58 protein-coding genes, 1 tRNA gene and 1 pseudogene (2 of these 60 cut by a window edge) are annotated in these 53,959 nt (G+C 59.4%); 29 read left to right on the top strand and 31 right to left on the bottom strand.

Translation table 11 applies throughout. The features are described from left to right. From benC to ACMXYH_RS18810, 3 genes and pseudogenes are all read left to right on the top strand, one after another. A protein-coding gene (benC, locus tag ACMXYH_RS18820; protein ID WP_129443492.1) for a benzoate 1,2-dioxygenase electron transfer component BenC crosses the window boundary here: on the top strand, positions 1-687 show its 3' portion. 327 nt of this gene lie to the left of the window's left edge; the window shows 687 of its 1,014 coding nt (coding positions 328-1,014); its start codon lies off the left edge, out of view; the stop codon is at positions 685-687. Positions 688-826: 139 nt separating this feature from the next. After that, the gene (locus tag ACMXYH_RS18815) at positions 827-1,600 is read left to right on the top strand and encodes a 1,6-dihydroxycyclohexa-2,4-diene-1-carboxylate dehydrogenase (protein ID WP_415764453.1); all 774 of its coding nucleotides are present in this window, start codon (positions 827-829) and stop codon (positions 1,598-1,600) included. A gap of 117 nt (positions 1,601-1,717) precedes the next feature. Further along, positions 1,718-1,981: pseudogene (locus tag ACMXYH_RS18810) on the top strand (alpha/beta hydrolase); the annotation flags it as partial. A 6-nt stretch (positions 1,982-1,987) separates the two neighbouring features. Here the strand turns inward: ACMXYH_RS18810 and ACMXYH_RS18805 are convergent. After that, positions 1,988-2,350, bottom strand: coding sequence for an NUDIX hydrolase (locus ACMXYH_RS18805; RefSeq protein WP_129443496.1), 363 nt, complete (start codon positions 2,348-2,350; stop codon positions 1,988-1,990). Positions 2,351-2,561: 211 nt separating this feature from the next. Between ACMXYH_RS18805 and ACMXYH_RS18800 the strand changes: the two genes are divergently transcribed. Continuing rightward, complete coding sequence (locus ACMXYH_RS18800; protein WP_008154564.1) at positions 2,562-2,765, top strand: hypothetical protein; 204 nt, start codon at positions 2,562-2,564, stop codon at positions 2,763-2,765. Positions 2,766-2,822: 57 nt separating this feature from the next. Here ACMXYH_RS18800 and osmE read toward each other — a convergent pair whose 3' ends face one another. Continuing rightward, positions 2,823-3,173 (bottom strand): osmotically-inducible lipoprotein OsmE, encoded by a 351-nt coding sequence (gene osmE / locus ACMXYH_RS18795; RefSeq protein WP_415764452.1) that lies wholly within the window; start codon positions 3,171-3,173, stop codon positions 2,823-2,825. A gap of 13 nt (positions 3,174-3,186) precedes the next feature. Further along, positions 3,187-3,426: a hypothetical protein gene (locus ACMXYH_RS18790; RefSeq protein WP_134417118.1), complete on the bottom strand. Its 240-nt coding sequence runs from the start codon at positions 3,424-3,426 to the stop codon at positions 3,187-3,189. Between the two features lie 170 nt (positions 3,427-3,596). Here ACMXYH_RS18790 and ACMXYH_RS18785 point away from each other — a divergent pair, with 170 nt between their 5' ends. Together ACMXYH_RS18785 and ACMXYH_RS18780 are read left to right on the top strand one after the other, a co-directional pair. Further along, entirely contained in the window at positions 3,597-3,815 is a 219-nt protein-coding gene (locus ACMXYH_RS18785; RefSeq protein ID WP_415764451.1) for a hypothetical protein, read from the top strand. 70 nt (positions 3,816-3,885) lie between these two features. After that, positions 3,886-4,221, top strand: a complete 336-nt coding sequence (locus ACMXYH_RS18780; protein ID WP_129443503.1) for a hypothetical protein — start codon at positions 3,886-3,888, stop codon at positions 4,219-4,221. Between the two features lie 3 nt (positions 4,222-4,224). Here ACMXYH_RS18780 and ACMXYH_RS18775 read toward each other — a convergent pair whose 3' ends face one another. After that, positions 4,225-4,794: an RrF2 family transcriptional regulator gene (locus ACMXYH_RS18775; RefSeq protein WP_129443505.1), complete on the bottom strand. Its 570-nt coding sequence runs from the start codon at positions 4,792-4,794 to the stop codon at positions 4,225-4,227. 282 nt (positions 4,795-5,076) lie between these two features. Here ACMXYH_RS18775 and ACMXYH_RS18770 point away from each other — a divergent pair, with 282 nt between their 5' ends. The 4 genes from ACMXYH_RS18770 to ACMXYH_RS18755 all read left to right on the top strand — a co-directional run bounded on the left by ACMXYH_RS18770 (position 5,077) and on the right by ACMXYH_RS18755 (position 9,679). Next, entirely contained in the window at positions 5,077-6,279 is a 1,203-nt protein-coding gene (locus ACMXYH_RS18770; RefSeq protein ID WP_415764449.1) for an NAD(P)/FAD-dependent oxidoreductase, read from the top strand. A 159-nt stretch (positions 6,280-6,438) separates the two neighbouring features. After that, positions 6,439-7,728, top strand: coding sequence for an NAD(P)/FAD-dependent oxidoreductase (locus ACMXYH_RS18765; protein WP_415764448.1), 1,290 nt, complete (start codon positions 6,439-6,441; stop codon positions 7,726-7,728). A 25-nt stretch (positions 7,729-7,753) separates the two neighbouring features. Beyond that, positions 7,754-8,308, top strand: coding sequence for a helix-turn-helix domain-containing protein (locus tag ACMXYH_RS18760; RefSeq protein WP_415764447.1), 555 nt, complete (start codon positions 7,754-7,756; stop codon positions 8,306-8,308). Positions 8,309-8,332: 24 nt separating this feature from the next. Beyond that, complete coding sequence (locus ACMXYH_RS18755; RefSeq protein ID WP_415764446.1) at positions 8,333-9,679, top strand: glutamine synthetase family protein; 1,347 nt, start codon at positions 8,333-8,335, stop codon at positions 9,677-9,679. A 217-nt stretch (positions 9,680-9,896) separates the two neighbouring features. Here the strand turns inward: ACMXYH_RS18755 and ACMXYH_RS18750 are convergent, their stop codons facing one another. The 6 genes from ACMXYH_RS18750 to ACMXYH_RS18725 all read right to left on the bottom strand — a co-directional run bounded on the left by ACMXYH_RS18750 (position 9,897) and on the right by ACMXYH_RS18725 (position 14,295). Further along, positions 9,897-10,160: a hypothetical protein gene (locus tag ACMXYH_RS18750; protein ID WP_129443517.1), complete on the bottom strand. Its 264-nt coding sequence runs from the start codon at positions 10,158-10,160 to the stop codon at positions 9,897-9,899. 147 nt (positions 10,161-10,307) lie between these two features. After that, on the bottom strand, positions 10,308-11,672 hold the full coding sequence (locus ACMXYH_RS18745; RefSeq protein WP_415764445.1) for a purine-cytosine permease family protein: 1,365 nt from the start codon (positions 11,670-11,672) through the stop codon (positions 10,308-10,310). 5 nt (positions 11,673-11,677) lie between these two features. Beyond that, positions 11,678-12,355, bottom strand: coding sequence for an isochorismatase family cysteine hydrolase (locus ACMXYH_RS18740; protein WP_415764444.1), 678 nt, complete (start codon positions 12,353-12,355; stop codon positions 11,678-11,680). A 91-nt stretch (positions 12,356-12,446) separates the two neighbouring features. Then, positions 12,447-12,599 (bottom strand): hypothetical protein, encoded by a 153-nt coding sequence (locus ACMXYH_RS18735; RefSeq protein ID WP_166793798.1) that lies wholly within the window; start codon positions 12,597-12,599, stop codon positions 12,447-12,449. A gap of 64 nt (positions 12,600-12,663) precedes the next feature. Then, on the bottom strand, positions 12,664-13,707 hold the full coding sequence (locus tag ACMXYH_RS18730; protein ID WP_134417112.1) for an LLM class flavin-dependent oxidoreductase: 1,044 nt from the start codon (positions 13,705-13,707) through the stop codon (positions 12,664-12,666). Positions 13,708-13,809: 102 nt separating this feature from the next. Beyond that, a complete protein-coding gene (locus tag ACMXYH_RS18725) occupies positions 13,810-14,295 on the bottom strand; it encodes a flavin reductase family protein (RefSeq protein WP_415764443.1) in 486 nt (161 codons plus the stop codon). A gap of 325 nt (positions 14,296-14,620) precedes the next feature. On the opposite strand from ACMXYH_RS18725, the gene ACMXYH_RS18720 reads away from it, so the two are divergent. Together ACMXYH_RS18720 and ACMXYH_RS18715 are read left to right on the top strand one after the other, a co-directional pair. Next, the gene (locus ACMXYH_RS18720) at positions 14,621-16,027 is read left to right on the top strand and encodes a purine-cytosine permease family protein (protein ID WP_415764442.1); all 1,407 of its coding nucleotides are present in this window, start codon (positions 14,621-14,623) and stop codon (positions 16,025-16,027) included. Between the two features lie 798 nt (positions 16,028-16,825). After that, complete coding sequence (locus ACMXYH_RS18715; protein WP_415764263.1) at positions 16,826-18,130, top strand: IS4 family transposase; 1,305 nt, start codon at positions 16,826-16,828, stop codon at positions 18,128-18,130. Between the two features lie 160 nt (positions 18,131-18,290). On the opposite strand, the gene ACMXYH_RS18710 is transcribed toward ACMXYH_RS18715, so the two are convergent. The 5 genes from ACMXYH_RS18710 to ribBA form a co-directional block, all read right to left on the bottom strand. After that, entirely contained in the window at positions 18,291-19,445 is a 1,155-nt protein-coding gene (locus tag ACMXYH_RS18710) for an ABC transporter ATP-binding protein (protein WP_415764441.1), read from the bottom strand. A gap of 17 nt (positions 19,446-19,462) precedes the next feature. Continuing rightward, positions 19,463-20,272, bottom strand: coding sequence for an ABC transporter permease (locus tag ACMXYH_RS18705; protein WP_415764440.1), 810 nt, complete (start codon positions 20,270-20,272; stop codon positions 19,463-19,465). A 6-nt stretch (positions 20,273-20,278) separates the two neighbouring features. Continuing rightward, complete coding sequence (locus ACMXYH_RS18700; RefSeq protein ID WP_415764438.1) at positions 20,279-21,223, bottom strand: ABC transporter permease; 945 nt, start codon at positions 21,221-21,223, stop codon at positions 20,279-20,281. Next, positions 21,220-22,245: a polyamine ABC transporter substrate-binding protein gene (locus ACMXYH_RS18695; RefSeq protein ID WP_415764437.1), complete on the bottom strand. Its 1,026-nt coding sequence runs from the start codon at positions 22,243-22,245 to the stop codon at positions 21,220-21,222. The genes ACMXYH_RS18700 and ACMXYH_RS18695 overlap by 4 nt, the downstream gene beginning before the upstream one ends. Before the next feature lie 282 nt (positions 22,246-22,527). After that, positions 22,528-23,637 (bottom strand): bifunctional 3,4-dihydroxy-2-butanone-4-phosphate synthase/GTP cyclohydrolase II, encoded by a 1,110-nt coding sequence (ribBA, locus tag ACMXYH_RS18690; RefSeq protein WP_415764435.1) that lies wholly within the window; start codon positions 23,635-23,637, stop codon positions 22,528-22,530. Between the two features lie 71 nt (positions 23,638-23,708). Between ribBA and ACMXYH_RS18685 the strand changes: the two genes are divergently transcribed. Further along, positions 23,709-24,005: a DUF1330 domain-containing protein gene (locus ACMXYH_RS18685; RefSeq protein WP_415764434.1), complete on the top strand. Its 297-nt coding sequence runs from the start codon at positions 23,709-23,711 to the stop codon at positions 24,003-24,005. 84 nt (positions 24,006-24,089) lie between these two features. On the opposite strand, the gene ACMXYH_RS18680 is transcribed toward ACMXYH_RS18685, so the two are convergent. The 10 genes from ACMXYH_RS18680 to ACMXYH_RS18635 form a co-directional block, all read right to left on the bottom strand. Next, positions 24,090-24,653 carry an NUDIX hydrolase gene (locus tag ACMXYH_RS18680; RefSeq protein ID WP_415764433.1) on the bottom strand — a complete coding sequence of 188 codons (564 nt, stop codon included), beginning with the start codon at positions 24,651-24,653 and terminating at the stop codon, positions 24,090-24,092. 2 nt (positions 24,654-24,655) lie between these two features. Beyond that, positions 24,656-25,408 (bottom strand): GntR family transcriptional regulator, encoded by a 753-nt coding sequence (locus ACMXYH_RS18675; protein ID WP_134417103.1) that lies wholly within the window; start codon positions 25,406-25,408, stop codon positions 24,656-24,658. Between the two features lie 88 nt (positions 25,409-25,496). Beyond that, positions 25,497-25,886: a carboxymuconolactone decarboxylase family protein gene (locus ACMXYH_RS18670; RefSeq protein ID WP_134417102.1), complete on the bottom strand. Its 390-nt coding sequence runs from the start codon at positions 25,884-25,886 to the stop codon at positions 25,497-25,499. A 133-nt stretch (positions 25,887-26,019) separates the two neighbouring features. Beyond that, on the bottom strand, positions 26,020-26,505 hold the full coding sequence (locus ACMXYH_RS18665; protein WP_129443541.1) for a flavin reductase family protein: 486 nt from the start codon (positions 26,503-26,505) through the stop codon (positions 26,020-26,022). 12 nt (positions 26,506-26,517) lie between these two features. Then, complete coding sequence (locus tag ACMXYH_RS18660) at positions 26,518-27,999, bottom strand: aldehyde dehydrogenase (RefSeq protein ID WP_033057762.1); 1,482 nt, start codon at positions 27,997-27,999, stop codon at positions 26,518-26,520. Then, entirely contained in the window at positions 27,996-28,829 is an 834-nt protein-coding gene (locus ACMXYH_RS18655; RefSeq protein ID WP_134417101.1) for an alpha/beta fold hydrolase, read from the bottom strand. The genes ACMXYH_RS18660 and ACMXYH_RS18655 overlap by 4 nt, the downstream gene beginning before the upstream one ends. A gap of 43 nt (positions 28,830-28,872) precedes the next feature. Further along, complete coding sequence (locus ACMXYH_RS18650; protein ID WP_042728218.1) at positions 28,873-29,463, bottom strand: amino acid synthesis family protein; 591 nt, start codon at positions 29,461-29,463, stop codon at positions 28,873-28,875. Between the two features lie 189 nt (positions 29,464-29,652). Continuing rightward, positions 29,653-30,285, bottom strand: coding sequence for a response regulator (locus tag ACMXYH_RS18645; protein ID WP_033057767.1), 633 nt, complete (start codon positions 30,283-30,285; stop codon positions 29,653-29,655). Between the two features lie 33 nt (positions 30,286-30,318). Then, entirely contained in the window at positions 30,319-31,686 is a 1,368-nt protein-coding gene (locus ACMXYH_RS18640; RefSeq protein ID WP_129443546.1) for a cache domain-containing protein, read from the bottom strand. Positions 31,687-31,908: 222 nt separating this feature from the next. Beyond that, positions 31,909-33,213: an IS4 family transposase gene (locus ACMXYH_RS18635; protein ID WP_415764263.1), complete on the bottom strand. Its 1,305-nt coding sequence runs from the start codon at positions 33,211-33,213 to the stop codon at positions 31,909-31,911. A gap of 691 nt (positions 33,214-33,904) precedes the next feature. On the opposite strand from ACMXYH_RS18635, the gene ACMXYH_RS18630 reads away from it, so the two are divergent. Both ACMXYH_RS18630 and ACMXYH_RS18625 read left to right on the top strand, forming a co-directional pair. Next, entirely contained in the window at positions 33,905-35,962 is a 2,058-nt protein-coding gene (locus ACMXYH_RS18630) for a carbon starvation CstA family protein (protein WP_415764431.1), read from the top strand. A 14-nt stretch (positions 35,963-35,976) separates the two neighbouring features. Further along, positions 35,977-36,174, top strand: coding sequence for a YbdD/YjiX family protein (locus ACMXYH_RS18625; RefSeq protein ID WP_415764430.1), 198 nt, complete (start codon positions 35,977-35,979; stop codon positions 36,172-36,174). A 99-nt stretch (positions 36,175-36,273) separates the two neighbouring features. Here the strand turns inward: ACMXYH_RS18625 and ACMXYH_RS18620 are convergent, their stop codons facing one another. Further along, entirely contained in the window at positions 36,274-36,987 is a 714-nt protein-coding gene (locus ACMXYH_RS18620) for a metallophosphoesterase (RefSeq protein WP_415764429.1), read from the bottom strand. 132 nt (positions 36,988-37,119) lie between these two features. Continuing rightward, the gene (locus tag ACMXYH_RS18615) at positions 37,120-37,323 is read right to left on the bottom strand and encodes a hypothetical protein (RefSeq protein ID WP_134418062.1); all 204 of its coding nucleotides are present in this window, start codon (positions 37,321-37,323) and stop codon (positions 37,120-37,122) included. Between the two features lie 545 nt (positions 37,324-37,868). On the opposite strand from ACMXYH_RS18615, the gene ACMXYH_RS18610 reads away from it, so the two are divergent. After that, a complete protein-coding gene (locus ACMXYH_RS18610; protein ID WP_129443556.1) occupies positions 37,869-38,270 on the top strand; it encodes a DUF5329 domain-containing protein in 402 nt (133 codons plus the stop codon). Positions 38,271-38,483: 213 nt separating this feature from the next. Here the strand turns inward: ACMXYH_RS18610 and ACMXYH_RS18605 are convergent. After that, positions 38,484-38,571, bottom strand: a tRNA-Ser gene (locus tag ACMXYH_RS18605). Between the two features lie 123 nt (positions 38,572-38,694). Between ACMXYH_RS18605 and ACMXYH_RS18600 the strand changes: the two genes are divergently transcribed. Next, positions 38,695-39,366, top strand: coding sequence for a Bax inhibitor-1/YccA family protein (locus tag ACMXYH_RS18600; RefSeq protein ID WP_415764428.1), 672 nt, complete (start codon positions 38,695-38,697; stop codon positions 39,364-39,366). Positions 39,367-39,431: 65 nt separating this feature from the next. On the opposite strand, the gene ACMXYH_RS18595 is transcribed toward ACMXYH_RS18600, so the two are convergent. Next, positions 39,432-39,869 carry an Lrp/AsnC family transcriptional regulator gene (locus tag ACMXYH_RS18595; RefSeq protein WP_008155029.1) on the bottom strand — a complete coding sequence of 146 codons (438 nt, stop codon included), beginning with the start codon at positions 39,867-39,869 and terminating at the stop codon, positions 39,432-39,434. Between the two features lie 135 nt (positions 39,870-40,004). Here ACMXYH_RS18595 and ACMXYH_RS18590 point away from each other — a divergent pair, with 135 nt between their 5' ends. Further along, complete coding sequence (locus ACMXYH_RS18590) at positions 40,005-40,901, top strand: DMT family transporter (RefSeq protein WP_415764427.1); 897 nt, start codon at positions 40,005-40,007, stop codon at positions 40,899-40,901. 14 nt (positions 40,902-40,915) lie between these two features. Here ACMXYH_RS18590 and ACMXYH_RS18585 read toward each other — a convergent pair whose 3' ends face one another. Together ACMXYH_RS18585 and ACMXYH_RS18580 are read right to left on the bottom strand one after the other, a co-directional pair. After that, entirely contained in the window at positions 40,916-41,956 is a 1,041-nt protein-coding gene (locus tag ACMXYH_RS18585) for an FUSC family protein (protein ID WP_178084125.1), read from the bottom strand. Between the two features lie 47 nt (positions 41,957-42,003). Continuing rightward, the gene (locus ACMXYH_RS18580; RefSeq protein WP_129443560.1) at positions 42,004-43,629 is read right to left on the bottom strand and encodes an NADP-dependent glyceraldehyde-3-phosphate dehydrogenase; all 1,626 of its coding nucleotides are present in this window, start codon (positions 43,627-43,629) and stop codon (positions 42,004-42,006) included. 303 nt (positions 43,630-43,932) lie between these two features. On the opposite strand from ACMXYH_RS18580, the gene ACMXYH_RS18575 reads away from it, so the two are divergent. The 11 genes from ACMXYH_RS18575 to lexA form a co-directional block, all read left to right on the top strand. Next, the gene (locus ACMXYH_RS18575; RefSeq protein WP_415764426.1) at positions 43,933-44,820 is read left to right on the top strand and encodes a Dyp-type peroxidase; all 888 of its coding nucleotides are present in this window, start codon (positions 43,933-43,935) and stop codon (positions 44,818-44,820) included. 16 nt (positions 44,821-44,836) lie between these two features. Further along, positions 44,837-45,805 (top strand): Gfo/Idh/MocA family protein, encoded by a 969-nt coding sequence (locus tag ACMXYH_RS18570; RefSeq protein WP_415764424.1) that lies wholly within the window; start codon positions 44,837-44,839, stop codon positions 45,803-45,805. 191 nt (positions 45,806-45,996) lie between these two features. Further along, positions 45,997-46,749, top strand: coding sequence for a GntR family transcriptional regulator (locus ACMXYH_RS18565; protein ID WP_046048525.1), 753 nt, complete (start codon positions 45,997-45,999; stop codon positions 46,747-46,749). An 11-nt stretch (positions 46,750-46,760) separates the two neighbouring features. Then, a complete protein-coding gene (locus ACMXYH_RS18560; protein WP_415764423.1) occupies positions 46,761-48,491 on the top strand; it encodes a fumarate reductase/succinate dehydrogenase flavoprotein subunit in 1,731 nt (576 codons plus the stop codon). A 26-nt stretch (positions 48,492-48,517) separates the two neighbouring features. After that, a complete protein-coding gene (locus ACMXYH_RS18555; RefSeq protein ID WP_007946457.1) occupies positions 48,518-48,763 on the top strand; it encodes a 4Fe-4S dicluster domain-containing protein in 246 nt (81 codons plus the stop codon). A 214-nt stretch (positions 48,764-48,977) separates the two neighbouring features. Continuing rightward, positions 48,978-50,390 carry an ABC transporter substrate-binding protein gene (locus tag ACMXYH_RS18550; RefSeq protein ID WP_415767723.1) on the top strand — a complete coding sequence of 471 codons (1,413 nt, stop codon included), beginning with the start codon at positions 48,978-48,980 and terminating at the stop codon, positions 50,388-50,390. Positions 50,391-50,526: 136 nt separating this feature from the next. After that, positions 50,527-51,309, top strand: a complete 783-nt coding sequence (locus tag ACMXYH_RS18545) for an ABC transporter permease (RefSeq protein ID WP_415764422.1) — start codon at positions 50,527-50,529, stop codon at positions 51,307-51,309. Next, positions 51,309-52,157 carry an ABC transporter ATP-binding protein gene (locus ACMXYH_RS18540; RefSeq protein WP_415764421.1) on the top strand — a complete coding sequence of 283 codons (849 nt, stop codon included), beginning with the start codon at positions 51,309-51,311 and terminating at the stop codon, positions 52,155-52,157. The genes ACMXYH_RS18545 and ACMXYH_RS18540 overlap by 1 nt, the downstream gene beginning before the upstream one ends. After that, complete coding sequence (locus ACMXYH_RS18535; RefSeq protein ID WP_415764420.1) at positions 52,154-53,116, top strand: HEAT repeat domain-containing protein; 963 nt, start codon at positions 52,154-52,156, stop codon at positions 53,114-53,116. Before ACMXYH_RS18540 ends, ACMXYH_RS18535 begins: the two co-directional genes overlap by 4 nt. Next, positions 53,113-53,388 (top strand): DUF971 domain-containing protein, encoded by a 276-nt coding sequence (locus tag ACMXYH_RS18530; protein ID WP_415764419.1) that lies wholly within the window; start codon positions 53,113-53,115, stop codon positions 53,386-53,388. Before ACMXYH_RS18535 ends, ACMXYH_RS18530 begins: the two co-directional genes overlap by 4 nt. A 170-nt stretch (positions 53,389-53,558) precedes the next feature. Further along, a protein-coding gene (gene lexA, locus ACMXYH_RS18525) for a transcriptional repressor LexA (RefSeq protein WP_415764418.1) crosses the window boundary here: on the top strand, positions 53,559-53,959 show its 5' portion. It continues 217 nt past the right edge of the window; only the first 401 of its 618 coding nucleotides appear in the window; the start codon lies at positions 53,559-53,561; its stop codon lies off the right edge, out of view.

Genomic DNA, 53,959 nt, shown 5'->3' with positions numbered 1-53,959 from the left:
ACCATCAGTGCCGTGCGCCAGTTGTCCGACAGCACTATCGCGCTGTCGATCAAAGGCGAAGCCCTGAGCAAACTGGCGTTCCTGCCGGGGCAATACGTGAACCTCGGGATTCCCGGCAGCGAGCAGACCCGCGCCTATTCGTTCAGCTCGTTGCAGCGCGACGGCGAGGTCAGTTTCCTGATCCGCAACGTGCCCGGCGGCTTGATGAGCAGCTTCCTCACCGGCATGGCCAAGGCCGGCGACAGCATGAGCCTGGCCGGGCCGTTGGGCAGCTTCTATCTGCGCGACATTCGCCGTCCGTTGTTGCTGCTGGCCGGTGGTACGGGACTGGCACCGTTCACGGCGATGCTGGAAAAAATCGCCGAGCAGGGCAGTGAGCATCCGCTGCATTTGATCTACGGCGTGACCAACGATTTCGATCTGGTGGAGATGGATCGACTCGAAGCCTTCGCCGCACGAATCCCGAACTTCAGCTTCAGTGCCTGCGTGGCCAACCCGGACAGTCAGCACCCGCTCAAGGGCTACGTGACCCAACACATCGAACCGCAGCATTTGAACGAAGGCGACGTCGATGTCTACCTGTGCGGCCCGCCGCCGATGGTCGAGGCGGTCAGCCAGTTCATTCGTGAAAAAGGCATCGCGCCGACAAACTTTTACTACGAGAAATTTGCCGCCAGCGCGGCGTAAGAATTCTCTGCGGCATTGTCCCTGTAGGAGCTGTCGAGTGAAACGAGGCTGCGATCTTTATAAGGGCGACATCAAAAGATCGCAGCCTCGTTTCACTCGACAGCTCCTACGGAGGGGTTGGCGCAAACACGAGGTATGTATGAACAGATTCCACGAAAAAGTCGCGCTGATCACCGGCGCCGCCCAAGGCATCGGTCGGCGCGTTGCCGAGCGCATGGCGGCGGAAGGGGCGCGGTTGATTCTGGTCGATCGCTCCGAGTTGGTGTTCGAGGTTCAGCAGCAATTGGGGCAGGGCAGCCAGGTGCTGGCGCTGACCGCAGATCTTGAGCAATACAGCGAATGCAGCCGCGTGATGCAAATCGCCGTCGAGCGTTTCGGGCGTCTGGATGTGCTGGTCAATAATGTAGGCGGGACGATCTGGACCAAGCCTTTTGAGCATTACGAAGCGTCGCAGATCGAGGCCGAAGTGCGCCGTTCGCTGTTCCCGACGCTGTGGTGCTGTCATGCCGCGCTGCCGTTCATGTTTGAGCAGGGGAGTGGCGCTATCGTCAACGTTTCGTCCATCGCCACGCGCAGTGTCAATCGCGTGCCGTATGGTGCGGCGAAGGGTGGGGTCAACGCGCTGACCGCTTGCCTGGCCTTCGAAACCGCCGGTCGCGGGATTCGGGTCAATGCCACCGCACCCGGTGGCACCGAAGCGCCGCCGCGGGTGATTCCGCGCAACAGCGCCGATCAGAGCGAGCAGGAGAAGGTCTGGTATCAGCAGATTGTCGACCAGACGCTCGACAGCAGTTTGATGAAGCGCTATGGCACGCTGGATGAACAGACAAGCGCTATTCTGTTTCTGGCCAGCGACGAAGCGTCCTATATCACCGGCATGATCATGCCGGTCGGTGGCGGCGACCTGGGCTGACGCGACTGGCCAACAACCCATCCTCAATCGGAGTCATCGTGATGAGCGACAAACCCACGATCGTGCTGGTCCATGGTTTTTGGGGCGGAGCTGCCCACTGGAACAAAGTCATCGCGGGTGATGGGCATCACCCAGAAAGCGCCACTGGCCAGCACCTTCGGCGACACCATTACCACGGTGGCGTGGAAGAAGAAGCCGTCGTGGTATCAGGTTTCCACAGATGACAGGATGATCGCACCACAAAATCAGCAGTGGATGGCGGAGCGGCTGAACGCCAGGGAGATCCTGGCCCTGAACGCCAGCCATGCGTCCCTGGCGTCGATGCCGGTCGAGATTGCAGCGTTCATCGATAAGGCCGCGACGGCGTTGGCCGCAGGATAGAGAGCCTTACAGGCGACGCTGAAACGCTTTGATGATTCTGAGCGTGGCGTCGCTTGTGTTCAGGTTCTGTACCGCGTCCAGCGGATACCAGATGCAATCGAAAATTTCGTTTTGCGGGCGGGCCTCGCCCGGGTTCGTCACAAAGGCCTCGTACACATGGTGTCGGGTGCTGGCCGTTTGCATCTCCATCAGGTACAGCATCCCGTCGACTCCAAGCCCTGTCTCTTCCTGAAGCTCTCGCGTGGCGGCGTCGGCAATGGCTTCACCGCGCTCAACCTTTCCGCCGGGTAGCATCCAGCGACTCCTTGGCTTGCGCACCAGGAGAATGTGCCGGTCCTGCTCGCAAATGACGGTCGCGCGTACTTTCATGTGTTACCTGATTGCCGTTTGTCATAAATCAGTCATAAAAATGCAATATTCGAGCCGGGGTGTCTGTCTCAATGGTTGGAGTGATGGACGAAGTTGAAAGTGCATCCGGATGTCGGAATCCTGGCGCGACGTCTGGTCGGCACTTCATGGAAGGTCGGGTGTAAGGTATTCAAGTGAATCCAGGATCATCACTGCCGAAATGGAGGTGACTATGAGCGTTCCAATGCTGACCAAAATGCACATGAACGGTTATGACGTACTCAGCGTGAACAACGGCCCATGGCGAGTGTGCACCAAAGGTGACCGGCTTGGAGCCTTTGGCAGTAGAGAGGAAGCACTGGCCTTTGCGGCCGCTCTTCCCGGCTACAAGGCCAAAGCAAGTCGGCCTGCACGCAGCCAGAAATCAGATAAATAGCGCACTTGCAGCCCCGGTTCGCAGGGGCTTTTCTTCGCTGGGCGCTGAGGTCCCGGGCTAATAACCGCCGCCGGTGCTGCGGGAAGGCTCTCGGGCTTTTTGTTGCGCGTGGCTCCATTCCGCGCAAGTCATGAAGCTTGTATGGTCGACCTTGCCCCTGCCATCGAAACTGACGTTGTACGTCTGCTGATGGCCGGCGTGCGTCAGCTTGTAGTCAAAGCAAGTGCCAGGCTCGACGGTGCGATCCGTTATCGATAAAGGCTGGCCGCCAATCTGCTGGACTTGATCCTTGCTCATGCCGGTCTCGACCTTTGCAACCAACGGCTGATCCCGATAGACACGCGATTCGGTGCTGCAGCCACCCGACGCTGCCAGTACAACGACCAGCGCGCATAGAGGCTTGTGCATGGCAGTGCTCCTGCTAATGAGCTTTCGTTCGAGTGATCACCTTGGCTTTCACTTCCTCGGCATAACCCTTCAGTCGTTCTTCATCTCCCTGAAATAACTCGCACAGTTTTAGGGTTGCTTGCGCATCCACATCATTGCCGGCCAGGCGTAGCTGCTCTGCGATGCGCAAAAGCTCTACCGCTGACCATCTCAAATCCGACGCAACGCTTTGCAGGTTACGCCGAAGTTCGTTTTCAGATTCGTTAAGCCACATGATGACCTCCTGCCAATCCCCGCTACGAAATTTTAGTCCCATTTCACGGGTCAGGGCGTTTTGTTCGTCTGGGCCGTGGGTGCAGCCTTTTGTCGGGAAAATGAACGCGAACCCGCAGTTCTGATGTCGTAGTGAGGTAGTGAATTTTTGCTAGGGCGAGGCAACTTCAAATGACGGCTACCGATGATTTTAGATTTCATGCCCATGAGCTGATGGTTGATCTGGACGCGGCCACCACGGAAATGATGAAACTGATTTCTGCGCATCAGTTGAGCGGCCCGGAATGGGAACGGGTTACTCAATGGCAGCATGAAGCGTATGAAAGGTGGATGACTTATCTGAACGAGAGGTCGTATCCGGATCCCGGGGATCACAACGTCCCGTGCTGAGTTCTGTGTAACGGATGGATGTCCGGGCAGCGACGCGCTACATTTCCTTTTTTCGGGATAAGGACGCGTCATGCGCAATTTGATTGGGGGAGTAGGGTTGGCGTTGCTGGCGGGCTGTTCGTTGCCCGCGTCCCTGGTGCCAGGTGAGCCCAATCTCAGCAAGTACAGCAACAAGACGCCAAAAGACTATGCCGCGTGCGTTCTTCCGGCGTGGCAGCGGGAGATACCCAGCACGACCCAATCGGCGATTTCCAATGGCTACAGGGTCACGGCGCCGAGCATCATCACGGCCGACGAGATCGTGGATATCGTGAAATCGAAGGATGGCAGCCACGTATCGCTTTATCAGGGGCCGCCCTGGGCGAAATCCGGGGCGTTGCGTCAGGCAGTGCGTGATTGTCTGTAAGGTCTAGTCGGTGATATCGGTCACCTGGATGATCGGGTCGTCGCTTGCCTGAGCGCTCGCACCGATTTTCTTTTCCCGACGATCGTTCATCCAGTTGTCCACCTCAGCATTGAATTGCGCCGGCGCTTTTCGTCCAACCTTCCTGGCGAGATCAAGAATGGTCTGCTGGGCGAGGGCGTCTTCCATGCGTTTCTGCGCGGTCATCATGGCGGCATGCACCGAGCACTGACCCGCCAGCGCCCACGCCGGCGCGGAACCTTCGAACAAGGCGCAACGCCCCCGAATCTCTCGGCAATCGAAGATGAGCTTCTGGCCGTCGATGGCATTGACGATATCCAGAAGGCTGATTTCGTCAGAAGGCCGGGCCAGCTTGAACCCGCCGCGCACGCCTTCTGTGGCGACCACCAGTTTTGCCTTGGCAAGTTTGGTGAAAATTTTTGCCAGATAGTCCTGTGGTACGCCTTGCAGCTCAGCAAGGTCACGCACGCTCGCTTCACGGGTGTCGCCGCCATTGCCCACCAAAAAAATCAGGCAATGAATGCCGTACTCAACGCCTGCGCTGTAAAGAGACATATCAATCTCCGACTAAAGGTGTCGTAAATGTTAACAGCGGAAAGCGAGCCGAGCAACGCATCCGGTCGCGTATTCACTGCTCGTTGTGCGGCAGAGTTGGCTGTTTATAGCCTTTTCTGGACAAATCAAACTTTTCGATACTAACCATCAGTAATTTCGTTTTGTTCCAAGTAACTAGGATCAATATAGTCGCCGTTATCCGGTCAGCAGTGGTAAGCAGTCGCTACCGAAGAGCGTGACCTTTAACGAATTCATCACTTGGTCTTCTCCTCGGAGTTAAAAATGAAACAGCACATTCTGGTTATCGGCGCAGGTTTCGGTGGCATGTGGACGGCTTTGAGTGCCACGCGTCTGTTCGACATTCATGGTCACAACGACGTTGAAGTGACCGTTCTGGCCCCTCAGGCCGAGCTGCGAGTCCGTCCGCGCTTCTACGAACCGAATGCTCACCAACTGGCCGCACCGATCGGCGAACTGTTCGATGCGGTCGGCGTCAACTTCATCAAGGGCTCTGCCGAAACCATCGACGTTGAGCAAAAACGTGTCGGCTACCTCGATGCATCTGGCAACCAGCAAGTGTGCAGCTACGACAAACTCGTTCTGGCGACCGGCAGCCGCCTGGCATTGCCGAACACGCCAGGTGTGGCAGAACACGCCTTCGACGTGGACCAGATCGAACAGGCCGTACGCCTGGAAAATCACCTCAAGTCCCTGGTGAACCTGCCAGAAAGCCAAGCTCGCAACACCGTAGTGGTGGCCGGCGGTGGCTTCACCGGGATTGAAACCGCGACTGAAATGCCTGCGCGGCTGCGTGCCATCCTGGGTGATCGCGCCGACATCGAAGTGATCATCGTTGATCGTGGCGAGAAAGTTGGCGGGTCCATGGGCGCCGAGATCGCCAAGTCGATCGCTGAAGCCAGTATTGAAACGGGCGTGAAATGGCGCATGAAATCGTCGGTCGTCGCCGTCGATGAAAACGGTGTGACGCTGGCCGATGGTCAGCGCATCGATGCCAAAACCGTCGTCTGGACCACCGGTGTACGCGCCAGCTCGCTGACCGAGCAGATTCCGGCCGAACGCGATCACCTGGGCCGTCTGCACGTCGACGCGCACTTGAAAGTCATTGGCCAGGAAGACATCTTCGCCACCGGCGACGTGGCTTACGCCGCCACCGATGACATCGGCAACTTCGCACTGATGACCTGCCAGCACGCTATCGTATTGGGTCGCCATGCCGGCAATAACGTTGCTGCGCAGATTCTGGGTGTGGATCCGACTCCGTATAGCCAGCCTAAATACGTGACCTGTCTGGATTTGGGAGCTTGGGGTGCGGTTTACACTGAAGGTTGGGATCGCCAGGTCAAGCTGGTCAAACAGGAAGGCAAGTCGCTCAAGACGCAAATCAACACCCAGTGGATCTACCCTCCGGTGGCCAATCGCGAAACTGCATGGGCAGCGGCGGATCCGTTGATTCCGATTGCCTAAAAAGTCGTTAGCGTTATCTCGATAACGCTGCCAGCTTAGAAAAAATCCCGCCCGGGTTCTCTTGGGCGGGATTTTTTGTGCGTCTTGAACGGTTGCGGTCGTGAAATTTAACGTGTACTTTTTCATGAAAATATAAGTATAAAAATTCACGAGGCCTGCATGTTTCAGCAATCTACCCAGCACGTCGCCAGCTATTACGCCCACACCTGTGCCGATCGTCTGTTCGATCGAGCCGCGTTGGAGGGCGAGCAGGACACTGAAGTGTTGATCATCGGGGCCGGCTTCAGTGGATTGCATACGGCGTTGCGTCTGGCACTCGCCGGCAAGCGCGTAACGTTGCTGGAAGCCAGTCGGGTGGCCTGGGCCGCCTCGGGGCGCAATGGCGGTCAGGCCATTCTCGGTTGGTCGTGTGACATGCCGCCGTTGGAGGCAGCGCTGGGTTATGAGCGCGCGCGCCGGTTATGGGACAGCATGCGCTGGGCTGCACGGAAGTTGCGAGATTTGCCCGCGCGCCATGGTTTCGATTGTGACTATCGGCCTGGTCACCTCTGGACGTCGGTGATGCCGCGTCGGGTGAGTCTGCTGACAGAATGGCAACACGAGGCCAGCCACAAGTGGGGCCACGATGGTTTGCAGTTCATTTCGCGCGAGGCATTACCTGATTGGGTCGCCAGTGAGCGTTACCAGGCAGGTCTGTTCGATCCTGAAGGCGGGCATTTGAATCCGCTGAAATTGGCGCTCGGCCTGGCCGCTGCGATTGAACAGGCCGGTGGACGTATTCATGAACAGAGCAAGGCGTTGAGTTATCACGAAGAAGGCGATCGTTACGTGGTCACCACTGAGCGCGGTAGCATTCGCGCCGACGTGCTGGTGCTGGCGTGCAACGCCTACCTTGATCGGCTTGATCCGAAACTGTCGAGTTGCGTGTTGCCGGTGGGCACTTACCAGGTGGCCACCGCGCCACTTTCAGAGCAACAGGCGACCGCGTTGCTACCCAGCAATGTATGCGTCACCGACAACCAGTTTGTTCTCGATTATTTCCGCCGTACGCCGGACAACCGTCTTCTGTTCGGCGGTGGTTGCACCTATTTGGGCGGCATGCCGAAGGACATCGCCGCTGCGACTCGGCCCTATCTGGAACGCGTGTTTCCTCAGCTCAAGGGCGTCGAACTGGACTTTGCCTGGGGAGGACACATCGATCTGACCCTCAAGCGCACGCCTGACATCGGTCGACGTGGCGATCTCTACTGGCTACAGGGTTACTCCGGGCATGGCGTGCTGCCGACTTTGGCCGGGGCGCGTGCCGTGTCCGACGCGATACTTGGCCAGCCGGATGAGCTGGCGTTGTATCAGGGTTTGATCAACGGCAGTTTTCCCGGTGGAAAGTATTTGGCAGCACCGATGGAAGCCATCGGCAAGGCCTGGTATCGGCTGCGCGACAGTATTTGAAGCATCAATTTCGGGAAGCTTTTAGATGGACATGCAAGAAGAAATCTCGGCGCTGGCGATCCTGATCCAGGACCTGCGCAAACACAAAAAGTACACGCTGAAAGACCTGGCGGACAAAATCGGTCGTTCGGTCGGCTTTCTCTCGCAAGTCGAGCGGGGGCTGTCACGTCCCACGGTGGCGGACTTGACCGCCATCAGCGAAACACTCGGCGTGCCGACCACTTATTTCTACAGCTTGCCCAAGCCCATGGCATTGCCTTGGGTGACCCGCCCGGATGAGCGACGCACGCTGTATTACGCCGACGGGATTACCGACATCCTCGTCTCTCCGAAGATGAGGGCGTCCTTTTCAATGCTTGAAAGCCAACTGGAGCCCGGCGCCAGCAGTGGCGATCGGCACATGAACGACAGCTCGGAGCAGGGTGGCTATGTCCTCGAGGGGGAACTGACGTTGTGGCTGGATGACGATAAGCCGGTGACATTACGCCCCGGCGACAGTTTTCAGCTGGCCAGTCATACGCATTGTCGCTACGGCAACCTCTCGGATCAGCTCGCCCGGGTGCTTTGGGTTTACACCTGATAAAAACAACAAGGAACACTAACGATGGATGCTGTCTGCTCTGATCTGGTTGCTGAGGTTCGCGCGTTTCGTCAGCGCTTCCCGCAGGTGCGTTACGTTGACCTGATTTCCCTGGATATCCCCGGGCATTTTTACGGTAAGCGCTACCCGATAGAAATGCTCGAGAAGGTCGCCGCAGGCACCGCGCTCAAGCTACCGCAAAACTGTGTGTTGCTGGGCACGCAGGGAGGTCTGTTCAAAATCGGCGACTACTGTTTCAACGACGGCGACCCGGATGCTCCACGCCGCCTGGTGCCCGGTACGCTCAAGCCCGTGAGCTGGGAAAAACAACTGCTGGGGCAAATGCTGATTACCTCAAGCGGTACTGAAAAGCCTATCGTCTTCGAGCCGCGCGAAGTGTTGGCGCAGGTGCTCGAGCGCCTCGGCCGAAAAGGGATTTTCCCTGTGGTCGCGTTCGAACTGGAGTTCTATCTGTTTGATCGCCAATTACGTGACGGCTTGCCACAGTTCCCTCGCGATCAGCTGACGGACGATGCCGATGATCAGCCGAATATGCACATCGAACGGCTGTCGAGATTTTCACCGGTACTCGATGACATGGTCGAGACGGCGCGGGCGCAAGGCATCGATGCCACGGTGATCACTGCGGAGCTGGGCCCGGGCCAGTTCGAGATCAATTTCGGTCACCTTGACGACGGCCTGCGTGCGGCCGACTGGGCGGCCCTGTTCTGCCGCAGCACACGGGGGGTGGCCCTCAAGCACAACCACCGCGCCAGCTTCATGGCAAAACCCTACTTGCAGCACCCCGGTAGCGGCATGCATGTGCATGTGAGCCTTTACGACGAGGCGGGAACCAACCTGTTGGCGGCTAACGATCAGCAGGCGCTGCGCCATGCGGTGGCCGGTTGCCTTGAAGTGTTGCCGCATTGCATGCCGATCTTTGCACCGAATCACAACGCAATGCGTCGCTTGAGCGGCACGGTGAATGTCGCGACGCGCGCCAGTTGGGGCTTTGAAGATCGTGACGCCTGCCTGCGGGTACCTGAGTCGGACGCAAAAAATCTGCGCATTGAACATCGCCTGGCGGGCGCGGATGCCAATCCTTATCTTGTGTTGGCCGCGATTCTGGTCGGGCTGGAGCAAGGGCTGGAAGTGGGTCGTGAACCGATTGCATCTCTCAACGAAGATCGTGGCAGCGGAATCGACTTCCCGTTGGAGATGCTGGAGGCCGTGCGTTCGATGCAAAACAACGCGCAGATGCGCGAGGGTTTGGGGGCGGAGTTTGTAGATGTCTACTGCGAAAACAAGCGCCAGGACCATTTGGCGTTCCTGCAGGACATCAGTGCGCGGGAGTATCGCTGGTACCTCTAAATCAGTCCTTGTCGACGCTCGACCATAAAAAATGTGTGGATATTTAATGAGTTAGACGTTTTAGTAACTGAATAGTGAATCAAAATATATTGTTACAGGCAGAAATATTAAGTAATATTCGCCCCGCGTTCACCACCACGGTTTATGCATTTTGAGTCCCAGGCGTCCATCAGCTGCCTGGGATTTTTTTTGCCTGAAATTCGGCATTTGCTCAATTTCAGTGGACCGCTGAGGATCTCGGAACAGGCATGCGCTCAAACCTGGAAACCGCTTTGATCCAGAAACGCCGATAAGCTGTTTTGTCCGGGGCCAACGGTTTGTGGCTGGACCATACATGCTCGGCTTTCAAGCTGGCGCGATACGCCTCCCACTCCTTCTCCTCGGCGACTTCCTTAGCCCTGCGTTCATCATCGAAATAGCCCAGTACATACACTTCGCCCTGATCGATGCCGTGCTCGATCAGTAGATAGATATCTTTCATCAGCTTTAACCCGCTGCTACACATTCCAGGATCCCCAGACGATGGGGCATTGTCCTGACTATCGGCAAGCATTTTCGATAGTTGAGTTTTATCGATGAATGGCAAGGCACAGCACCGGCCTTGACCGGCGCTGTGTCTTTGAGTGATCTACGGCAGCGCTTGACCCACCATCAGCGCACGCTTGGCGAATCTCATCAGCCAGTAGTAACTCAGGGCGGGCACCAGCAGCCCGACGATCCAGGCCAGGTCTACGCCATCCAGGGCGTTGGCCACCGGACCGACAAACAACGTGGTGTTCATGAAGGGGATTTCCAGGGCGATCGCCAGCACGAAACTGCCGCAAGCGATCCAGTTGATACGCCCGTAGATCCCGTCCTTGTCGAAGATGTCATCGATCCGGTACTGCCCTTTGCGCAGGCAGTAGTAATCCACCAGATTGATCGCTGTCCAAGGGATCAGGAAATAGCTCATGAAGAAAATGAAGTTGAGGAAAAAGTTGATGAAGTCATCCTGACTGATGGTGCACAAGGCCGTGGCCACCAGGCTGATCACCAGCATGAACAGGCCACGTACACGAGGTGTCACCTTGAGCCGGGCAAAGGGTTCGATCACGGTAATGGTCGACATAAAGGCGCCGTACAGGTTGAACACATTGATCGACACCTGGCCATAGACGATGAAGGCAAACAGCAGCAACGCGCCGCTTCCAAACAGCCCGGCGACATGGCTGCCGACGTTGCTGGAAAAGTCGGTGATACCAACGCTGAGGATCGCCCCGAGAATCATCATCCAGGCACCGCCGCTGACCGTGCCGGCGTAGCTGTACCAGAACACTTTTGCGGTCGGCGTGCTGCTCGGCAGGTAACGCGAGTAGTCGGCCACATATGGCGCATAGGACAGTTGCCAGGTCACGGCAATGCTCACCGCCACCAGAAACTTCGACAATGAGAAACCCGTTGCCAGCCATTGTTCCGCCGGGATCGGCAGCTGCAAGGCGAGCACCGTAGCGGCGATGAACACCAACAACGAAAGCAGCGACAGCACTTTCTGCAGGCGATGGATCAGGCGATAACCGTAGAGCGCGACGACAAAGCACAACGCCCCGATCAGGTAGATGTTGCCGGTGGCCGGTAACGGGCTGACGGACTCCAATGCCTGGGCGGCGAGCAAGGTGTTGCTGACGAAAAACCCCAGGTAAATGAGCATCACGAACAGCAGCGGCAACACCGCCCCCAGCACGCCGAATTGCGCCCGGCTCTGGATCATTTGCGGGATGCCGAGTTTTGGCCCCTGGGCAGAATGGGAGGCCATGAAAATCGCCCCCAGCAGCGAACCGATGATGATCGCCAATGCGCTCCAGAATAGATTAAGCCCCATCACCACCGGTAACACGCCGGACGCGATCGTCGTGATGTTCATGTTGGCGCCGAACCAGATGAAGAACAGCGAGCCGGGTTGGCCATGGCGTTCGGTCTCAGGGATGAAATCGATGCTTCTTTTTTCGACTTGCATGGCGATTACTCCTGAGTCCGGGCGAGGTGGGTTTGCAAACGGGCGATGGTGCTTTCCAGCTCATGGGGCTGGTGGGCGAACAGGTCCGGGTGCTCGGGGATCAGACTCAGGTAGTCGCGGTTTTCCAGGGCTCGGATGCATTCGTCGCAGGTCAGGATCTCCAGGGCGTAGACCCAGTTGGCCATGATCAGCAGCGCCGAGTAGTGTCCCGCCAGCGTGGTCGTGGTGCAGGCATCGCTGACCAGCCGAATGTGATAACCCAGGGCGAAGGCATCGAACACCGTGCTGAGCACACAGACATCGGTCAACACGCCGCAGACGATCAGGGTATCGACCCCGAGCACCTTGAGTCGGGCGTCCAGGTCGGTTCGGTGGAAGGCGCTATAACGGCCCTTGTCGATAATGAGTTCATCAGGCTGCGGCGCCAGACGTTCGATGATTTCCACCTGCCGGGTGCCGGCGCGATAGCTGCTGGGGCCGCCATCGCCCGCTCGCGGTTCGCCGCGCGGCAAATCACTGCCGTCGGCCTGATTAATGTGGCGGGTATAGATAACAGGCACCCGCTGACGGCGGGCGGTCTCGAGCAGGGCGGCGGTGTTGGCCGCCACAGTGTCGAAGTGTTCCAGGACGAAACCGTCCTCCTGTTGCATGTCGATGATCAACAGCGCGTTTTTATTGTTCATAGAGCAAACCTGATCATGGGCGAAGCACAATGCACCGGACACGCTTCGCGATAACGAGACGTGGGGTGCGTGAATTCCAGTTCGGGTGGGCTCAGGGAACGAGTTGCCAGAAGCCGTTCTGCTTGGCAGTAACGCTGGCGCGCAGGCGCTTGAAATGGAGATGCGAAGCGGTCCATTCGCCGCGCAGGTAAGCCTGCTCGGCGCCGGAGGGAAGGGCGAGTGATGGGCGGCGATCATTGATCATTGGAATCGACCCTACACGTCAGTCAGCCCCCCCGGCTTCGCGTCCGAGGGGCAGGGTAGTGGACTCAGCGAAACGCTGGCACCACGTGTTTGATAAACAGCTCCAGGGATTTTTTCTTCTCCGCGTGGGGCAGGCTGTTATCGCACCAGAAGCTGAACTCGTCGACCCCCAGTTCCTGGTAATACTTGATGCGCGGGATGATTTCTTCCGGGGTGCCGATCATGGCGGTCTTGTGCAGACTCTCCAGTTTGAACTCCGGGCGCTCGGCGAACTTCTCTTCCGGGCTCGGCGCCAGGAAGCCGTTGACCGGCACTTCCTTGTTGCCGAACCAGGCATCGAACGTGCGATAGAACTTCGAGATCGCCTTGGCCCCGACTTTCCAGCCTTCCGGGTCATCCGCCGCGTGGACGTGGGTGTGACGCAGCACCATCAGTTGCGGGCGTGGCACGTCCGGGTTGTTATCCAGCGCGGCCTGAAACTTGTTCTTCAGGTCGAGGACTTCTTCGTCGCCTTTCATCAGCGGCGTGACCATGACGTTGCAGCCGTTGGCCACGGCGAAGTTGTGTGAGTCCGGGTCGCGAGCGGCGATCCACATTGGCGGATTAGGCTTCTGGATTGGCTTCGGTACGCTGGTGGACTTCGGGAATTTCCAGATATCGCCATCGTGAGCGTAATCGCCTTGCCACAGGGCGCGCACCACCGGAACCATCTCGCGCAGCGCTTGACCGCCGGAGGAGGCGGGCATGCCGCCGGCCATGCGGTCGAACTCCACCTGATAGGCGCCACGGGCCAGACCGACTTCCATGCGACCGTTACTGATCACGTCCAGCAGTGCGCATTCGCCAGCGACCCGCAACGGGTGCCAGAACGGCGCAATGATGGTGCCGGCGCCGAGGTGAATGGTGGTGGTTTTGGCAGCCAGGTAGGCCAGCAGCGGCATCGGGCTTGGCGAGATGGTGTATTCCATGGCGTGGTGTTCGCCGATCCAGACGGTGCTGAAACCGCCGGCTTCGGCCATCAGGGTCAGTTCGGTCAAGTCTTCGAACAGCTGACGGTGGCTGACGCTTTCGTCCCAACGTTCCATGTGCACGAACAGGGAAAACTTCATGACGCTTACCTCGGATCTTTTATTGTTGGCCTGTCGATCGGGAGTCGGCTGGCTGATTATTGGAGTATCGAAATTCGCAATATGCGCAAAATATTTTCTGGATCAGGCGAGCACGGGCAGGGCGCCCATCTTGCCGTGGCAATACACCAGTGGTCCGGCGTTCTGCTGGGGCACGATCAGGTTCTTCACCGCGCCGACCATGATCGCGTGGTCGCCCCCTTCATATTCGCGCCACAACTCGCATTCGATGACCGCTGCGGCATTGGCCAGAATCGGGTTGCCCAGCTCGCTCAAGGTCCACTCGATGCCTTGCGCCTTGTCCTTGCCTTTGCGCGCGAAGGCATAGGCTTCGCTCTGCTGGCCGCCGGACAGGACGTGAATGGCAAAGCGTTTGTTCTTGATCAGTACCGGATAGGAATCGGAGCTGTAGTTGGGGCAGAACAGCACCAGGGCCGGGTCCATGGACAGCGAGCTGAAGGCGCTGGCGGTCAGGCCGACGATTTGGCCGTCGTCATCCAGCGTGGTAATCACAGTCACCCCGGAAGGAAACGAACCCATCACTTGTTTGTAGATGGCGGCATCGATCATGGGACGGTCCTCTGGCGGTGTGGTGCAGGTTTTTATGTGTTTGTAGGTCTGATGGTATACCGTAATACATAGTTTGCAAGGGCTTTTTTTTTGGCCCGATAAACGTACGTCTTCGGCCTTTGAGTCAACGTTTACGGGGCTTTTAGCCCGTCTTTGCGAGTGCTGAGGCACCAGGATTACGGGTCAGATGGACGCTAAAAGACCGGATCAGTCTTGTTAAAAAGATGGAATACCATAATATGACCGGCATCTGAGGGGCAGCCAAAGAGCTCCCCCGGTTTGGCTTCGTACAACTATAAGATCAGACAAACTAGAGTTCATGCACATGTCCCAGATGTCCCGGCAAGACCCCCTGATCGAGAATCACACGGTCGATTACGTCCCGCTCGCGGAACGCCACGGGAAGGCCCGCGACCTTTTCACTTTATGGTTCAGTACCAACATTGCACCGCTGCCCATCGTGACCGGCGCCATGGTGGTTCAAGTGTTCCACCTCGACCTGTTCTGGGGCCTGCTGGCAATTGCGCTCGGGCATATGGTCGGCGGTCTGGTGATTGCCCTCGCGTCGGCTCAAGGGCCGCGCATGGGGATTCCGCAGATGGTGCAGAGCCGCGGCCAGTTCGGCCGTTATGGTGCGCTGCTGATCGTGTTCTTTGCGGCGATCATCTACATCGGCTTTTTCATCTCCAACATCGTGCTGGCGGGCAAGTCGATTGTCGGCATCGCGCCTTCGGTTCCGGTGCCGGCGAGCATCCTCATCGGCGCCCTCAGTGCCACCGCGATCGGGGTGATCGGTTACCGCTTCATTCACACCCTCAATCGCATCGGGACCTGGGTCATGGGCAGTGCCTTGCTTGCCGGTTTTCTTTACATTTTCGCCCATGACCTGCCGGCGGACTTCTTCACCCGCGGCGGTTTTAACCTGTCGGGCTGGCTGGCAACGGTGTCGTTGGGGATCATCTGGCAGATCAGCTTCTCGCCTTATGTGTCGGACTACTCGCGTTACCTGCCGGCGGATATCGGGATTACCCGTCCGTTTTTCGCCACATATCTGGGCGCGACCCTGGGCACCATTCTGTCCTTCACTTTCGGCGCGGTGGCGGTGTTGGCCACTCCAGAAGGCACCGAAGCGATGGCGGCGGTGAAGCAGTCCACCGGCTGGTTGGGGCCGATCCTGATGGTCCTGTTTTTGCTCAACATCATCAGTCACAACGCCTTGAATCTGTATGGCGCGGTGCTGTCGATCATCACCTCGATCCAGACCTTCGCCAGTCAGTGGACGCCGAGCATCAAAGTGCGCGTGGTGTTGTCGAGTGTTGTGCTGGCGGGTTGCTGTTTTGTCGCATTGGGCGCTTCGGCGGATTTCATCTCGCAGTTCATCGGGTTGATTCTGGCGCTGTTGCTGGTGCTGGTGCCTTGGGCGTCGATCAACCTGTTTGATTTCTATCTGATCAAGCGTGGCAACTATGACATTGCCTCGATCTTCCGTGCTGATGGCGGGATTTACGGGCGGTTCAATCTGCATGCGATTGTTGCGTATTTCATCGGGATTATCGTGCAGCTGCCGTTTGCCAATACGTCGTTGTATGTCGGGCCTTATGCCAATCTGGTGGACGGGGCTGATTTGTCGTGGCTGGTGGGGTTGGTGGTGACTTGTCCGTTGTATTACTGCCTGGCTACGCGTGGGCATGGGCAAGAGAGCAAGGCAGCGAAACTGGGTTACACACACTAGCGCCCGACTTGAGTTCGCGTCTGGAATGCCCGGCCTCTGCCGGGCATTTTTTTTTGCGCTAGGGTGTGTGTATATCCGTTTCTTCGGTAACGGCTGCTTAGGGGTCCGCCCTTACGGCGGGTCACTTGGAAAAGCCCCAAGTAACCAAGGGCTCTTGCCCCTTTCGTTCGGTGCCTCGCCTAGGCTCGGCATGCCCTCGCTCCGGTCCTGCTCCGTGGGCCCGCCGCCATCGGCCATCCATGGCCGGGGGCGGCTAACCCGGCATCCATGCCGGGTTGCCCACTGCGCAGAACCTGCGCTCGGCCTCTCGAGGGGGCGTGCATCGCAAACGCCAAAGCGAGGCGGCCTACCGGCCGGCCTGGCTTCAAGTGAACGCATTTCCCTGTAGGAGCTGTCGAGCGAAGCGAGGCTGCGATCTTTTGATCTTGCCGTTGCCGTTGCTTTGCTTTGGCTTCAGATCTGCCGCCCCTTTCCCAGAGGCCGAACGCAGGTGTTGCGCAGGGGGCACCGCGGCAAGGATGCCGCGGTAGCCGCCCCCGGCCATGGATGGCCGATGGCGGCGGGCCCCCGGAGCAATGCCGGAGTGAGGGCATGCCGAGCCAAAGCGAGGCACCGAATGGCGGGGCAAGAGCCCTTGGTTACTTGGGGTTGGGCGGCATTCCGTATTTCCAAGTGACTCGCTGTAAAAGCCAGCCCTTTCAAGGTCTTTGATAAAATCCTCAAAACTCCAGTCAGGACGGCGAGACGATGTGGGCAGAAGTTTTAGCGCGGTTCGAGAAAAAAGCACCGGCCAGTGTCATGGCCAAATTGGTTTTGGAGCAGGCCGTTGCGGCAGAGTGGGTTGATCAGGTGTTCGAAGAACATCGTCAGCGCCAGTACCCGCGCGAGCTTTTGTTTTCGACCATTATTGAGCTGATGTCCCTTGTTTCTCTGGGTTTGCGGCCCTCCCTACACGCCGCCGCGCGGCAGATGGAGGATCTTCCCGTCAGCCTGGCGGCGCTTTATGACAAGGTCAGCCGAACCGAACCTGCGCTGTTGCGCGCGTTGGTAACTGGTAGCGCGCAGCGCCTGGCTCCGACGATTCAAGAATTGGGTTGCTCGGCCATTTTGCCTGGCTGGCAATTACGCGTCGTCGACGGCAACCATCTGCCTTCCAGCGAAAAACGTCTGGGCGCTTTGCGCCGCGAACGAGGTGCCGCCCGCCCTGGTTTTTCGGTCGTGGTTTACGACCCTGATCTCGACCAAGTCGTCGACCTTCAGCCCTGTGAAGATGCCTATGCCAGCGAGCGCGTCAGCGTGCTGCCGTTGCTGGAAAAGGCCACGGCGGGCCAGCTATGGATGGCTGATCGGCTCTACTGCACGCTCCCGGTCATGGAGGCCTGCGAAGATGCCGGCGCTTCATTCATCATTCGCGAACAAAGCAAGCATCCACGCCTGCTTAAAGAAAGCGACTGGCAGGAGCCTGTCCCGGTCGCAACCGGCAGCGTGCGCGAGCAAACCATCGAAGTAAAAGGCGGACGCCAGTGGCGGCGTGTCGAACTGAACCTGCAAAACCCCACCGAATCCGGCGACACCACGCTGTCCTTCTGGAGCAACTTGCCCGACACCATCAGCGCAGAGCAGATCGCCGATTTGTACCGACGTCGCTGGAGTATTGAAGGGATGTTCCAGCGTCTGGAATCGGTGCTGGACAGTGAAATCGAAACCTTGGGCAACCCCAAAGCCGCCCTGCTGGGGTTCGCGTCCGCCGTGTTGGCTTACAACGTTTTGTCCGTGCTTAAACGCAGTGTCGAACAGGCTCATTGCCAGACCCAACCCGAGGGCTGGGAAGCGTCGATCTTTCACCTGACGGTACAGGTTCGCAGCGGTTATGAGGGTATGCAAATAGCCTTGCCGCCAGAGCACTTATCCCTCCCCATCCCCGCAGGAGGGCTGGCTCAGTACCTGCTGACGCTAGCCCGAAACGTCCAGCCCAAAGCGGTCGCCAAAAGCAAACGAGGTCCGAAGGTGCTCAAGTCCAAAGAGTGGCTGGAGGGTAAGGCAGTGAATGCCCACGTGTCGACGGATCGGGTGCTCAAAGCCGCGAAAGTCAAAAGACCTTGAAAGGGCTGGCTGTAAAAGCGAAACCGCCAGCCGCCGTTACCAAAACAATGGATATGCCCCCAACCCAAAAAGCAAAAAAAAAAGGCCGCCACAACCCGACGTTGCGGCGACCCGAGGGTGACAGATAAATCACGGCCCACTGGCATGGGCCGGCGCCAAATCAATGAGCCCCAGCAGCCTTGTTCAAATCACTCTCTGCCCATTCGGTATAAACGCAAGCATCCGCAGTAGCCCAGCGCACGCGCACCGGATCGCCAGTCTTCAGCGGCATGCCGGCAGCGGAGAGCGCCTTGACAGTCATCGAGGTGCCGCCCGAAGTCATGACCGTGCAGGTCTGGCTTTCACCCAGGAACAGCACTTCACCCACAATCGCCGAGACTTCATTCCAACCTGCCGCCAGCGGTTCCCGAGCCGCTTGCTCAACGCTCAATGCCAAGGCTTTTTCCGGACGAACCATCAGCAGCACATCCTGATTGGTTTGCAATCCTGCGGTCAGTCGAATCGACAACGATTGCCCTTCAAACGTAGCGACCGCATTGCCCTGAGCCTTGAGTTTGAGGAAGTTCGAGTTACCAAGGAACGAAGCCACAAACGCATTCGGCGGATTCTGGTACAGGTCGTAGCCGCTGCCCAAACCGACAATTTTGCCGTGGCTGAAGATCGCGATGCGCTGGGACAGACGCATGGCTTCTTCCTGGTCGTGGGTCACGTAAACAATGGTGATGCCCAGGCGCCGATGCAGCTGGCGCAGTTCATCCTGCAAGTCTTCGCGCAGTTTCTTGTCCAGCGCACCGAGCGGTTCGTCCATCAGCAGGATGCGTGGTTCATAAACCAGCGCCCGAGCAATCGCCACACGTTGCTGTTGGCCGCCGGACAGTTGCGAAGGGCGGCGATGGGCGAACTGTTCCAGTTGCACCAGCTTAAGCATCGCATCGACCCGGCGCTCGCGCTCGGCGGTGGCCAGTTTGCGAATGGCCAGCGGGAACGCGATGTTGTCGCGTACCGACAGGTGCGGGAACAGCGAGTAGCGCTGGAACACCATGCCGATGTCGCGCTTGTGCGGCGGTACGTTGACCAGCGACTGGCCATTGACCAGGATCTCGCCGCTGCTCGGGGTTTCGAAGCCGGCGAGCATCGACAGCGTTGTACTTTTACCAGAGCCGCTGGAGCCGAGGAACGTGAGGAATTCACCGTCCTTGATGTCCAGCGAGATGTCGTCCACGGCGGCGAAATCGCCGTAGTACTTGTTCAGGTTGCGCAGGCTCACCAACGGTTGGTCGCTCTGTTGCGCGGAATTTTTGATCACTGCACTCATGTCGTACTCCTGGGCGCTCAGGCGCTGATTTCGTTGCGCCGGCGAAGGGCGGCGGCGATCACCATGACCAGTACCGAGAGGCCGATCAGCAGCGTCGAGGCGACGGCGATCACGGGCGTCAGGTCCTGGCGCAGGGTGGTCCACATTTTCACGGGAAGGGTTTGCAGGGTCGGGCTGGCCATCATCACGCTCAACACCACTTCATCCCAGGAAACCAGAAACGCAAACAGCGCGCCGGCCACCATGCCCGGACGAATCGCCGGAAAGGTCACCTTGAACACCGCTTGCAGGCGTGAGGCGCCGCAGATCACCGCGGCATCCTCGATCGACTGATCGAACAGCTTCAGCGAGTTGATGATCGAGATGATGGTGAACGGCAACGCGACGATCACGTGGCTGACCACGAAGGCGAACATCGTCCCGGTGTAGCCCAGTTTCAGGAACAGTGCGTACACCGCCACCGCGATGATCACCAGCGGCACGATCATCGGCAGGGTAAACAGACCGTAGAGCAATTCGCGGCCCGGGAAGCGCCCGCGCACCAGTGCAAAAGCGGTCGGCAGGCCCAGCGCCACGGCGAAGACCGTGGTCAGTACCGCGACTTTGAGGCTGGCCACGGCCGCGTTCATCCAGTCGGCGTTGGAGAAGAACTGGCCGTACCATTTCAGCGTCCAGCCCGGCGGCGGGAACACCAGCCACTGGGAGGAACCGAAGGACAGCAGCACGATGAATACGATCGGCAGCAACAGGAACAACGCGATCAATCCGGTCGTGAAGTACAGGCCGAAGCGCATGCGCCGGCTCATGGCATTGGGGGTCAGGAGCATGACGGCTTACCTCGCGTTGCTGGCGCCAACCGGGGATTCCGGCTGAAGCTTCAGGTAGAAGTAGAACAACACCAGCGTAATGACGATCAGCAACGCGGCACCGGCGCTGGCCAGGCCCCAGTTGAGGAACGACTGCACCTGCTGAATGATGAACTCGGGCAGCATCATGTTCTGCGCACCACCCAGCAGCGCCGGGGTGACGTAGTACCCCAGCGACATCACGAACACCATCAGGCCACCGGAGAACAACCCCGGCCGGCACAGCGGCAGGAACACCCGGAAGAAGTTGGTCCAGGGGCTCGCGCCGCAGATCGAGCCGGCTTGCAGGATCATCGGGTCGATGGCCTGCATGGTCGCCTGCAGCGGCAGCACGATGAACGGGATCATGATGTAGCTCATGCCGATCACCACGCCGGTGAGGTTATGCACCATTTCCAGCGGTTGATCGATGATGCCCATCGCCATCAGCGCCTTGTTGATCACCCCGGAGGCTTGCAGCAACACCAGCCAGGAATAGGTCCGGGCGAGGAGGCTGGTCCACATCGACAGCAACACGATGTTGAGGATCCAACGACCCCAGCCACGGGGCACCAGGGTGATGGCCCAGGCCAATGGAAAGCCGAGCAGCAGGCTGAACAGGGTCACGAGTCCGGCCACCGAGAAGGTGTTGAGCAAGACCCGTGCATACGCCGAGTTGGCAAACAACTGCTCGTAGTTGCCCAGCCCCGGTACCGGCTCCAGCACGCCACGCAGCAGCAGCCCGATCAGCGGCGCCAGAAAAAACAGGCCGAGGAACAGCAGGGCGGGGATCAGGTTGCTTGAACCGCGCCAGCGCTGTGCCATGGAAGGGGATTGGTTCATCGCAGCCGCCTTGCCGAGTGCCGAGCCGGCAGCGCCAGTGGCGCTCCCGATCTGCGTGGGTTGGCGGGACGCGGTTGCCGTCATTTTCATTTGACCAGCCATTCGTTCCACCGTGTCGCGATGGCCGGACCGTTTTTGGCCCAGTACGCGAAATCAAGAGTGATCTGATCCTTAGCGTAGGCAGTCGGCAGGTTAGGGGCCAGCACCGAATCCAGGCGCGCCACGCTGTCGACGTTGACCGGCGCATAGGCGGTCAGGTTGGAGAAGTCAGCTTGTCCTTTGGCGCTGCTGGCATTGGCCAGGAACTTCATGGCCGCGGCCTTGTTTTTTGTCCCTTTGGGCACGACCAGAATGTCGGCCATGACCAGGTTCTGTTTCCAGCTCACGCCCACCGGTGCGCCGTCTTCCTGCAGGGCGTGGATCCGGCCGTTCCAGAACTGCCCCATGCTGGCTTCGCACGAGGCGAGCAACTGTTGCGACTGCGCACCGCCGCCCCACCAGACGATGTCTTTCTTGATGGTGTCGAGTTTCTTGAAGGCGCGATCCAGGTCCAGCGGGTAGAGCTTGTCGGCGGCTACGCCATCGGCCAGCAGCGCCAGTTCAATCACGCCCGGGCTTGGCCATTTGTAGAGGGCGCGTTTGCCGGGATAGGTCTTGGTGTCGAACAGTGCGGACCAGTCCTGGGGTTTGCTGGCGCCGAGCTTGCCTTCGTTGTAGCCGAGGACGAAGGAGAAGAAGAACGAACCAACGCCGTGGTCGGAGACAAACCGCGGGTCGATTTTATCGCGCTGGATGACTGAGAAATCGAGGGGTTCGAGCAAGCCTTCGGCGGCGGCGCGCAGGGCGAAGTCCGCTTCGACGTCGACCACGTCCCACTGCACATTGCCGCTTTCGACCATGGCTTTGAGTTTGCCGTAGTCGGTCGGTCCATCCTGGACCACGGTGATGCCGCTGGCTTTGCTGAACGGATCGGCCCAGGCCTGCTTTTGCGCATCCTGGGTGCTACCGCCCCAGCTGACGAAGTTGACGCTTTCGGCCGCCATTGCCACGTGACTGGCCGTGGCCAGTAAACCCGCGAACAGTACTGCGGTTGCACGTTTGTTCAACACCATTTTCACGCCCTCATTTGTTGTGTTTTTGAGCGGGCTTGGTAATGCCCGCCTATCGGGAGCAGTAGGTCCATCTGGTCTCTAAAGGCGACCGTGCCAAGGGCTGTTATTAGTGCTTTCCCTGGCGGGGGCACTTGGCTGAGTCGTTCGGTCTATGGAATATCATATTATGGTATTCCAAACTTTGTGCAAGCACTTTGCCTTACCGGCTATCAGCCAAAAAAGGTTTTTTTTAACGTCAGGCCACTGGTAGTGGCCTTCACGTTTATAGAAAGAAGCCAGGAATCATTCGGTGAAAGGGATACTTTCCACGACTTCCAGGTTGTAACCGGTCAAACCCGCGTATTTCAGCGGAAGACCAAGATGGCGCAGTTTGCCCACGCCAAGATCCTGCAAAATCTGCGCCCCGGTACCCACTTCAGAATAGATGCGCGACTGCGAACGGCTGAACTGCCGTGGCGGCTGGGTCAGTTGCGGCACACGCTCCAGCAGCGCCTGTGACGACTCATGATTGGCGAGCACCACCACCACGCCACGACCTTCCTCGGCCACTCGCTGCAACGCCGCCCACAACGTCCAGTTGGACGGACCGCTGTATTCGGCGCCTACCAGATCGCGCAGCGGATCGATCACATGCACGCGCACCAGCGTCGGTTCGTCCCGGTGCAACTTGCCCATGACCATTGCCATGTGGACGCCGCCTTCGATGCGGTCTTCAAAAGTGATCAGCCGGAAAGTGCCATGCACTGTGGGCAGTTCACGTTCACCGATACGCACCACAGTGCTTTCGGTGCTGAGGCGATAGTGGATCAGGTCGGCGATGGTGCCGATCTTGATCCCGTGCTTGCGCGCGAACACTTCCAGGTCCGGGCGGCGGGCCATGGTGCCGTCATCGTTCATCACTTCGACGATCACCGAGGCCGGGGTGAAGCCTGCCAGGCGTGCCAGGTCGCATCCGGCTTCGGTGTGACCGGCGCGAGTCAGCACGCCGCCTTCCTTGGCGCGTAGCGGGAAAATATGACCGGGTTGCACCAGGTCGGCGGGCCCGGCATTAACGGCGACCGCAGCTGCCACGGTACGCGCCCGGTCGGCGGCGGAGATGCCGGTGGTCACGCCCACGGCGGCCTCGATGGACACGGTGAAAGCGGTGCTGAACACGCTGCCGTTGCTCGGCACCATCTGCTCCAGCCCGAGGCGTTGGCAGTGGTCGTCGGTCAAGGTCAGGCAGATCAGGCCGCGAGCTTCCCGGGCCATGAAGCTGATCGCCTCGGCCGTGCAGCAATCGGCGGCCAGCAGCAGGTCACCTTCGTTTTCCCGATCCTCGTCATCGACCAGGAGCACCATCTTGCCTTGTCGATAGTCTTCGATAATTTCTTCGATGCTGTTGAAGGCCATGCTGGGATTCTCAGTGTTTGATGGAAATATGTTGTGGTATACCATAATACAAAATAAACCGAGAGGTCACTATGAAGGCGTACTGGATTGCTCATGTAGATGTCACCGACCCCGATCAATACAGCCAATACACCCAGCGGGCGCCGGCAGCCTTCGCGTTGTATGGCGGGCGGATGTTGGCCCGGGGCGGGCGCAGCGAAGCGCTGGAAGGCGGGCCCACGCCGCAACGCAACGTGGTGATTGAGTTCGACTCGTACGAACAGGCGCTGGCCTGCTACCAGTCGGAGGAATATCAGCAGGCGAAACGGCACCGCGAGGGCGTGGCTCGGGCCGAGATCATCATTGTCGAGGGCGTGGCGCCGATATGATGCCACCTGTAGCTGGCGAAGCCTGCGATCTTTTGGCGGCTCGCAAACGAGCTAAGATCAAAAGATCGCAGCCTTCGGCAGCTCCTACCGAATGAAGTGGATCTTGCCGGTATCGTCGTTGCCGATGTAGATGCCGTAAACCCCGGCTTGGCGTTCCTCGATATAGCGTTCGAGGATCTGCCGGATCGCCGGGTAATAGATGCTGTCCCAAGGGATGTCCTCGGGTGCGAAGAATTTGTAGTCGAGGGTTTCCGGCCCGTACTGGCCGGTGATCTCCAGGGCGATGGCGCGGAAGATGATGTACACCTCGCTGATCTTCGGCACGCTGAAGATCGAGTAGGGCGAGAGAATTTCCGCGCGCACGCCGCTCTCTTCCCAGACTTCGCGCAGCGCTGCCTGTTCGGTGGTCTCGCCGCCTTCCATGAAGCCGGCCGGCAGCGTCCAGGTACCAGGGCGCGGCGGGATGGCGCGCTGACACAGCAAATACTTGCCGTCCTGCTCGATGATGCAGCCGGCAATGATTTTCGGATTGATGTAATGGATGTAGCCGCAACCGCGGCACATCAGGCGCTCGTGCGTATCGCCCGGCGGCAGCTGGTGACCGAGGTCACTGCCGCCGCACTTTGGGCAAAAGCTCGGGCTGAACATCTTTAGCGACCTATGCGCGGTTCTTTAAGCGCGATCGGCAGGGTGATTTGCGGGATCGCCCCGGTTTCTTCCTGCTTGCGCTTGAGGTATTCCAGAGCGACCGCTGCGGCGGCGCGTACGTGGTTGACGCAGGCTTGGTGGGCCGCGAGGGGATCGCCGCTCTTGATCGCTTCGACAATCAGCTCCATTTCCTGGTTGCTGGCACCACGACGGTTTTCCTGGGACACCGATGTCGCGCGCAAGTAGCTGATTCGCGCCTGCAACTGGCGCAATTGCAACGCCGCGACATGGTTGCCGGAGCCTTCGAGCAGTACATCGTAGAAACCCTGAACCGAATCGATGACCTGTTGCAGCTCGCCGTCCTTGAGGGCCTTGCGGTTTTCCTCGAGGGCTTTTTCCAGGGCCTTGATGTCCTTGGCCTTGGCGCGCAGGGTGAACAGCTGGACGATCAGGCCTTCGAGCACGCAACGCAGCTCGTAGATATCACCGGCATCGGAGAGGGTAATGATGGCGACCCGTGGGCCCTTGGCATCGGCGAATTCCACCAGGCCTTCGGATTCCAGGTGACGCAAGGCTTCGCGTACGGACGTGCGGCTGACGCCCAGGCGATCGCACAGATCGCGCTCGACCAGACGGTCTCCCGGCAGGAGCTGGAAGTTCATGATGGCGCTTCGCAGTTTATCCAGCACGATTTCGCGCAGGGTAACGGGGTTGCGATTGACCTTGAAGCTGTCGTCGAGTGGCAGGCGTTTCATGGGGTCCGCTCTGAGTGTGGCTGTCCATGCAAAAAGAGCACTTCGATCGCAAGAATCTCCGTGCTCGGTCAGATCAAACAGCCAAGGGTTAACTGGAGGCCTCGGCATCGGCTTCGGCGAACGCTTCACGGGCGAGCCGGAAACTGTCTACGGCAGCGGGGACACCGCAATAAATACCGACCTGAAGCAGAATTTCGCGTATTTGTTCACGAGTCAGTCCGTTACGCAAGGCGCCACGTACATGCAGCTTGAGTTCGTGAGGCCGATTGAGGGCCGAAATCATGGCCAAGTTTATCATGCTGCGCTCTTTAAGCGACAAACCCTCACGGCCCCAGACGTGGCCCCAGCAGTACTCGGTGACCATTTCCTGCAGTGGCCGGGTGAAGTCGTCGGCGTTTTCGATGGAGCGTTTCACGTAGGCTTCGCCCAGTACCTGGGTGCGGATTTTCAGGCCTTTTTCGTACTTTTCATTGTTCATCATCATCCTCTCACCGCAGATCCCTTGTGGGAGCGGGCTTGCTCGCGAAAGCGGTGTGTCAGTCAACATCAATGTTGAATGTGCGACCGAATTCGCGAGCAAGCCCGCTCCCACAGGGTTTTGAGTAAACCCGTCAGGCCAAAGCGGGCAGGGGACCCAGCTTGCCTTTGTGATAGATCATCGGCGTCACCGGTTGCTCGGGCAGAATCAGGTTCTTCACCGCGCCGACGATGATCGCGTGATCACCGCCGTCGTATTCGCGCCACAGTTCGCACTCGATGATCGCCGTGGCGTTGCCCAGCAGCGGATTGCCCAGCGCGCTCAAGTGCCAGTCGATGCCATTGGCCTTGTCTTTGCCTTTACCGGCAAACGCATAGGCTTCGGCGGTCTGGTCGGCGGACAGCAAGTGAATCGCGAACTGCTTGCTGTCGCGCAGGATCGGGTACGTGTCAGAGGCATAGTTGGGGCAGAACAGCACCAGTGCCGGATCGATCGACAGCGCACTGAAAGCGCTGGCGGTAATGCCGACGATGCCGCCGTCCGGGGCCAGGGTGGTGACCACCGTGACCCCGGATGGGAACGAGCTCATGACGTCTTTGTAAATGCCGGGTTCGATCATTTCATCAATCTCCTAGCGCATCACAAACGGATCAGGCATTGGCGCCTGGGAGAGGTTGATCCACACCGTTTTCAGCTCGGTGTAGGCCAGTACCGAATCGATACCGCTCTCGCGTCCATAGCCGCTGTTCTTGAAGCCGCCGATCGGCGCCATGGCCGACACGGCGCGGTAGGTGTTGACCCAGATGATCCCGGAGCGCACGTCCCGGGCCAGGCGATGAGCCCTGCCCAGATCGCGAGTCCAGATGCCGGCGGCGAGGCCGAACTGCGAGTCGTTGGCAATCGCCAAAGCTTCGGCTTCATCTTTGAAACGGATGACCGAGGCCACCGGACCAAAGACTTCTTCCTGCATGATCTTCATCGAGTTGCGGTCGCATTCGAACAGGGTCGGCTCGTAGAACCAGCCATCGCCCAGATTCTGCGGACGCTTGCCGCCCAGGCGCAGGCGCGCACCTTCGGCGATGGCATCGGCGACCAGGCCTTCGACCACGGCCAGTTGCTGTGCGGTGGCCATCGGGCCCATTTCGCTGCTGTCTTCCTGCGGGTTACCGATGCGGATGCGTTTGGCGCGTTCGACCAAACGATCGACGAACTCATCGTAGATTTCGTCCTGCACCAACAATCGCGAGCCGGAGACGCAACTCTGACCGGAGGCCGCGTAGATCCCGGCAATCGCGCCGTTGATTGCGCTGTCGAGGTCGGCGTCGGCGAAGATAATGTTCGGCGATTTGCCGCCCAGTTCCAGCGACAGCTTGGCGAAGTTCTCGGCACTGCTGCGCACCACGTGCCGCGCCGTCGCGGCACCACCGGTGAAGGCGATTTTGCGGATCAGCGGATGGCGAGTCAGGGCCGCGCCGGTGCTTGGGCCATAGCCGGTGACGACGTTGACCACGCCCGGCGGGATGCCGGCTTCCAGCGCCAGACGCGCCAGTTCGAGAATGGTTGCCGAAGCGTGTTCCGACGGTTTGATCACGATGGTGTTGCCCGCCGCCAGGGCCGGGGCGAGTTTGATCGCGGTCAGATAAAGAGGGCTGTTCCACGGAATGATCGCGGCGACCACGCCCATGGCTTCGTGCACCGTGTAGGCAAACAGGTCCGGCTTGTCGAGGGGCAGGGTGCCGCCTTCGAGTTTGTCAGCCAGGCCCGCGGTGTAGTGGAAGAACTCCGGCAAATAGCTGACCTGACCACGGGTTTCGCGGATCAGCTTGCCGTTGTCACGGCTTTCCAGCTGCGCCAGGTGTTCCTTGTTTTCAGCGATCAGATCGCCCAGGCGCCGCAGCAGTTTACCTCGGGCGGTGGCGGTCAGACCGCGCCAGGCCGGGCTGTCGAAAGCCGTCTGCGCAGCCTGTACGGCACGCTCGACGTCGGCTTCGTCGGCATCGGGCAGTTCGGCCCAGGCTTGGGCCAGCGCCGGGTTCAGGCTTTCAAAAGTCTTGCCGGACAGGGCATCGACCCATTCACCGCCGATGCACATCTGGAAGCGTGCGAGTGTCATGCAACGATCCCCTTTATTTGGTTTTGTCGGGAGTGCGCCGTGTCGAGAAACTCCAGCAGCAGCTGGTTGACCAGGCGCGGTGATTCTACGGGCATCATATGCCGCTGCTCGGCGAGCACGGCAACTGTCGCGCCGGGAATGCGTGCGGCCAATTGCTCGGCCATTACGGGTGTGGAACCCGGGTCCAGCTCACCGGTGGCGATCAGAGTCGGCACCTGAATGCTGCCCAGATCGTCAGCGCGGTACATGTCCTGGGTCGCGAACAGCTCATAGGTGGTCAGGTAACCCTGCGGGTCATTGTCTGCCAGGGTTTGGCGCAAGGCCGCGATCTGCGCCGGATTGGCCGCTTGATATTCGCGGCTGAACCAGCGCGACAGGGCAGCTTCGGCGTTGGCATCCGGTCCGTGCTCGGCCGCTTGAGCGGTACGGGCGATGACGCCGGCACGCTGTTCGGGGCTGCGATTGAATACGCTATTAAGTATCACCAGGCCTTGCAGGCGTTGCGGGTAATGCAAGGCAAATGCCCGGGCCACCAGGCCGCCCATGGAAAAGCCAATCACTGTCGCCTGGGGCAATTGCAGGTGATCGAGCAGCTCCAGCAACTGGTCGGCATAGCCGAGCAGGGGAGTGCCGCTTTCCGGGCGCGGGCTGGCGCCATGGCCGAGCATGTCGTAGGCAATCACGCGGTACTTCGTGGCCAGGCCAACGACCTGGCCGCCCCACATTTCTTTGTTCAGGCCCACGCCGTGGATCAAAACCACGGGCTGGCCTTGGCCGGTCGCCAGGTAACTGGTGCCAGCCGGGGTGAGTTCAGCGGTGAGCCGAATCATGGAGCGCTCCTGCATGCCTTTTTGTTGTTCTTACCGACCTTGCTTACTGGGCGTTTTCAGCGGCCAGCTCTTCCAGATCGATGTAACGGTTGCCGATGCGTGGGTGCAGGCGGCCGCCATCGGCGCAACCCAGTACCACCACGATTTCGTCGGCACGCGGTGCATCTTCGATTTGCATTTCCAGGGTGATGTAGTGCGAACGCAGGCCTTCGTCGTCCTTGTGCATCATCGGAATCTGGATCGAAGTGCCCGGGCCGCCGCGCTTGTTGGTGAAGCTCAGGTAGCTCTTGGCTTTCACCGCTTCGCGGTAATGGTTGCCGAAGCGCAGGGTGTGGATGACGGCGGAGGCGTGTTCGATTTCACCGTCGGCGCCCACGACAGCAGCCTTGCCGTAAGCCTCGATCTTCTGGGCGCCGCCGATGATGCCGACCAGACGCTCGACCATCAGCGCACCGAGGTCGGAGCAATTGGCGCGAATTTCCGGTTTCAGGTCTTCGACAAAGCCGCGACCCAGCCAAGGGTTTTTCATCACGACGGCCAGCCCGACCATGGTCACTGGCTTATCGGTGGCCTTGCCGCCTTCGATAAAGGTTTCTTCGACATAGCTGACGATCTTGCGGATTTCGAAACTCATGAGCTGCTCCGTATAGGGTGAGAGTGTCTGTGCGTCTGATGGTATACCATAATACCGGCAGCGCAAGTCCCTGAAATGAGTTTCTGGTCGGACGGTGGTGAAAAGGGAAGAAGGAATGGCTGTTGCCAATAAAAAACCAAAAAAAACCCGGCTGATAAGGCCGGGTTTTCCATTGAGTATTAATGCCTGCTACCGCGAGATGATCCCGTGATCGATCGCGTATTTGACCAGGGCCGCCGGTTTGTCGATGTTGAGTTTGCGACGGATGCTCAAGCGATGGGTTTCTACAGTGCGAACGCTGATGTCCAGTTCGCGGGCCATCTCCTTGTTGTTCAGCCCTTGAGCCATCTTGTACAACACCTGGCTCTCGCGCGGTGTCAGCTCGTTGTCGGTATTTTTATCGGCGATGAGCCGCTGGGCGATCTCGGCACTGTAGAACGTGCCGCCACTGGCGATGGCTTCGATCGCCGCGATGATTTCCCGCGACGGTGAGTTCTTCAGCACATAGCCGCTGGCCCCCGCGCGAACGGACTCACTCACGTATTCATTATTGTCGTACATGCTGAGCACCAGCACCTTGAGCGACGGGTACTGGCTGCGTAACACCCGGGTCAGCTCAAGCCCGTTCATGTCCCGCAGGCTGATGTCGACCAGCAACAGGTCCGGCTGGCAGCGCCCGACCATTTCAATGGCATCCGCGCCACTCTCGGCTTCGCCCACCACTTCCAGGGGGGCCATGACCGCCAGCAGTGCTTTGATCCCGTCGCGGACCAGGGCGTGATCGTCGACCAGGGCGACGCGGATCGGGTAGGGCAGATTCATCGCGGGTATTCACTCTTATTGTCAGGGGGCGAGTCAGCGTGTTGTACCGGGCATTTTCATTGGCAGCCAAACGTCCAGCTCACTTCGTCCCGGCATCGAGATCAGGTCGAATCGTCCACCAAAATGCTCGACACGCTCACGGATATTACGCAGGCCAATGCCCGCGTGACGACGTTCGACCTGGGCGACGTTGAAACCGATACCGTCATCGACCACCGTCAACCGTATGGAATCTTCGGCCCCGTGCAGGGTAATGGAGACGTTTTTAGCCTGGGCATGTCGTTCAATATTAGTCAGGCCTTCTTGCACGATGCGAAACAGCGAGACCGCTGCCCCATCAACCAGGTGACAGTCGAATTCGTTGTCGTTGTAAGTCACCACCAGGCCGCTGCGTTGCTCGAATTCTGCGGCGAGTTGACCGATCGCTGCCGGCAGGCCCAGGGTGTCGAGCAGCGAGGAACGCAAGTCATGGGAGAGGCTGCGCACCTCGCCAATCGCTTCTCCCAGGCGTTCCGTGGCGTCTCTCAGCGTACTCAAACCCTTGTCGTGTGCTTGCCCATTCTCGAGCAGATGGCTGGCCAGCTCGAACTGAAACTTGATGGAGACCAGTAGCTGGCTGATGCCGTCGTGCAGTTCACGGGAAACCCGTGAGCGCTCTTCTTCTTGCAAGCTGACGATACGCTGAGTCAGGCGCTGAAGTTTTTTGTCGGCCAGACGATGCTCGCTGACGTTCAGCGTCATGCCGCTGGCGAAGACAAACAGCACCGCCACGAGGGCCACCGCGGCAATCGCCAGCATGGTTTTACGAATGCCCTGGGCCACTTCGTCGCGCGCCTGCTGGGTCGCGCGCTCAACGTCTTCAAGGTAGATGCCGGTGCCGAGCATCCAGCCCCAACGATCCAGCATCACCACATAGGCGAGCTTGTCGGTCACCTGGCCGGAAGAGGGTTTGTTCCAGGCGTAGCGCTGAAAGCCTTCGCCCGATTGCGCACTTTTGAGCAACGCCTGAATCACGGGCAAACCGTGAGGGTCCTTCATGTCCCACAGGTATTTGCCCACCAGCTCGGACTGGCGGGCGTGCATCAGGCTGCGTCCTTCGTGGTCGTAGACGAAGAAGTAGCCATTGATGCCAAAGCTGAGCTTGCGCAGTTCTTCCAGCACTTGTTGCTGTGCGTGTTCGTCACCGTGGCCGTCGTCGTACAGCGGCTCGATCAGGCTTTGCGCCATTTCGACGTAGTTCTTAAGTTCTGCGCGCTTGCTCGCCAGAATGCTGTCTTCGATCAGTTGTGCCTGTTGTTCACCCAGTTGCCGGTTCATGGAAATCACCAGCGCGCAGATGACGGCGATGGCCAACACCAGCGGCAGAATCCCGAGCGCGACGATTTTGTGTTTGAGCTGCATCTCTGCTCCTGTCCGGACCGAGGGAAGGCGAAGGCCCGGCATCATATGCCAAAGATACGCGCGTCCAGTAGCGGTGCTGGACGGAATGACCTGTGGCTGGCTTGTCGGGTCGCCGCATCGGTGCGATGGCGGCCTTTGGGCCGACCATGCTGTTGTTGACTGAGTACATATCCATTTCTGCGGTAACGGCCACCTATGGTTCCGCCCTTACGGCCAGCCCTTTCAAGGTCTTTTGACTTTCGCGGCTTTGAGCACCCGATCCGTCGACACGTGGGCATTCACTGCCTTACCCTCCAGCCACTCTTTGGACTTGAGCACCTTCGGACCTCGTTTGCTTTTGGCGACCGCTTTGGGCTGGACGTTTCGGGCTAGCGTCAGCAGGTACTGAGCCAGCCCTCCTGCGGGGATGGGGAGGGATAAGTGCTCTGGCGGCAAGGCTATTTGCATACCCTCATAACCGCTGCGAACCTGTACCGTCAGGTGAAAGATCGACGCTTCCCAGCCCTCGGGTTGGGTCTGGCAATGAGCCTGTTCGACACTGCGTTTAAGCACGGACAAAACGTTGTAAGCCAACACGGCGGACGCGAACCCCAGCAGGGCGGCTTTGGGGTTGCCCAAGGTTTCGATTTCACTGTCCAGCACCGATTCCAGACGCTGGAACATCCCTTCAATACTCCAGCGACGTCGGTACAAATCGGCGATCTGCTCTGCGCTGATGGTGTCGGGCAAGTTGCTCCAGAAGGACAGCGTGGTGTCGCCGGATTCGGTGGGGTTTTGCAGGTTCAGTTCGACACGCCGCCACTGGCGTCCGCCTTTTACTTCGATGGTTTGCTCGCGCACGCTGCCGGTTGCGACCGGGACAGGCTCCTGCCAGTCGCTTTCTTTAAGCAGGCGTGGATGCTTGCTTTGTTCGCGAATGATGAATGAAGCGCCGGCATCTTCGCAGGCCTCCATGACCGGGAGCGTGCAGTAGAGCCGATCAGCCATCCATAGCTGGCCCGCCGTGGCCTTTTCCAGCAACGGCAGCACGCTGACGCGCTCGCTGGCATAGGCATCTTCACAGGGCTGAAGGTCGACGACTTGGTCGAGATCAGGGTCGTAAACCACGACCGAAAAACCAGGGCGGGCGGCACCTCGTTCGCGGCGCAAAGCGCCCAGACGTTTTTCGCTGGAAGGCAGATGGTTGCCGTCGACGACGCGTAATTGCCAGCCAGGCAAAATGGCCGAGCAACCCAATTCTTGAATCGTCGGAGCCAGGCGCTGCGCGCTACCAGTTACCAACGCGCGCAACAGCGCAGGTTCGGTTCGGCTGACCTTGTCATAAAGCGCCGCCAGGCTGACGGGAAGATCCTCCATCTGCCGCGCGGCGGCGTGTAGGGAGGGCCGCAAACCCAGAGAAACAAGGGACATCAGCTCAATAATGGTCGAAAACAAAAGCTCGCGCGGGTACTGGCGCTGACGATGTTCTTCGAACACCTGATCAACCCACTCTGCCGCAACGGCCTGCTCCAAAACCAATTTGGCCATGACACTGGCCGGTGCTTTTTTCTCGAACCGCGCTAAAACTTCTGCCCACATCGTCTCGCCGTCCTGACTGGAGTTTTGAGGATTTTATCAAAGACCTTGAAAGGGCTGGCCCTTACGGCGTGTCACTTTGGCAAACGCCCCAAAGTAACCAAAGGTCTCGCCCCGAGCGTCCGGCCCCTCGCCTAGGCTCGGCGTTCCTTCGCTCCGGTATCCATCCGGGGACACTGCCCTCCGGTCTGCTGCGCGACGACCTACATGCAGCGTGTTCGACTGCGTCGAACGGCGCTGCGCGCCACTCCCCGGATGAACACCTCCACTCAGCCTCCCGAAGGGGCGGGTGGATCAAGATCAAGATCAGGAGCTGCAGGCGAGCTAACGCTCGGCCTGATGAGTGGTGAGGAGCGAAAGGTGTACGCCGATCCATTGTGGGAGCGAGCTTGCTCGCGATGGCGGTGTATCAGACGACATCAATGTTGAATGACAGATTGCTTTCGCGAGTAAGTCGGATCGCCGCACCGCCGCTCTTACAAGAAGATCAGCGTCATCTACGTAGAACTACGTAGACGCCATGTACGTAGTAACGCGGATTTATTTGTAGACGGCATGCGGGGATATTGGGCCAGCTCCGCACAGCGGACACAATTATAAAAATTACCGCCGCAGTCCACTGGCTGTCGGCAGGAGACACGCTATGCCCCGTCTGGCTAAACACCTCGCCTGGTTTGCCGTGGCTGTCCTGGGAGCGTTTGCGCTAAGTGTCGTGGCCCTGCGCCGCGGCGAAGCGATCAACGCCCTCTGGATCGTAGTCGCAGCAGTCGCTATCTATCTTGTCGCTTATCGCTACTACAGCCTGTTCATCGCCACCAAGGTGATGCAACTCGACCCCAATCGTGCCACCCCCGCTGTCGTTAACAATGACGGTCTGGACTACGTGCCGACCAACAAACACGTACTCTTCGGTCACCACTTCGCCGCCATCGCTGGCGCGGGGCCGCTGGTCGGTCCGGTCCTGGCGGCGCAGATGGGCTATTTGCCCGGTACGCTGTGGCTGATTGCCGGCGTGGTGCTGGCCGGTGCCGTTCAGGACTTCATGGTCCTGTTCATGTCCACCCGCCGCAACGGCCGTTCCCTGGGCGACATGGTCCGTGAAGAAATGGGCCGCATCCCCGGGACCATCGCGCTGTTTGGCTGCTTCCTGATCATGATCATCATCCTCGCGGTGCTGGCGCTGATCGTGGTCAAGGCCCTGGCCGAGAGCCCGTGGGGGATTTTCACGGTGATGGCGACCATCCCGATCGCGATGTTCATGGGCATCTACATGCGCTACATCCGCCCGGGCCGCATCGGTGAAATCTCCGTGGTCGGCGTGTTGCTGCTGCTCGGTTCGATTTGGCTGGGCGGGCAGATTGCCGCTGATCCGGTCTGGGCCAAGGCCTTTACCTTTACCGGGATCCAGATCACCTGGATGCTGATCGGCTACGGTTTTGTCGCAGCGGTATTGCCGGTGTGGCTGATTCTGGCGCCGCGGGACTACCTGTCGACCTTCCTGAAAATCGGCACCATCGTGGCCTTGGCGATCGGCATCCTGATCACCATGCCCGACCTGAAAATGCCGGCGCTGACCCAGTTCGTCGACGGTACCGGGCCGGTATGGAAGGGCGGTCTGTTCCCGTTCCTGTTCATCACCATTGCTTGTGGCGCAGTTTCCGGTTTCCACGCGCTGATTGCTTCCGGTACCACGCCGAAGTTGTTGGCCAGCGAAGGCCATGCCCGTTACATCGGTTACGGCGGCATGCTGATGGAATCCTTCGTCGCCATCATGGCCATGGTTGCTGCGTCGGTGATCGAACCGGGTGTGTACTTCGCCATGAACAGCCCGGCGGCGCTTGTCGGCTCTGACGCTGTTTCGGTGGCTCAGACCGTCAGCAGCTGGGGCTTTGCAATTACCCCGGAAGCGCTGCAAGCGGTGGCCAAGGACATCGGTGAAACCACCATCCTGGCCCGTGCCGGCGGTGCGCCGACCCTGGCAGTCGGTATCGCGCAGATCCTGCACCACCTTCTGCCGGGTGAAAACACCATGGCATTCTGGTACCACTTCGCGATCCTGTTCGAAGCGCTGTTCATCCTGACGGCAGTCGATGCCGGTACCCGTGCCGGACGTTTCATGCTGCAGGACTTGCTCGGTTCCTTCGTGCCAGCGCTGAAACGCACTGAATCCTGGACCGCCAACCTGATTGCGACCGCCGGTTGTGTGGCGATGTGGGGTTATCTGCTGTACCAGGGCGTGATCGATCCGCTGGGCGGCATCAACACCTTGTGGCCGTTGTTCGGTATCTCCAACCAGATGCTGGCCGGTATCGCGCTGATGTTGGCGACCGTTGTGCTGATCAAAATGAAACGCCAGCGCTATGTCTGGGTCACCATGCTGCCCGCCGTGTGGCTGCTGATCTGCACCACCACCGCCGGCTTCATCAAGCTGTTCGATGCCAACCCGGCGATCGGTTTCCTGGCCCTGGCCAAGAAATACAGCGATGCGCTGGCCAACGGTCAGATCCTCGCCCCGGCCAAGAGCATCGAACAGATGCAGCACGTGATCTACAACGCCTACACCAACGCAACGCTGACGGCGCTGTTCTTGCTGGTGGTTTTCAGCATCCTGTTCTTTGCACTCAAGGTCGGTATCGCCGCCTGGGGCACTAAAGAACGTACGGATAAAGAAGCGCCATTCCAAGCTCTGCCGGACGCTTGATCGAGGATTGCAGCATGTTCAATGACCTGAGTCGCCTCGGTAAATACCTCGGTCAGGCCGCGCGCCTGATGGTCGGGATGCCCAACTACGACACCTACGTCGAGCACATGCAAACCAAGCACCCGGACAAACCGGTGATGAGTTATGAGGTGTTCTTTCGGGAACGCCAGGAAGCTCGTTACGGAAGCAAGGCTGGGCCGAAGTGCTGTTGATGGTCGGTGGCAGTGATGCCACCTGAATAGCTAATAAAGAACCCGGCTGATGAGGCCGGGTTTTTTTTGAGTGAATGGCGTTGGTCGATCCGTGTTGAGTCAGCTTGCGGGGATGGTTTGGAGCGTTTCGAGATCCAGCAGGGTGAAATAACCACGGTCCGGCCGCCAGCCACCCGTATCGATGTGAATCACATTGCCAAGGCTGACGGGCATATAAAGCGGCGTATGCCCTACGACCAGTGCGCGCAGGCCTTCAACGCCATGCGTTTCCTGCTGATCGATCCGCCTTCGTGACCACATGCAGTAGTGCTGCGCTTCCTGCAGACGCCTGTTGCTTTCCGGCGACTCCAGTTCCTTTCGCAGCTGCTGCCATGATGGAAATGGACAATCGGCGTGCACGATGCCGATCAGGCCGTGTGCCGTTTCGACTTCGATCGCGATAGGGAGCTTGGCGAACTGCGCCGCGAATGCTTGCTTCTCGATCAACGACAGGCCCGTGAACCATGAGCCCCCGTTGAGTATCCAGCTGTCGATGTCGCAGGTATCGAAATACACCACGTAGTCGTCATGGTTGCCTCGCACCGGGTGGAACCATGGTTTGTCCAGCCAATCGAGCGCGTCACGGCACTCGGGCCCGCGGTCAATCAGATCGCCAACACTGAACAGCCGATCTACCAAGCGGTTGAACCCGGCTGCATCCAGTGCGGCCTGCACCCCAGTGAAATGGCCATGAATATCACCGACCGCGAAATCTCGGCCGGCAACATTTGCGGCGAAGTGCTTCACGCGCGACATCTCTAAAGTTTCGAACATGGGAATGCCACTCCGGCAGCTCCCCAACGGGCTAGTCCGTTGAGTTTAGGCCAGAAAGTGGTACTCGATCGTTAGCGCGCCGACAGGCAGTCCTTTACCGCCTGCCCGACAGGATGCCCGGATCAAGCATCGTCAGAGCGAGTAGGCCGTCGCTTGCCCGAAATGGTTGTCCTGCACTCCGGCGATAAGGTGCAGAGGCATGTGTTGCGCATCCATGGATGGAACTTCGAAACTCTCCACTATCTGGGTGGGGCGCTCACTCAGCCCGGTCGACTCTTCGACAAGAGCCTTGGCCATTCTCGCGTGGTTCGCTGCGATTTCATTGAGAGTTGACACGTTACATCTCCCGGTGACTGACCAAGCGCATCGCTGGCGTCCTAAGCGTTAATTAAAGTGCTGCCGCGTCAGAATTACGTCGTTCTGGGGCTGCTACGAGCGTCTTCTGCAAACCTTAAGCCAGGAATAGTCAAAAAAATCGCGCAGCGTTTTTGATGCGACGAATGGTGGTGCCGCCATAGCGGTTGGCTGTTAAGGGGATATTTCCTGAGCCTATAAGGCCGGGGAAAAAGGTGATTAGACGTGCCGAAGTTGTTTTGTTAAAAAAATAGTGCATGGCTGCTATTGACGCGCCAATGCATCTCCATTCGGTTAGATGGAAATCGCCCAACATTGAGCTGGGCAACGATCAATGAGTCTGATGCCGATACAGGGATAAGTAACTGCGACTTTGGCCAACTGCTCGCGCACAGAGGTATTGGGCTCATTGATCCCCTTTCTCTTCCTCAGGTTGATCCTTTCGAACGAACAACATCGCACAGCGTTCTGCTGGTTGCTCGGGTGACGCCGCGCTACAGTCACCCCTTTCAGGACAAGGAAGTATCATGTGTATTTTGAAAGTAGCGGTGACTCGACCCATTTTCCGCCAATGGCTGATCACTGCTTCTATCGGCTTTTTTGCAGTGGCGGGCGGTGCGCAGGCTCAAACCACGCCACAGGCGAACCAGGAGATAAAGGGCTTGCTGGATTTTGTGGAGCGCAGTGAGTGCAAGTTCGTGCGCAACGGCAGTGAATACCCTGGGCCCCAGGCTCGGGCACATCTCGAAAAGAAGCTGGATTATCTCGAAGGCAAGAACCTGGTGAGCAGCGCAGAAGACTTCATCGATCTCGCTGCCACTAAAAGCAGCATGAGTGGCAAAGCCTACGAAGTGCGTTGCTCAACAGGCGTCCAGCCGACGAGCACCTGGCTGAAGACAGAGCTGCAGAGACAACGCCAGCTCCATTGAGCCTATCCCCGAAACGAGAAAGCCCAGTGCAACTGCTGGGCTTTTTCGTTTCGGGGATTCGAAAGTCGTTGTCGACGCCGGAGCGGGGGTGAAACGGACTGAATTACAGAACGCTTTCCATAATAGTGATGGAAGACATGCCGAAAGACGATGATTCCACCAAACCCCAGAAACGACAAAGCCCTGAATAATCAGGGCTTTGTCGTATAAAGATGGCGGAGGCGATGGGATTCGAACTCATGGACCTGTTACAGTCGACGGTTTTCAAGACCGTTGCCTTAAACCACTCGGCCACACCTCCGTTTGCGTTGCGGGCGCTATAATACCTGAATGAAACACACTGTCAAACTCTCTGCATAGCTTGTTACAGAGCGTCTGTTATGATCTTTGCGACTGAACGTTTCAAACCAACAGGAGTGTCGCCATGCGCGAACAGGATTACGCAGTTAATAACAGGGTGCAGGCTGAGCAGCTAGAGGTTAGCCGCGTCCTGCGCAACACTTACGGCTTACTCGCTCTCACCCTCGCATTCAGCGGCGTGATGGCGTTTGTCGCTCAGCAGATGCGTGTCGGCTACCCGAACGTTTTCGTGGTGCTGATCGGCTTCTACGGCCTTTTCTTCCTCACCAACAAACTCCGTGATTCGGCCTGGGGCCTGGTGTCGGCATTTGCCCTGACCGGTTTCATGGGTTTCCTGCTCGGCCCGATCCTCAACCGTTACCTGGGCATGCAGGGCGGCGCCGAGGTGGTCAGTTCGGCCTTCGCGATGACTGCGCTGGTGTTCGGCGGTCTGTCGGCTTATGTGCTGATTACCCGCAAGGACATGAGCTTCCTGGGTGGTTTCATCACCGCTGGCTTCTTCGTGCTGCTGGGTGCGACGCTGGCGAGCCTGTTCTTCCAGATCAGTGGTCTGCAACTGGCGATCAGCGCAGGTTTCGTGCTGTTCTCCTCGGTCTGCATTCTGTTCCAGACCAGCGCCATCATTCACGGCGGCGAGCGCAACTACATCATGGCGACCATTAGCCTGTATGTATCGATCTACAACCTGTTCATCAGCTTGTTGCAGCTGTTCGGCATCATGAGCCGCGATGACTAATCGTCAGCCTTGAGGAAAAAACCCGCTTCGGCGGGTTTTTTCTTGCCTGCGATTTGAGTAATGGATCACGCCATCGGTGGCAAGCGACGCTTGACCGGGGTTTTCTTGACGATTGCAGTGTTGGTTTCGGCGTGGGTGTTCAGACGGTCGAGCAGGGTGTCCAGTTGTTCCATCGAACGCACATGCAGGCGTGCGATGAAACAGTCGTCGCCGGTGACTTTGTCGCACTCGGTAAATTCGGGAATGGCCTGAATCTGCCGTTCCACTTCCTGCAACTGGCCTGGCAGCGGACGAATACGGACGATGGCCTGGAGTTGATAGCCAAAGCATTTGGGGTCGATCTCGACGGTGTAACCCTTGAGCACGCCACGCTCTTCGAGGCGGCGCAAACGCTCGGCGACGCTGGGCGAGGACAGGCCGCTGATCTGCGCCAGAGCCTTGAGCGAGCGGCGTGAGTCTTCCATCAATGCCGTAATCAGCACTTGGTCGATATCGTCGGTCATGGCGAAACCCCTATTAGGCAATTAATTCAAACCGCCTTGATAAAAAAGGCAGAAATCGAGTTTAGCCTGCTTTTTGCGCTGGAGAAGCCCCTCGGCGGATTGGCATACTTTGGGCTCAAACACAGGAGTCTGATGATGGACAAAACAATACGTCACGGGTCATTCGAAATGACCGCCGCCATGCTGATTTCCGGGACCATCGGCTGGTTCGTGCTGGTGTCCGGGCAACCGGTGCTGGACGTAGTGTTCTGGCGTTGCGTGTTCGGCGCCGGCACGTTGTTGCTGATCTGCGCGGCATTCGGCTTCCTGCGCCCCGGCATTCTGACCCGCACCACATTTTTGCTGGCCGTGCTCAGCGGCGTGGCGATTGTCGGCAACTGGGTGCTGTTGTTTGCTTCTTACTCCCGCGCCTCGATTGCCATCGGCACCGCGGTTTACAACGTTCAGCCGTTCATGCTGGTGGGGTTGGCCGCGTTGTTCCTCAACGAGAAAATCACCCTGCAGAAACTGTTCTGGCTGGGCATTTCGTTTCTCGGGATGCTGGCGATTGTCAGCGCACATGGCGGGCAGGGCGAGAGCGGCAATGATTACCTGATAGGCATCGCTCTGGCGCTGGGGGCGGCGTTCCTTTACGCGATTGCCGCGTTGATCATCAAACGCCTGACCGGCACACCGCCGCATCTGATCGCGCTGATTCAGGTCCTCACCGGCGTGCTGTTACTCGCGCCATTCGCGCACTTTTCGGCGCTGCCGCAAGCGCCCAGCGCCTGGGCCAGTCTGGTCACCCTGGGCATTGTCCACACCGGCGTGATGTACGTGCTGCTCTACGGCGCCATTCAAAAGCTGCCGACGGCACTGACCGGTGCGCTGTCGTTCATCTATCCGATTGCAGCGATTTTCGTTGACTGGTTCGCTTTCGGCCATCGCCTGGAGCCGCTGCAATGGATCGGTGTCGCCGCGATTCTGTTGGCCGCTGCCGGCATGCAACAGGGTTGGAGCCTGAAGTTTCGTCGGGCGGTGACGACGCAGTAAGCCATCAAGAAACCTCAGATGTTCCAGCGCGGTGCCGTCTTGGCCAAGCGCTGGCGCATCTCGCCGATGTTGGCGGCTAATTGCCGGACCAATAACCGGTAGCCGTCCAGCGGATTGTAAACCGGCGCGGTCAGGCTTGAATCCGACGGCAGTTCGACGGGCCGACTGAGCCGCTGGGACGCACCGGATTTCAGTGCTCGGGCCATACCAATCAGTTGCACCCGAATCAGCCGATGCTCGGCTTTCAAGGCCGATTGCAGATGGGCCATGGCATCGGGGTCACTGGCGTCAGGTCGGGTGTTGCCGAGGATTTCCAGGGTGCTGACGCACATCCGCAGATGACGCTGAATGGCATCGAGTTCGGTCATGGAGATCCGCACTTCTTTGGACACCGATGGCATCAACGAGCGCAGTTGCACCATCACCGTGTTCAGGCGGCCCACGAGTTTATGGTGTTCGTCATCGGTGACCGACTGGCCATTGATGATGCGCCCGTAAATCGTCGCGCAGTCGCGCAAGGCATCGGCCAGGTTGTAGCGCCAGGAATAAACCGCGTAGAGCGGCAGCGCGAATGAAAACGCCAGGGCCAGGGCGATGCCGATCAGGATGTCCACCCCACGCCACAACCCGTCGGTGATCGGATTATCGCCATGCCCCGCGACGATAAACACGGTAATCGCCGAGAGCAACGCGGTGTAACCGCCCTTGCCGATGGCGTGGTACGAGAAGAACCCGCAAACCACGGCCATCGCGAAATAGGTCAGCCACGGCATCCCGAGCCAGGCCTGTTGCGCCACCAGCAGCAAGCCGACGCCGGCACCGATCAAGGTGCCGATGGCGCGTTCGGCGGCTTTTTTGCCGATGTTGCCGTGGTGCTGCAAACCGCCGATCACCACCAGCATCGTCACCGACGCCCACTCACCGTGGGGCAGATGGATGCCGGTGGTCAGCAGGATCGTTGCCAGCAACCCCAGCGACACACGTACCGCGTGGATCACTCTGGCGTGGCGATAACGCCGGTACGGGTCCAGCAACGGACGCAGCAGTCGGCGCATTAACGGTGGCAGTCGATTGGCTCTGAATGTGCTCAGGCTCGGTCTCCTCAGAAGATGTAATCGGTGGTCAGGAAGCTCGAACTGCGTCCGCTGATGATCTCGCTGATGAGTTCTTTGTTGGTTTCCTGAAACTTGGTTGCCACAAGCGTGCGAATCGAAAACACCCGCAGCGCATCATGCACCGACAGCGTGCCTTCGGCGGAGTTCTTGCGGCCGTTGAACGGAAAGGTGTCCGGGCCGCGCTGGCACTGGGCGTTGAGGTTGATCCGCCCGACCTGGTTGGCGAAGGTGTCCACCAGCCGGCCGACAGCCACGGGGTTGGTGCCGAAGATACTCAACTGCTGGCCGAAGTCCGATTCCAGGACGTAATCGATCACCGTGTCCAGATGCCGGTAAGGCACGATCGGCACGACCGGGCCGAACTGTTCTTCCTGATAGACGCGCATCTGCGGCGTCACCGGGTACAGCACGGCGGGGTAGAAGAATGATGCGCGGGCTTCACCGCCGTTGGGGTTGACCACGGTGGCGCCTTTGCTCACGGCATCCGCCACCAGCGAGTGCAGGTAATCGACCTTGCTCGCTTCCGGCAACGGCGTCAGCGCCACGCCGCTGTCCCACGGCATGCCGGGTTTGAGGTTGGCGAGTTTGGCATTGAATTTCTCGATGAACGAATCGACCACGTCTTCATGGACGAAGAGGATTTTCAGCGCGGTGCAGCGCTGGCCATTGAACGACAGCGAGCCAGTGAGTGCTTCGCTGACGGCGTTGTCCAGATCCACCTCAGGCAGCACGATGCCAGGGTTTTTCGCATCCAGGCCCAACGCCGCGCGCAAGCGGTGCGGTTTTGGATGGAGTTTTTTCAGGTCGCTGGCGGCCTTGTTGGTGCCGATAAACGCAAAGATATCGATCTTGCCGCTGGCCATCAGCGCGCTGACGGTCTCGCGGCCGCTGCCGTAGATCACGTTGATCACCCCGGCCGGGAAGCTGTCGCGGAACGCTTCCAGCAACGGACGAATCAGCAGCACACCCAGCTTGGCCGGTTTGAACACCACGGTGTTGCCCATGATCAGCGCCGGGATCAGCGTGGTGAAGGTTTCGTTCAACGGGTAGTTGTAAGGTCCCATGCACAACGCCACACCCAGCGGTACGCGGCGGATCTGGCCGAGGGTGTCCTGTTCCAGTTCGAAGCGGCTGGAGCGGCGGTCGAGCTCCTTCAGCGCGTTGATGGTGTCGACGATGTAGTCGCAGGTGCGGTCGAACTCTTTCTCCGAGTCCTTGAGGTTCTTGCCGATTTCCCACATCAGCAACTTGACCACGGCTTCGCGCTGTTCACGCATGCGTCCGAGGAAGGCTTCGACGTGCTGGATGCGTTCGGCCACGCGCATCGTCGGCCACAGGCCCTGGCCCCGGTCATAGGCGCGGACGGCGGCGTCGAGGGCGGTCAATGCGGTGTCGGCATCGAGCAGCGGCGTGCTGCCGAGGATCACTTGTTCGTCACCATTTTCACCCGTCAGGTACACCGGGCTGCGGACCTGGGCGAGGGGCCCGGACCAGGTTTTCAGCTCGCCGTCGACCAGGTATTCACGCTGCTCGGTCTGGCCGTCGAGGCGGTATTTTTCCGGGATGTCGGTGGCGTCGGGAAACAGGTTGCCAAGAATGTGTGCTGTGGTCATGTCGCTACCCCGTCTGGATTGGGTGATGCGGATAAGGTCTGTTATCGCTACGCACTGCCATCAGGTCAAGGCCTGATCACAACGCGGGTGTCGAAAGTGGTGGCGAGAGGCTGCCTATTACAGACTGCGCGCTCGATCAGCATAGCTGAATCGTTTTACCAGATGGCAACACGGATTGTCATGACCTACAGCACATGCAGTCTTGATCGGTTGAAAGAGGGATGAAAGTGGTGGTTTTTGACCTGAGAACACACAACGGCCGATGCTGCGGTTAAACTTCGCGCTCTTTCTAAAGGAGTTCATATGAGTTACTACCAGCCGGGCATTCTCGCCACCCCAGTTCCGCCTCAAGCCCGTCATATGTTCTTCGCACTCGAATCCGCCGCTGCATTGCCGGCCGCGCTGGAGAATCTTAAGGGGTTGGTGGACGGGAAGTCGGCAGTGGTCGGGTTCGGTGAATCCCTGGTCAAGGCCCTCAAGGGGCAAATCGAAGGCCTGCGCGCCTTTCCAGCGTTGACCGGTGTCGGCGTCGATAACCCGTCGACCCAGCACGCGCTCTGGTGCTGGTTGCACGGTGTCGACCGTGGCGAATTGCTCAATCGCAGCAACGCCATCGAAGCCGCGCTGGCCCCGGCCCTGCGCCTGGTGCAGATGAACGAAACCTTCCGCCACCTCACCGGCCACGACCTGACCGGTTATGAAGACGGCACCGAAAACCCTCACGACGAAGCCGCCGTCGCCGCCGCGCTGGTGAGTGACGGCACTGACGGAATGGTCGGCGGCAGTTTCGCCGCGATCCAGCAGTGGCAGCACGACCTGAAAGGTTTCCACGCGAGGCCGTCCCATGAGAAGGACAACATCATGGGCCGTCGTTTGAGCGACAACGAAGAGCTAGACGACGCGCCGATCTCCGCTCACGTCAAACGCACCGCCCAGGAAAGCTTCGCCCCCGAGGCATTCGTGGTGCGCCGTTCCATGCCCTGGATCGAAGGCGATCGCGCCGGCCTGATGTTCCTGGCCTTCGGTTTCTCCCTCGACGCCTTCGAAGCCCAACTGCGCCGCATGAGCGGTCTGGAAGATGGCATCACCGACGGTTTGTACCGCATCAGCCGGCCGATCACCGGCGGCTACTACTGGTGCCCGCCGCTCAAGGACGGTCATCTGGACCTGCGCTCACTGCGCATCAGCTAAACATCAGGGAGTGAGTATGAACGTGGTGCGTTGGGGCATGATCGGGTGTGGCAGCGTCGCTGAACGCAAGAGCGGGCCGGCCTTCTACAAGGCGCCCGGCTCGGCGCTGGTGGCGGTAATGGGCCGGCGTCTGGAGGCAGTGACGGATTACGCCGCGCGCCACGGCATCGCTCGGGTCTACACCGATGTGGACGCGTTGATCAATGATCCCGAGGTCGACGCGGTATACATCGCCACGCCGCCTGACAGTCATCACGCTTACGCCTTGAGGGTGGCCGCCGCCGGCAAACATTGCTGCGTCGAAAAACCGATGTCGTTGAATGCCGGACAAAGCCGTGAGATGCAAAAGGTCTTTGCCGATGCCGGGCTGCACCTGTTTGTTTCCTACTATCGGCGTTCGCTGCCACGCTTCCAGCAGGTGCGGCAATGGCTGGAGGAAGGGCGGATCGGCGAGGTCCGGCACCTGACCTGGACCCTGACCAAAGCGCCATCTCCGACCGATCTTGGCGGTACAGATAACTGGCGCACCGACCCGACCATTGCTGGCGGTGGTTATTTCGCCGACCTGGCCAGTCATGGCTTCGACCTGTTCCAGTACCTGCTTGGCGACATCGTTGAAGTCGCCGGGTTTACCGCGCACCAGGCCGGTTTGTATGCCGCCGAGGATGCCGTCAGCGCCAGTTGGCGGTTTGCTTCGGGCGCCCTGGGTATGGGCTGCTGGAATTTCGTTGCGGACCGACGTGAAGATCGGGTCGAGCTGATCGGCAGCAAAGGCCGGATCAGCTTTTCCGTATTCGATGAACATCCGGTTCAGCTTGAAGCCGATGAAACTCTCAGCCTGCACATCGAAAATCACCACCACATTCAATGGCATCACGTACAGGGTATGAACGCCCATATCCGTGGAGAAGCGCAGCATCCAGCCGTGGCCGAACAGGCATTGAAAACCGATTGGGTGATGGACCAGATCCTCAAGCGCGACTGATAAAAGATCAAAAGATCGTCCGAACGCGGCCCGAACCTTCGGCAGCTCCTACATGGCATCGCGTACACCTGTAGGAGCTGCCGAAGGCTGCGATCTTTTGATCTTCTAACCTTATGCTCAAACAGTATTTCTCAAGCCTGTCATTAGAACTTTAAGATCGCGTCATAACTCGTTATGACAAGTGATCTTCCATGACCGATAACGTTCTATCCCTGAGCAGTGTTCCGCTGCACACCCAACTGCGGGATGTGCTGCGCGCCCGCATCCTTGACGGCGAATACCCGCAAGACAGTCAGATGCCTTCCGAAAGCGAACTCGGCGCGCTGTTCAAAGTCAGCCGCATCACCGTGCGCCAGGCCTTGGGGGATCTGCAGAAAGAAGGGCTGATCTTCAAGATCCACGGCAAGGGCACCTTCGTCGCCAAGCCGAAAACCTTCCAGAACGTCAGCACCCTGCAAGGCCTCGCCGAGTCCATGACCGGTCGCGGCTACGAGGTGATCAACCGCCTGCGCAGTTTCAAATTCATTCCCGCCGACAAACTCGTTGCCGAGCGCTTGCACGTCGCCGAAGGCGAGACGGTGGCGCAGATCAAACGCGTGCGGCTGATCAACCGCGAGCCGATTTCCCTGGAGATCACCTACCTGCCCAAGGCCATCGGCGAGCGCCTGGAGAAGGCCGATCTGGTCACTCGCGACATTTTCCTGATCCTGGAAAACGACTGCGGCCTGGCGCTCGGTCACGCGGATCTGGCCATCGACGCAGTGCTGGCCGACAGCGACCTGACCCAGGCGCTGAACGTCGAGCCCGGCTCGCCGATCATGCGCATCGAGCGTTTGACCCACGACGCCAGCGGCCAGCCCGTGGACTTCGAACACCTTTACTATCGCGGCGATGCCTTCCAGTACCGCCTGCGGATCGACCGGCAAAAAGGGGCGCAGGCATGACTCACGGCTCAATGACTAGAAAGACGCTCGAACAGGAATACGACATCGTCGTGATCGGCGGCGGCACCGCAGGACCGATGGCGGCAATCAAGGCCAAGGAACGCAACCGCGATTTGCGCGTGTTGCTGATCGACAAGGCCAACGTCAAACGCAGCGGTGCGATCAGCATGGGCATGGACGGCCTGAACAACGCGATCATTCCCGGCCATTCGACGCCGGAGCAATACACCAAGGAAATCACCATCGCAAACGACGGCATCGTCAATCAGGCGGCGGTCTATGCCTACGCGACCCACAGCTTCGAAACCATCGAGCAACTGGACCGCTGGGGTGTGAAGTTCGAGAAGGACGAAACCGGCGACTACGCGGTGAAAAAGGTCCACCACATGGGCGCCTACGTGCTGCCGATGCCGGAAGGTCACGACATCAAAAAAGTCCTGTATCGCCAGTTGAAACGGGCGCGGGTCAGCATCACCAATCGGCTGGTCTGCACACGCTTGCTGACGGACGAAGAGGGCGCGGTCAACGGCGTGATGGGGTTCGACTGCCGCACCGCCGACTTCCACGTGATCAAGGCCAAAGCCGTGATCCTCTGCTGCGGCGCCGCCGGGCGTCTCGGTTTACCGTCCTCGGGCTACCTGATGGGCACCTACGAAAACCCCACCAACGCTGGCGACGGTTACGCCATGGCCTATCACGCCGGGGCAGAACTGGCGAACCTCGAATGCTTCCAGATCAACCCGTTGATCAAGGATTACAACGGCCCGGCCTGCGCCTACGTCACCGGTCCGTTGGGCGGCTACACCGCGAACAACAAGGGTGAACGCTTCATCGAGTGCGATTACTGGAGCGGCCAGATGATGTGGGAGTTCCACCAGGAGCTCGAAAGCGGCAACGGCCCGGTGTTCCTCAAACTCGATCACCTGGCCGAGGAAACCATCCAGAACATCGAAGAGATCCTGCACAGCAACGAACGCCCGAGTCGCGGCCAGTTTCATGCCAATCGCGGCACCGACTACCGCACGCAAATGGTCGAGATGCACATCTCGGAAATCGGTTTTTGCAGCGGTCACTCGGCTTCCGGCGTGTGGGTCAACGAGAAGGCCGAGACCTCGGTCAAGGGTTTGTACTCGGCGGGTGACATGGCCGCGGTGCCGCATAACTACATGCTCGGCGCGTTCACCTACGGCTGGTTTGCCGGCACCAACGCGGCGGATTTTGTCGCCGGTCGCGAATTTTCAGCGGTCGATGCCCAGCAGATCGAAACAGAAAAGGCCCGGGTCTACGCACCGCTGGACCGCGAACACGGTCTGCCGCCAGCGCAAGTGGAGTACAAGCTGCGACGTTTTGTGAACGACTACCTACAACCGCCGAAAGTGACCAAAAAAATGCAGATCGGCCTGCAACGCTTCAGCGATATCCAGCGCGATCTCGATCAGATCAAGGCCCACAACGCCCACGAACTGATGCGCGCTATGGAAGTCAGCATGATTCGCGACTGCGCCGAAATGGCCGCCCGCGCTTCGTTGTTTCGCGCCGAAAGCCGCTGGGGGCTTTACCACTATCGGGTCGACCACCCGCAACGCAACGACAGCGACTGGTTCTGCCATTGCCACCTGAAGAAGGATGAAAACGGACTGATGACCAGTTTCAAGAAAGCCGTCGAGCCTTACATCATCCCGCTGGGCGCCGATGAAATGCAGGCCTACGACCGGCTGCGAGTCGGTGCCTTTGCTGCCTGAGCCTCACCAAAAGAGAGACCGCGAAAATGGCCTATCAACCCCAGGAAATCTTCTTCCGCTCCAACGCGCCTGTAACGGTCGATGAGGACCTTTGCATCGCCCACAAAGGCTGCACCGTGTGCGTCGACGTGTGCCCGATGGACCTGCTGGCGATCAACCCGGCCACGCAAAAGGCCTACATGGCGTTTGACGAATGCTGGTATTGCATGCCGTGCGAAAAGGACTGCCCGACCGGGGCGGTGAAGGTCGAAATCCCGTACCTGTTGCGCTGATCTGAAAGGACGCTATCGCGAGCAAGCTCGCTCCCACAGGTTTCGTGGTGTTGGCAGGATTTGCGGCCGATGAGGCCGGCCCTGACAACAAAAAAGCCATCCGGCAACCACCGGACGCCTGATTCAAACACCCCTCGTTTCCCACCGCGCCCTGATCGTGGCGGAGACGAATATCCTAAAAATGATTCGAGGGGATTTACCTATGTCTTTGCCAATATTGCTGCGTGCAGCATTTGCCGGTCTGGTACTGGCCTCATTCACCCTGTCGGCGTCGGCCGAAACCATCCGCATTGCCATCGGCACCCAGGACACCACCATCAACTGCGCCGCCGGCGGCCTGTTGATTCGCGAGCTGGGCCTGCTGGACAAATACCTGCCCCACGACGGCCCCTACAAAGACGCCAAGTACGAGGTGGAGTGGAAGAACTTCACCAGCGGCGCGCCCCTGACCAACGAGATGGTCGCCGGCAAACTCGACTTCGGCGCCATGGCCGATTTCCCCGGTTCGTTCAACGGTGTGGCGTTCGAAACGGCGGGCAAGCACAGCCTGTTTATCAGCGTGCTGTCGGGTAGCATCAAGGGCAGTGGCAACGGCATCGTGGTGCCGAGCGCCTCGAGTGTGCAGTCGCTGGCCGAACTCAAGGGCAAGACCATTTCCGTGCCGTTCGCCTCGACGGCGCACGGCATGTTGCTGCGGGCCGTGGCTGCCCAAGGCTGGGACCCGCTGAAAGACGTGAACATCATCGCCCAGCCGCCGGAAGTCGCCGGCTCGGCCTTGCAGGCCGGGAAGATCGACGCCCACGCCCACGCCGACTTCGTGCCGTTCGCCGAACTGTTCCCCAGCCGTGGTTTCGCTCGCAAGATCTATGACGGCGCCCAGGCCAATGCGCCGACTTTTCACGGTGCGTTAGTGGATCAGGCCTACGCGAAAAAGTACCCGGAAATTGTGGTGGCTTACCTGCGTGCAAGCATTGAAGCCAACCAGTTGCTCGCGGCTGAGCCGGAGAAATACAGCGAGTTGATCGCCAAGGTCACCGGCGTCGATGCCGAGGTCAATTACCTGTTCCACGGTCCGCTGGGCGTGCAAACCCGCGACCTGAGCTGGAAGCCGGAATACCGTCAGGCCGTCGGGACCGCCATCGACACTCTCAAACTGTTGAAAAAAGCCGATCGAGGGTTGGACCTCAATACCTTCATCGACGACCAATACATCCGCGCCGCGTTCAAGGCCTCGAAGCTGGATTACACCGCGCAATTGGCCAACTACGCGCAGACGCCGCTTAAAGCGGTGGATGCGTCGAGCGGCAAAGCCATCACCGATTTCAGCCATGTGGCGGAGATCTGGGTGCGTGGCGAGCCGAAGGTTCGGCAGTACGCCTCGGCGGAGTCGGCGTTCACCGCGTTGGCCAGCCTGAAGCAGGAAGGCAAAAACATCCGCGCGGTGTATGCCCAGGCGAGTGACAGCGGGATCAAGTTGCTGGCGGATCAGGCGTGGTTTGCCAGTGATGCGAAAGGGCGCCTCAGCGCGTTTCTGCTCAAAGGCCAGGCCCAACAATTCGCCACGGCACAGGGCGGAAAAGTCTTCGACTTCACCGACGCTACCACCCAAGCCGTCGCCGTCCGCTAACCCCCGGAACACCGCAATCCCCTGTGGGAGCGGGCTTGCTCGCGAATGCGATTTTTCATTCAACATTGATGTCGACTGATCCATCGCATTCGCGAGCAAGCCCGCTCCCACAGGATCTCGGTTGAGAGGAAGTATTGTGTACAGATCCTATTTACGCTGGATCCCCCGAGCCGCTTCACTGCTGCTCTGCCTTGTATTCTGGCAACTCGCCGCCAGCCACCACTGGAACCTCGGCCTGGTCACCTTCGCCAATGTCCCGACGCCACTGGCGGTCATCGAAGCCGCCCTCGGCCTCGGCGACTCCGGCAAGCTCGCGCAACACCTCGGTAGCAGCCTCAGCCGAGTCTTCGCCGGTTACCTCGTGGCACTGATCATCGGCATCGCGTTGGGCCTGGCCATCGGTCGCTCTAAATGGGCCGAAGACCTGCTGCTACCACCGCTGGAAGTCTTGCGCCCGATCCCCGCCGTGGCCTGGATTCCACTGGCGATCCTGATGTTCCCCTCGTCAGAGCTGTCGATGGTCTTCATCACCTTCACCGGCGCACTGTTCCCGATTTTGCTCAATACCGTGCATGGCGTCGAAGGCGTCGACCCACGGCTGATCGCCTCGGCGAAAAGCCTCGGGGCAGGGCGCCGGGCGATTCTGCTGGAGGTGATCCTGCCAGGCGCTGCGCCGAGCATCATCACCGGCCTGGCGATCGGCATGGGCACCTCATGGTTCTGCCTGGTGACCGCCGAAATGATCTCCGGCCAGTACGGCATCGGCTATTACACCTGGGAGTCCTACACCATCCAGAACTACGCCGACATCGTGGTCGGCATGTTGCTGATCGGCGTACTGGGGATGGGCAGCAGCCTGCTGATCAAACGTCTGGGCGGGCTGTTCACGCCCTGGCACCGACCACGAGGAAAAGCCTGATGAGCGTGATGCAAACCCCTGAAGGACGGATCGACATCCGCCAACTGTCCATCGTCCTCGGCGAGGACAAGCAAGCCTTCGAAGCCGTGCAAGGTCTGGATTGCCAGATCGAGCCGGGGCAATTCGTGTGCATTCTCGGGCCGTCCGGTTGCGGCAAATCGACCCTGCTCGGCGCGCTGGCCGGCCACCTGCAACAGCGAACCGGCACCCTGAAAGTCGACGGTGCGCAGGTCCTGGGCCCATCGCCGCAGCGGGGCATGGTGTTCCAGCACCACACGCTGTTCCCTTGGCGCACCGTGCGCGACAACGTTGCTTTCGGCCTGAAAATGCGCGGCATCGGCAAAGCCGAACGCCACCAGGCTGCCGACGAAATCCTTGCCCTGGTGGGCCTCGAAGGGTTTGCCGAGCGCTGGCCCGATCAGCTCTCCGGCGGCATGCAGCAACGGGTCGAAATCGCCCGGGTGCTGATCAACCGCCCGCGCCTGTTGCTGATGGACGAACCCTTCGGCGCCCTCGATGCGTTGACCCGATTGAACATGCAGGAGCTGCTGCTGGACATCTGGACGCGAATTCGCACCACCGTGGTGTTCGTCACCCATGACATCGATGAAGCGCTGTTCCTCGCCGATCGGCTGCTGGTCATGAGTTCGCGCCCGGGCCGGATCATCGAAGACCTGCGTCTCGATTTCCCACGGCCACGCACCACCGAACTGGTCACCAGTCACGAATTTTCCCGCTTGAAGCGTCATTGCCTCGAGTTGCTGCGTCACGAAGACGGTCGGCAGTTACCGCGCCTGAACCCTCTCGGACTTCCCCTTGAAAACAAACTGCCGCGATTTGCCCTATGACCTCTCTATTCGATGTAACCGATAACGACGACATTCTCGCCCTGCAACCGCGCCTGAAGGATGAAGATCCCGGCGTGCGCAGAATTGCCCTGATCGAACTGGCCGACCTTGAAGAGCCGGACGGTTTGCTTTGGCTGGTCAATCGCCTGGCGCAAGACCCGACCGAAGAAGTCCGCGCCGAAGCCGCACGCTTGCTTGAAGCCTGGGAGGACACACCTGTGGTCGAAGCGCTGTGCCTGGCCCTGACCGATCCTTCCCAAGCTGTGCAAGCGGCCGCCGCGCAAAGCCTTAGCCTGCTCAAGACCGAGGCGGCGGGCAGGGTGATTCTGCCGTGGACCGGACATGCCGATATCAACGTGCGCATCGCCGCTTTCAGAGCCTTGCGTGAATTGCGCTTCCCCGATGCTGCCGCGGCTGCTTTAGGGGCATTGAGCGATGAAGACGCCAGTGTTCGCCGCGAAGCCGTTGGTGTACTCGGCTGGCTCAAGCAACTCGATGCCTTGCCGGCGCTTGCTCGATTGGCCAGTGACGACCCGGACACCGAAGTCCGCCGCGCTGCCACCGGTGCCCTTGGCCTGGCCTCCGACGCCCACGTGCTGCCGGCGCTGCGCCAGGCCTTGCAGGACGCCGCCTGGCAAGTGCGCGAAGAAGCCGCCACCACGCTGGGCAAGGTCGGTCACGTCGACGCCGGCCCGGCCTTGGTCGAAGCCTTGAGCGACGCGTATTGGCAAGTCCGCCTGCGCGCCACCCGCAGCCTCGGTCGTTTGCGTTACGTCCCGGCCCTTGAAGCGTTGATCGAAACCCTCGGCCACCGCATCAGCAACCTGCGCAAGGAGGCCGCCCTGGCGCTCGGAGAGTTGAACGACCGAGGCGCCATCGCACCCTTGCAGGCCGCCCAGGATGACGGCGACCCGGAAGTGCGCAAAGCCGTGCGCATCGCCTTGAGTCAGCTGCAATGAACCCGGTGGCGATTGGCAATTCCCAAGGTAAACAGCAGCTGCGGTTTAACTGGCCGGATGGTCGCGAGCAGTTGTTGGGCCACGTTGAGTTGCGCCGCCAATGCCCGTGCTCGCAATGCCGGGCGTTTCGGTTGCAAGGGCTGACGGTGAAAGTCGATGAGCGCATCCGCGTGATCGAACTCAACCAACAGGGCTACGGCCTGCAACTGATCTTCAGCGACGGTCACGAACGCGGCATCTTCCCTTGGCCCTACCTCTCTGGCCTGACCTGAAACCTGTAGGAGCTGACGAGTGAAACGAGGCTGCGATCTTTTGATGTTGTTTTTAAAGGGCAAGATCAAAAGATCGCAGCCTCGTTTCACTCGACAGCTCCTACACAGCTCCTACACAGCTCCTACCAGCTCCTACAAGTCCTTGCCAGAAAAAAGCCAAAAGAGTACAAATGTACTCCATGACGACTTTAACTCCCCGCCGTACCGCCATCCTGACCTTTATCCGCGATCGAATCGCCGAGCATGGCCAGTCCCCGAGCCTCGCTGAAATCAGCGAGGCGTTCGGTTTCGCCTCCCGCAGCGTGGCGCGCAAGCATGTGCTGGCGCTGACCGAGGCCGGTTTTATCGAGGTCAATGCGCATCAGGCCCGGGGCATTCGTTTGCTCGGGCAAACGGCGCGGCCCGAGTTGCTGGACATTCCGGTACTCGGTCGGGTGGCGGCGGGTGCGCCGATCGGTGCCGATGCCGAGGTTCACAGCCGCTTGCTGCTCGACCCGTCGATCTTCTCGCGGGTGCCCGATTACATGCTGCGGGTCCAGGGCGACTCGATGATCGAGGACGGCATTCTCGA

The sequence above is a fragment of the Pseudomonas frigoris genome (assembly GCF_047758635.1).
In the GTDB taxonomy this organism is placed as follows: Bacteria; Pseudomonadota; Gammaproteobacteria; order Pseudomonadales; family Pseudomonadaceae; genus Aquipseudomonas; species Aquipseudomonas frigoris.
The sequence above is the reverse complement of the archived record's forward strand: the minus strand, read 5'-3'. Positions and strand labels throughout refer to the sequence as shown.

What these genes read in the sequence shown, in the direction of transcription:
- ACMXYH_RS18685 (WP_415764434.1), top strand. Translation starts at nt 23,709, where the DNA reads ATGAAGGCGTACTGGATTGCTCATGTAGATGTCACCGACCCCGATCAA.
- ACMXYH_RS18535 (WP_415764420.1), top strand. Translation starts at nt 52,154, where the DNA reads ATGACCTCTCTATTCGATGTAACCGATAACGACGACATTCTCGCCCTG.
- ACMXYH_RS18770 (WP_415764449.1), top strand. Translation starts at nt 5,077, where the DNA reads ATGAAACAGCACATTCTGGTTATCGGCGCAGGTTTCGGTGGCATGTGG.
- ACMXYH_RS18745 (WP_415764445.1), bottom strand. Translation starts at nt 11,672, where the DNA reads ATGCAAGTCGAAAAAAGAAGCATCGATTTCATCCCTGAGACCGAACGC.
- ACMXYH_RS18755 (WP_415764446.1), top strand. Translation starts at nt 8,333, where the DNA reads ATGGATGCTGTCTGCTCTGATCTGGTTGCTGAGGTTCGCGCGTTTCGT.
- ACMXYH_RS18740 (WP_415764444.1), bottom strand. Translation starts at nt 12,355, where the DNA reads ATGAACAATAAAAACGCGCTGTTGATCATCGACATGCAACAGGAGGAC.
- ACMXYH_RS18780 (WP_129443503.1), top strand. Translation starts at nt 3,886, where the DNA reads ATGCGCAATTTGATTGGGGGAGTAGGGTTGGCGTTGCTGGCGGGCTGT.
- ACMXYH_RS18790 (WP_134417118.1), bottom strand. Translation starts at nt 3,426, where the DNA reads ATGTGGCTTAACGAATCTGAAAACGAACTTCGGCGTAACCTGCAAAGC.
- ACMXYH_RS18670 (WP_134417102.1), bottom strand. Translation starts at nt 25,886, where the DNA reads ATGAACAATGAAAAGTACGAAAAAGGCCTGAAAATCCGCACCCAGGTA.
- ACMXYH_RS18725 (WP_415764443.1), bottom strand. Translation starts at nt 14,295, where the DNA reads ATGATCGATGCCGCCATCTACAAACAAGTGATGGGTTCGTTTCCTTCC.
- ACMXYH_RS18575 (WP_415764426.1), top strand. Translation starts at nt 43,933, where the DNA reads ATGAGTTACTACCAGCCGGGCATTCTCGCCACCCCAGTTCCGCCTCAA.
- ACMXYH_RS18800 (WP_008154564.1), top strand. Translation starts at nt 2,562, where the DNA reads ATGAGCGTTCCAATGCTGACCAAAATGCACATGAACGGTTATGACGTA.
- ACMXYH_RS18730 (WP_134417112.1), bottom strand. Translation starts at nt 13,707, where the DNA reads ATGAAGTTTTCCCTGTTCGTGCACATGGAACGTTGGGACGAAAGCGTC.
- ACMXYH_RS18815 (WP_415764453.1), top strand. Translation starts at nt 827, where the DNA reads ATGAACAGATTCCACGAAAAAGTCGCGCTGATCACCGGCGCCGCCCAA.
- ACMXYH_RS18695 (WP_415764437.1), bottom strand. Translation starts at nt 22,245, where the DNA reads ATGGTGTTGAACAAACGTGCAACCGCAGTACTGTTCGCGGGTTTACTG.
- ACMXYH_RS18645 (WP_033057767.1), bottom strand. Translation starts at nt 30,285, where the DNA reads ATGAATCTGCCCTACCCGATCCGCGTCGCCCTGGTCGACGATCACGCC.
- ACMXYH_RS18580 (WP_129443560.1), bottom strand. Translation starts at nt 43,629, where the DNA reads ATGACCACAGCACACATTCTTGGCAACCTGTTTCCCGACGCCACCGAC.
- ACMXYH_RS18715 (WP_415764263.1), top strand. Translation starts at nt 16,826, where the DNA reads ATGGCCAAATTGGTTTTGGAGCAGGCCGTTGCGGCAGAGTGGGTTGAT.
- ACMXYH_RS18675 (WP_134417103.1), bottom strand. Translation starts at nt 25,408, where the DNA reads ATGAAACGCCTGCCACTCGACGACAGCTTCAAGGTCAATCGCAACCCC.
- ACMXYH_RS18600 (WP_415764428.1), top strand. Translation starts at nt 38,695, where the DNA reads ATGCGCGAACAGGATTACGCAGTTAATAACAGGGTGCAGGCTGAGCAG.
- ACMXYH_RS18660 (WP_033057762.1), bottom strand. Translation starts at nt 27,999, where the DNA reads ATGACACTCGCACGCTTCCAGATGTGCATCGGCGGTGAATGGGTCGAT.
- ACMXYH_RS18555 (WP_007946457.1), top strand. Translation starts at nt 48,518, where the DNA reads ATGGCCTATCAACCCCAGGAAATCTTCTTCCGCTCCAACGCGCCTGTA.
- osmE (WP_415764452.1), bottom strand. Translation starts at nt 3,173, where the DNA reads ATGCACAAGCCTCTATGCGCGCTGGTCGTTGTACTGGCAGCGTCGGGT.
- ACMXYH_RS18750 (WP_129443517.1), bottom strand. Translation starts at nt 10,160, where the DNA reads ATGAAAGATATCTATCTACTGATCGAGCACGGCATCGATCAGGGCGAA.
- ACMXYH_RS18765 (WP_415764448.1), top strand. Translation starts at nt 6,439, where the DNA reads ATGTTTCAGCAATCTACCCAGCACGTCGCCAGCTATTACGCCCACACC.
- ACMXYH_RS18530 (WP_415764419.1), top strand. Translation starts at nt 53,113, where the DNA reads ATGAACCCGGTGGCGATTGGCAATTCCCAAGGTAAACAGCAGCTGCGG.
- ACMXYH_RS18775 (WP_129443505.1), bottom strand. Translation starts at nt 4,794, where the DNA reads ATGTCTCTTTACAGCGCAGGCGTTGAGTACGGCATTCATTGCCTGATT.
- ACMXYH_RS18700 (WP_415764438.1), bottom strand. Translation starts at nt 21,223, where the DNA reads ATGAAAATGACGGCAACCGCGTCCCGCCAACCCACGCAGATCGGGAGC.
- ribBA (WP_415764435.1), bottom strand. Translation starts at nt 23,637, where the DNA reads ATGGCCTTCAACAGCATCGAAGAAATTATCGAAGACTATCGACAAGGC.
- ACMXYH_RS18720 (WP_415764442.1), top strand. Translation starts at nt 14,621, where the DNA reads ATGTCCCAGATGTCCCGGCAAGACCCCCTGATCGAGAATCACACGGTC.
- ACMXYH_RS18595 (WP_008155029.1), bottom strand. Translation starts at nt 39,869, where the DNA reads ATGACCGACGATATCGACCAAGTGCTGATTACGGCATTGATGGAAGAC.
- ACMXYH_RS18785 (WP_415764451.1), top strand. Translation starts at nt 3,597, where the DNA reads ATGACGGCTACCGATGATTTTAGATTTCATGCCCATGAGCTGATGGTT.
- ACMXYH_RS18710 (WP_415764441.1), bottom strand. Translation starts at nt 19,445, where the DNA reads ATGAGTGCAGTGATCAAAAATTCCGCGCAACAGAGCGACCAACCGTTG.
- ACMXYH_RS18610 (WP_129443556.1), top strand. Translation starts at nt 37,869, where the DNA reads ATGTGTATTTTGAAAGTAGCGGTGACTCGACCCATTTTCCGCCAATGG.
- ACMXYH_RS18650 (WP_042728218.1), bottom strand. Translation starts at nt 29,463, where the DNA reads ATGAGTTTCGAAATCCGCAAGATCGTCAGCTATGTCGAAGAAACCTTT.
- ACMXYH_RS18635 (WP_415764263.1), bottom strand. Translation starts at nt 33,213, where the DNA reads ATGGCCAAATTGGTTTTGGAGCAGGCCGTTGCGGCAGAGTGGGTTGAT.
- ACMXYH_RS18625 (WP_415764430.1), top strand. Translation starts at nt 35,977, where the DNA reads ATGTTCAATGACCTGAGTCGCCTCGGTAAATACCTCGGTCAGGCCGCG.
- ACMXYH_RS18565 (WP_046048525.1), top strand. Translation starts at nt 45,997, where the DNA reads ATGACCGATAACGTTCTATCCCTGAGCAGTGTTCCGCTGCACACCCAA.
- ACMXYH_RS18705 (WP_415764440.1), bottom strand. Translation starts at nt 20,272, where the DNA reads ATGCTCCTGACCCCCAATGCCATGAGCCGGCGCATGCGCTTCGGCCTG.
- ACMXYH_RS18590 (WP_415764427.1), top strand. Translation starts at nt 40,005, where the DNA reads ATGGACAAAACAATACGTCACGGGTCATTCGAAATGACCGCCGCCATG.
- ACMXYH_RS18560 (WP_415764423.1), top strand. Translation starts at nt 46,761, where the DNA reads ATGACTAGAAAGACGCTCGAACAGGAATACGACATCGTCGTGATCGGC.
- ACMXYH_RS18655 (WP_134417101.1), bottom strand. Translation starts at nt 28,829, where the DNA reads ATGATTCGGCTCACCGCTGAACTCACCCCGGCTGGCACCAGTTACCTG.
- ACMXYH_RS18680 (WP_415764433.1), bottom strand. Translation starts at nt 24,653, where the DNA reads ATGTTCAGCCCGAGCTTTTGCCCAAAGTGCGGCGGCAGTGACCTCGGT.
- ACMXYH_RS18570 (WP_415764424.1), top strand. Translation starts at nt 44,837, where the DNA reads ATGAACGTGGTGCGTTGGGGCATGATCGGGTGTGGCAGCGTCGCTGAA.
- ACMXYH_RS18585 (WP_178084125.1), bottom strand. Translation starts at nt 41,956, where the DNA reads ATGCGCCGACTGCTGCGTCCGTTGCTGGACCCGTACCGGCGTTATCGC.
- ACMXYH_RS18620 (WP_415764429.1), bottom strand. Translation starts at nt 36,987, where the DNA reads ATGTTCGAAACTTTAGAGATGTCGCGCGTGAAGCACTTCGCCGCAAAT.
- ACMXYH_RS18540 (WP_415764421.1), top strand. Translation starts at nt 51,309, where the DNA reads ATGAGCGTGATGCAAACCCCTGAAGGACGGATCGACATCCGCCAACTG.
- ACMXYH_RS18805 (WP_129443496.1), bottom strand. Translation starts at nt 2,350, where the DNA reads ATGAAAGTACGCGCGACCGTCATTTGCGAGCAGGACCGGCACATTCTC.
- ACMXYH_RS18665 (WP_129443541.1), bottom strand. Translation starts at nt 26,505, where the DNA reads ATGATCGAACCCGGCATTTACAAAGACGTCATGAGCTCGTTCCCATCC.
- ACMXYH_RS18630 (WP_415764431.1), top strand. Translation starts at nt 33,905, where the DNA reads ATGCCCCGTCTGGCTAAACACCTCGCCTGGTTTGCCGTGGCTGTCCTG.
- ACMXYH_RS18735 (WP_166793798.1), bottom strand. Translation starts at nt 12,599, where the DNA reads ATGATCAATGATCGCCGCCCATCACTCGCCCTTCCCTCCGGCGCCGAG.
- ACMXYH_RS18640 (WP_129443546.1), bottom strand. Translation starts at nt 31,686, where the DNA reads ATGCAGCTCAAACACAAAATCGTCGCGCTCGGGATTCTGCCGCTGGTG.
- ACMXYH_RS18760 (WP_415764447.1), top strand. Translation starts at nt 7,754, where the DNA reads ATGGACATGCAAGAAGAAATCTCGGCGCTGGCGATCCTGATCCAGGAC.